60 protein-coding genes, 7 tRNA genes and 2 pseudogenes (1 of these 69 only partly in view) are annotated in these 56668 nt (G+C 60.7%); 39 read left to right on the top strand and 30 right to left on the bottom strand.

The genetic code is table 11. The features are described 5' to 3' along the window. Nucleotides 1-190 carry the 5' portion of a site-2 protease family protein gene (locus tag J7I97_RS16950; protein WP_214935688.1) on the bottom strand. The gene continues 641 nt to the left of window position 1, outside the view, so 190 of the gene's 831 nt are visible here — the first part of the coding sequence; its start codon is at nt 188-190; its stop codon lies off the left edge, out of view. A gap of 247 nt (nt 191-437) precedes the next feature. On the opposite strand from J7I97_RS16950, the gene J7I97_RS16945 reads away from it, so the two are divergent. Continuing rightward, the gene (locus J7I97_RS16945; protein ID WP_214935686.1) at nt 438-1352 is read left to right on the top strand and encodes a hypothetical protein; all 915 of its coding nucleotides are present in this window, start codon (nt 438-440) and stop codon (nt 1350-1352) included. Between the two features lie 26 nt (nt 1353-1378). Then, nucleotides 1379-2134: a hypothetical protein gene (locus J7I97_RS16940; RefSeq protein WP_214935684.1), complete on the top strand. Its 756-nt coding sequence runs from the start codon at nt 1379-1381 to the stop codon at nt 2132-2134. Nucleotides 2135-2218: 84 nt separating this feature from the next. Here the strand turns inward: J7I97_RS16940 and J7I97_RS16935 are convergent, their stop codons facing one another. Then, a complete protein-coding gene (locus J7I97_RS16935) occupies nt 2219-2407 on the bottom strand; it encodes a DUF397 domain-containing protein (RefSeq protein ID WP_214935682.1) in 189 nt (62 codons plus the stop codon). Further along, on the bottom strand, nt 2404-3216 hold the full coding sequence (locus tag J7I97_RS16930) for a Scr1 family TA system antitoxin-like transcriptional regulator (RefSeq protein ID WP_374195484.1): 813 nt from the start codon (nt 3214-3216) through the stop codon (nt 2404-2406). The genes J7I97_RS16935 and J7I97_RS16930 overlap by 4 nt, the downstream gene beginning before the upstream one ends. Before the next feature lie 118 nt (nt 3217-3334). Between J7I97_RS16930 and J7I97_RS16925 the strand changes: the two genes are divergently transcribed. The 18 genes from J7I97_RS16925 (at nt 3335) to J7I97_RS16840 (ending at nt 20635) form a co-directional block, all read left to right on the top strand. Then, complete coding sequence (locus J7I97_RS16925; RefSeq protein ID WP_214935678.1) at nt 3335-3505, top strand: hypothetical protein; 171 nt, start codon at nt 3335-3337, stop codon at nt 3503-3505. A gap of 1907 nt (nt 3506-5412) precedes the next feature. Further along, nucleotides 5413-6516 carry a radical SAM protein gene (locus J7I97_RS16920; protein ID WP_214935676.1) on the top strand — a complete coding sequence of 368 codons (1104 nt, stop codon included), beginning with the start codon at nt 5413-5415 and terminating at the stop codon, nt 6514-6516. A gap of 14 nt (nt 6517-6530) precedes the next feature. Beyond that, on the top strand, nt 6531-6671 hold the full coding sequence (locus J7I97_RS16915) for a hypothetical protein (protein WP_214935674.1): 141 nt from the start codon (nt 6531-6533) through the stop codon (nt 6669-6671). Nucleotides 6672-6736: 65 nt separating this feature from the next. After that, complete coding sequence (locus J7I97_RS16910) at nt 6737-7537, top strand: aminoglycoside phosphotransferase (protein WP_251058870.1); 801 nt, start codon at nt 6737-6739, stop codon at nt 7535-7537. 1994 nt (nt 7538-9531) lie between these two features. Next, a complete protein-coding gene (locus J7I97_RS16905; RefSeq protein ID WP_214935672.1) occupies nt 9532-9813 on the top strand; it encodes a hypothetical protein in 282 nt (93 codons plus the stop codon). A 10-nt stretch (nt 9814-9823) separates the two neighbouring features. After that, nucleotides 9824-10261 (top strand): hypothetical protein, encoded by a 438-nt coding sequence (locus tag J7I97_RS16900; RefSeq protein ID WP_214935670.1) that lies wholly within the window; start codon nt 9824-9826, stop codon nt 10259-10261. A 464-nt stretch (nt 10262-10725) separates the two neighbouring features. Beyond that, nucleotides 10726-11073: a hypothetical protein gene (locus J7I97_RS16895; protein ID WP_214935668.1), complete on the top strand. Its 348-nt coding sequence runs from the start codon at nt 10726-10728 to the stop codon at nt 11071-11073. 120 nt (nt 11074-11193) lie between these two features. After that, nucleotides 11194-11556 carry a hypothetical protein gene (locus tag J7I97_RS16890; RefSeq protein ID WP_214935666.1) on the top strand — a complete coding sequence of 121 codons (363 nt, stop codon included), beginning with the start codon at nt 11194-11196 and terminating at the stop codon, nt 11554-11556. Nucleotides 11557-11914: 358 nt separating this feature from the next. Next, a complete protein-coding gene (locus J7I97_RS16885; RefSeq protein WP_214935664.1) occupies nt 11915-12172 on the top strand; it encodes a hypothetical protein in 258 nt (85 codons plus the stop codon). A gap of 302 nt (nt 12173-12474) precedes the next feature. Further along, nucleotides 12475-12708: a hypothetical protein gene (locus J7I97_RS16880; RefSeq protein ID WP_214935662.1), complete on the top strand. Its 234-nt coding sequence runs from the start codon at nt 12475-12477 to the stop codon at nt 12706-12708. Nucleotides 12709-13360: 652 nt separating this feature from the next. Then, entirely contained in the window at nt 13361-15181 is a 1821-nt protein-coding gene (ltrA, locus tag J7I97_RS16875) for a group II intron reverse transcriptase/maturase (protein ID WP_214935660.1), read from the top strand. A gap of 175 nt (nt 15182-15356) precedes the next feature. After that, nucleotides 15357-15707: a hypothetical protein gene (locus J7I97_RS16870; protein ID WP_214935658.1), complete on the top strand. Its 351-nt coding sequence runs from the start codon at nt 15357-15359 to the stop codon at nt 15705-15707. Between the two features lie 537 nt (nt 15708-16244). Then, the gene (locus tag J7I97_RS16865) at nt 16245-16547 is read left to right on the top strand and encodes a hypothetical protein (protein ID WP_214935656.1); all 303 of its coding nucleotides are present in this window, start codon (nt 16245-16247) and stop codon (nt 16545-16547) included. Between the two features lie 105 nt (nt 16548-16652). Beyond that, nucleotides 16653-18056 carry a DUF3987 domain-containing protein gene (locus J7I97_RS16860; RefSeq protein ID WP_214935654.1) on the top strand — a complete coding sequence of 468 codons (1404 nt, stop codon included), beginning with the start codon at nt 16653-16655 and terminating at the stop codon, nt 18054-18056. Between the two features lie 143 nt (nt 18057-18199). Further along, nucleotides 18200-18706, top strand: coding sequence for a hypothetical protein (locus tag J7I97_RS16855; protein WP_214935652.1), 507 nt, complete (start codon nt 18200-18202; stop codon nt 18704-18706). A gap of 251 nt (nt 18707-18957) precedes the next feature. Further along, on the top strand, nt 18958-19302 hold the full coding sequence (locus tag J7I97_RS16850; RefSeq protein ID WP_214935650.1) for an Lsr2 family protein: 345 nt from the start codon (nt 18958-18960) through the stop codon (nt 19300-19302). Between the two features lie 81 nt (nt 19303-19383). Next, complete coding sequence (locus J7I97_RS16845; RefSeq protein ID WP_214935648.1) at nt 19384-19815, top strand: DUF6283 family protein; 432 nt, start codon at nt 19384-19386, stop codon at nt 19813-19815. A gap of 268 nt (nt 19816-20083) precedes the next feature. After that, the gene (locus tag J7I97_RS16840) at nt 20084-20635 is read left to right on the top strand and encodes a histone-like nucleoid-structuring protein Lsr2 (protein WP_214935646.1); all 552 of its coding nucleotides are present in this window, start codon (nt 20084-20086) and stop codon (nt 20633-20635) included. 372 nt (nt 20636-21007) lie between these two features. Here the strand turns inward: J7I97_RS16840 and J7I97_RS16835 are convergent, their stop codons facing one another. From J7I97_RS16835 to J7I97_RS16795, 9 genes are all read right to left on the bottom strand, one after another. Continuing rightward, nucleotides 21008-21868, bottom strand: coding sequence for a peptidoglycan-binding protein (locus J7I97_RS16835; protein ID WP_308378357.1), 861 nt, complete (start codon nt 21866-21868; stop codon nt 21008-21010). A 384-nt stretch (nt 21869-22252) separates the two neighbouring features. Continuing rightward, entirely contained in the window at nt 22253-24040 is a 1788-nt protein-coding gene (locus tag J7I97_RS16830) for a glycerophosphodiester phosphodiesterase (protein WP_214935642.1), read from the bottom strand. Nucleotides 24041-24057: 17 nt separating this feature from the next. Further along, nucleotides 24058-25113 (bottom strand): hypothetical protein, encoded by a 1056-nt coding sequence (locus tag J7I97_RS16825; RefSeq protein WP_214935640.1) that lies wholly within the window; start codon nt 25111-25113, stop codon nt 24058-24060. A 3-nt stretch (nt 25114-25116) separates the two neighbouring features. Next, nucleotides 25117-26352 carry a siphovirus ReqiPepy6 Gp37-like family protein gene (locus J7I97_RS16820; RefSeq protein WP_214935638.1) on the bottom strand — a complete coding sequence of 412 codons (1236 nt, stop codon included), beginning with the start codon at nt 26350-26352 and terminating at the stop codon, nt 25117-25119. A gap of 7 nt (nt 26353-26359) precedes the next feature. Then, on the bottom strand, nt 26360-27205 hold the full coding sequence (locus tag J7I97_RS16815; protein ID WP_251058869.1) for a phage tail domain-containing protein: 846 nt from the start codon (nt 27203-27205) through the stop codon (nt 26360-26362). Nucleotides 27206-27373: 168 nt separating this feature from the next. Beyond that, nucleotides 27374-31897, bottom strand: coding sequence for a transglycosylase SLT domain-containing protein (locus J7I97_RS38555; protein WP_251058868.1), 4524 nt, complete (start codon nt 31895-31897; stop codon nt 27374-27376). A gap of 9 nt (nt 31898-31906) precedes the next feature. Then, nucleotides 31907-32317, bottom strand: coding sequence for a hypothetical protein (locus tag J7I97_RS38550; protein WP_251058867.1), 411 nt, complete (start codon nt 32315-32317; stop codon nt 31907-31909). Then, nucleotides 32317-32625 carry a hypothetical protein gene (locus J7I97_RS16800; RefSeq protein ID WP_214935634.1) on the bottom strand — a complete coding sequence of 103 codons (309 nt, stop codon included), beginning with the start codon at nt 32623-32625 and terminating at the stop codon, nt 32317-32319. Before J7I97_RS16800 ends, J7I97_RS38550 begins: the two co-directional genes overlap by 1 nt. 28 nt (nt 32626-32653) lie before the next feature. Continuing rightward, nucleotides 32654-33262 (bottom strand): hypothetical protein, encoded by a 609-nt coding sequence (locus J7I97_RS16795; protein ID WP_251058866.1) that lies wholly within the window; start codon nt 33260-33262, stop codon nt 32654-32656. 79 nt (nt 33263-33341) lie between these two features. On the opposite strand from J7I97_RS16795, the gene J7I97_RS16790 reads away from it, so the two are divergent. Next, the gene (locus J7I97_RS16790) at nt 33342-33680 is read left to right on the top strand and encodes a GNAT family N-acetyltransferase (RefSeq protein WP_214935632.1); all 339 of its coding nucleotides are present in this window, start codon (nt 33342-33344) and stop codon (nt 33678-33680) included. Here J7I97_RS16790 and J7I97_RS16785 read toward each other — a convergent pair. The 16 genes from J7I97_RS16785 to J7I97_RS40325 form a co-directional block, all read right to left on the bottom strand. Next, complete coding sequence (locus J7I97_RS16785; protein ID WP_214935630.1) at nt 33650-34036, bottom strand: hypothetical protein; 387 nt, start codon at nt 34034-34036, stop codon at nt 33650-33652. The two genes, J7I97_RS16790 and J7I97_RS16785, sit on opposite strands and share 31 nt — an antisense overlap. 355 nt (nt 34037-34391) lie before the next feature. After that, on the bottom strand, nt 34392-34715 hold the full coding sequence (locus J7I97_RS16780; protein ID WP_214935628.1) for a head-tail adaptor protein: 324 nt from the start codon (nt 34713-34715) through the stop codon (nt 34392-34394). Continuing rightward, nucleotides 34705-35292: a phage gp6-like head-tail connector protein gene (locus J7I97_RS16775; protein ID WP_214935626.1), complete on the bottom strand. Its 588-nt coding sequence runs from the start codon at nt 35290-35292 to the stop codon at nt 34705-34707. The genes J7I97_RS16780 and J7I97_RS16775 overlap by 11 nt, the downstream gene beginning before the upstream one ends. An 11-nt stretch (nt 35293-35303) precedes the next feature. Next, nucleotides 35304-36356: a hypothetical protein gene (locus tag J7I97_RS16770; RefSeq protein ID WP_251058865.1), complete on the bottom strand. Its 1053-nt coding sequence runs from the start codon at nt 36354-36356 to the stop codon at nt 35304-35306. A 15-nt stretch (nt 36357-36371) separates the two neighbouring features. Further along, entirely contained in the window at nt 36372-36944 is a 573-nt protein-coding gene (locus tag J7I97_RS16765) for a hypothetical protein (protein ID WP_214935624.1), read from the bottom strand. 67 nt (nt 36945-37011) lie between these two features. Beyond that, on the bottom strand, nt 37012-38436 hold the full coding sequence (locus J7I97_RS16760) for a phage portal protein (protein WP_251058864.1): 1425 nt from the start codon (nt 38434-38436) through the stop codon (nt 37012-37014). 3 nt (nt 38437-38439) lie between these two features. Next, nucleotides 38440-39453 (bottom strand): phage terminase family protein, encoded by a 1014-nt coding sequence (locus J7I97_RS16755; protein WP_251058863.1) that lies wholly within the window; start codon nt 39451-39453, stop codon nt 38440-38442. Between the two features lie 621 nt (nt 39454-40074). Next, nucleotides 40075-40455, bottom strand: coding sequence for a hypothetical protein (locus J7I97_RS16745; RefSeq protein WP_308378356.1), 381 nt, complete (start codon nt 40453-40455; stop codon nt 40075-40077). Nucleotides 40456-40716: 261 nt separating this feature from the next. Further along, nucleotides 40717-40792 (bottom strand) — tRNA-Pro (locus J7I97_RS16740). A 241-nt stretch (nt 40793-41033) separates the two neighbouring features. Then, nucleotides 41034-41108 (bottom strand) — tRNA-Leu (locus J7I97_RS16735). A gap of 140 nt (nt 41109-41248) precedes the next feature. Next, a tRNA-Lys gene (locus tag J7I97_RS16730) sits at nt 41249-41321 on the bottom strand. Between the two features lie 102 nt (nt 41322-41423). Next, a tRNA-Asn gene (locus J7I97_RS16725) sits at nt 41424-41496 on the bottom strand. A gap of 136 nt (nt 41497-41632) precedes the next feature. Continuing rightward, a tRNA-Gly gene (locus tag J7I97_RS16720) sits at nt 41633-41707 on the bottom strand. A gap of 4 nt (nt 41708-41711) precedes the next feature. Continuing rightward, nucleotides 41712-41784 (bottom strand) — tRNA-Ser (locus J7I97_RS16715). A gap of 53 nt (nt 41785-41837) precedes the next feature. Continuing rightward, nucleotides 41838-41912 (bottom strand) — tRNA-Ile (locus tag J7I97_RS16710). 19 nt (nt 41913-41931) lie between these two features. After that, the gene (locus J7I97_RS40325; RefSeq protein ID WP_374195482.1) at nt 41932-42264 is read right to left on the bottom strand and encodes an HNH endonuclease; all 333 of its coding nucleotides are present in this window, start codon (nt 42262-42264) and stop codon (nt 41932-41934) included. A gap of 464 nt (nt 42265-42728) precedes the next feature. Here J7I97_RS40325 and J7I97_RS16700 point away from each other — a divergent pair, with 464 nt between their 5' ends. The 17 genes and pseudogenes from J7I97_RS16700 (at nt 42729) to J7I97_RS16625 (ending at nt 53929) form a co-directional block, all read left to right on the top strand. Then, the gene (locus tag J7I97_RS16700; RefSeq protein WP_214935618.1) at nt 42729-43244 is read left to right on the top strand and encodes a hypothetical protein; all 516 of its coding nucleotides are present in this window, start codon (nt 42729-42731) and stop codon (nt 43242-43244) included. 539 nt (nt 43245-43783) lie between these two features. Next, nucleotides 43784-44590: a PD-(D/E)XK nuclease family protein gene (locus J7I97_RS16695; protein WP_308378355.1), complete on the top strand. Its 807-nt coding sequence runs from the start codon at nt 43784-43786 to the stop codon at nt 44588-44590. Nucleotides 44591-44715: 125 nt separating this feature from the next. Further along, nucleotides 44716-45549 (top strand): AAA family ATPase, encoded by an 834-nt coding sequence (locus J7I97_RS16690; RefSeq protein WP_214935614.1) that lies wholly within the window; start codon nt 44716-44718, stop codon nt 45547-45549. A gap of 35 nt (nt 45550-45584) precedes the next feature. Continuing rightward, a complete protein-coding gene (locus J7I97_RS16685) occupies nt 45585-45935 on the top strand; it encodes a hypothetical protein (protein WP_214935612.1) in 351 nt (116 codons plus the stop codon). Next, nucleotides 45932-46369: an endonuclease VII domain-containing protein gene (locus J7I97_RS38545; protein WP_214935610.1), complete on the top strand. Its 438-nt coding sequence runs from the start codon at nt 45932-45934 to the stop codon at nt 46367-46369. Before J7I97_RS16685 ends, J7I97_RS38545 begins: the two co-directional genes overlap by 4 nt. Then, a complete protein-coding gene (locus J7I97_RS16675; protein ID WP_214935608.1) occupies nt 46362-46667 on the top strand; it encodes a hypothetical protein in 306 nt (101 codons plus the stop codon). Before J7I97_RS38545 ends, J7I97_RS16675 begins: the two co-directional genes overlap by 8 nt. A 108-nt stretch (nt 46668-46775) precedes the next feature. Further along, nucleotides 46776-46955, top strand: a pseudogene (locus J7I97_RS40320) (CHC2 zinc finger domain-containing protein); the annotation flags it as partial. A gap of 37 nt (nt 46956-46992) precedes the next feature. Further along, on the top strand, nt 46993-47694 hold the full coding sequence (locus J7I97_RS16670; protein ID WP_308378354.1) for a topoisomerase: 702 nt from the start codon (nt 46993-46995) through the stop codon (nt 47692-47694). Next, on the top strand, nt 47691-48134 hold the full coding sequence (locus J7I97_RS16665; protein WP_308378353.1) for a DUF3310 domain-containing protein: 444 nt from the start codon (nt 47691-47693) through the stop codon (nt 48132-48134). The genes J7I97_RS16670 and J7I97_RS16665 overlap by 4 nt, the downstream gene beginning before the upstream one ends. Then, nucleotides 48131-48526: a hypothetical protein gene (locus J7I97_RS16660; RefSeq protein WP_214935604.1), complete on the top strand. Its 396-nt coding sequence runs from the start codon at nt 48131-48133 to the stop codon at nt 48524-48526. The genes J7I97_RS16665 and J7I97_RS16660 overlap by 4 nt, the downstream gene beginning before the upstream one ends. Continuing rightward, nucleotides 48523-49332: a metallophosphoesterase gene (locus J7I97_RS16655; protein WP_214935602.1), complete on the top strand. Its 810-nt coding sequence runs from the start codon at nt 48523-48525 to the stop codon at nt 49330-49332. The genes J7I97_RS16660 and J7I97_RS16655 overlap by 4 nt, the downstream gene beginning before the upstream one ends. Next, the gene (locus tag J7I97_RS16650) at nt 49329-49880 is read left to right on the top strand and encodes a hypothetical protein (RefSeq protein ID WP_214935600.1); all 552 of its coding nucleotides are present in this window, start codon (nt 49329-49331) and stop codon (nt 49878-49880) included. Before J7I97_RS16655 ends, J7I97_RS16650 begins: the two co-directional genes overlap by 4 nt. Nucleotides 49881-50028: 148 nt before the next feature. Continuing rightward, nucleotides 50029-50472: a hypothetical protein gene (locus tag J7I97_RS16645; protein ID WP_251058862.1), complete on the top strand. Its 444-nt coding sequence runs from the start codon at nt 50029-50031 to the stop codon at nt 50470-50472. A 409-nt stretch (nt 50473-50881) separates the two neighbouring features. Further along, nucleotides 50882-51376, top strand: coding sequence for an SAM-dependent methyltransferase (locus J7I97_RS16640; protein WP_308378352.1), 495 nt, complete (start codon nt 50882-50884; stop codon nt 51374-51376). 14 nt (nt 51377-51390) lie between these two features. Then, nucleotides 51391-53181, top strand: a complete 1791-nt coding sequence (locus tag J7I97_RS16635; protein WP_214935596.1) for a DNA polymerase — start codon at nt 51391-51393, stop codon at nt 53179-53181. An 8-nt stretch (nt 53182-53189) separates the two neighbouring features. Beyond that, nucleotides 53190-53447, top strand: a complete 258-nt coding sequence (locus tag J7I97_RS16630; RefSeq protein WP_214935594.1) for a hypothetical protein — start codon at nt 53190-53192, stop codon at nt 53445-53447. A gap of 299 nt (nt 53448-53746) precedes the next feature. After that, on the top strand, nt 53747-53929 hold the full coding sequence (locus J7I97_RS16625; protein ID WP_214935592.1) for a hypothetical protein: 183 nt from the start codon (nt 53747-53749) through the stop codon (nt 53927-53929). A 132-nt stretch (nt 53930-54061) separates the two neighbouring features. Here the strand turns inward: J7I97_RS16625 and J7I97_RS16620 are convergent, their stop codons facing one another. Both J7I97_RS16620 and J7I97_RS16615 read right to left on the bottom strand, forming a co-directional pair. Then, nucleotides 54062-55573 (bottom strand): recombinase family protein, encoded by a 1512-nt coding sequence (locus J7I97_RS16620; protein WP_308378351.1) that lies wholly within the window; start codon nt 55571-55573, stop codon nt 54062-54064. Nucleotides 55574-55611: 38 nt separating this feature from the next. Further along, nucleotides 55612-55869: pseudogene (locus J7I97_RS16615) on the bottom strand (site-2 protease family protein); the annotation flags it as partial. Between the two features lie 61 nt (nt 55870-55930). On the opposite strand from J7I97_RS16615, the gene J7I97_RS16610 reads away from it, so the two are divergent. After that, nucleotides 55931-56668 (top strand): BTAD domain-containing putative transcriptional regulator (locus J7I97_RS16610; RefSeq protein ID WP_374195481.1); only part of this gene is annotated, 738 nt, incomplete at its 3' end.

The raw sequence follows: 56668 nt of genomic DNA, 5'->3' as shown, positions 1-56668 counted from the left end.
ACTCGTGAAGGCACAGGCTGACCAGCCAGACGGCAGTGACGAAGACAAACGCGATCAAGCCTGTGGGCCAGGAGGTGGGGCCGGACCAGAGTGCCCAGCCGCCACCGAGGGATGTGGCTATGAAGCCGAGGAAGATGAAACTGATCCGGGTGGGCCCCGCCTTGCGGGCGGCAGCAGTGTCCGCGTTCATGGCCGAACTCTACTGACTGAGGGAACTGCCCCCGGCTCAAGGAGCTTAGGCGCTGGGCCGCTAACACCGCCTGGCCTGCCGTGCCGTACTCACCCGCAGTCCCGCATGGTGCTCAAGGGCAAGGGAGTTACGTCAAGTTACTTGCCTCCTGCGATCTGCGCGGCTAGGTTCGCAGGGAGCAAGAAACCCCGGCAGCGTTTGCGGCGCTCCCGGGGTCCCACATCTCACCTAGAGGAGCTAGCTCTAGATGCAGGTCCAGCGTACAAGGCACACCCGTGCCTACGTCCAGATACCTAACGAGATCGCACGTCACGGCTCCCTCAGCTTGGAAGCTGTTGGCCTGCTGACCCGCCTCCTGTCTCTCCCGGACGCCAACGGCGCCACGGTCGAGCGTGTGACGGCTGCTGTGCCCAACGGACGCCGCTCTGTGGGCAACGCCATGAACGAGCTGATCGGCGCTGGCTACGTGAAGCGCGCCCGGCTCCAAGACCCTGAATCGGGCCGCTGGGTCACGGTCACCTCTGTCACGGACTCTCCGACTGACCACATGCCGACGGTCGGTCTTCCGAGTGATCAGGCTGTCGGCGGCTCTCCCAAGGGAGTAATACCGAAGGGAAATGACCTCCTCCCCGAGGCAGCCGCAGAGCCTGACGGCAGCGAGAGCGAGCAGCAGCAGCAGGAGGAGGGGGAAGTTTCCTCTCTCGACAACAAGCCCTCCGACACCGCTGACGCGGTGACGGGTCGAGCGGCGGCCTGCCTGAGCCGTCTCAGGGACTTTGAGCCCCGGCTTCGGCTCTCCACGAAGGAAGTCCTCCGGCTTGCCCCGCTGGCGGCTGAGTGGCTTGCTGACGGCCTTCACGAGATGGAGGTGATTCGGGAGCTGACCAAGAGCCTTCCGGCCTCACTTGAATCCGCGGTGGCTCTCTGCACCTACCGACTCAACAACCAGAAGCCGGAGAAGCCGGAACCCCGTGTGCCGGCGGCAGCTCCCGCCACGGACGAGCGTGCTTCCTGCCCTGACTGCCACGTGAAGTTCCCCCTGGGCCACCCCGGCGGACTGTGCCGCCCCTGCCAAGCCGACAGCGCTCCTCGCGTCAACGTTGCTGCCCGAGAGGCGGCGCTCTCCGGTGCTGCCCGCGTACGGGCCACCTTCAGCAAGTAGCAGGCCCCTCTTCCGAAAGGATCACTGTGTCTACCGCACTGCCCTGGTACGTGAAGGCTGTTCTGAGAGTGGCGATCCCAGCGGCCTGCCTGGCTGCCCTCTTCCTCTCTATCCCCGGAGAGATAGCGATGGCTCGGGCTGCCGGATGGTCTGAGACCTACTCCTACGCCATGCCTATCTGCGTCTCGGTCTACGCTCTCGCTGCTGCCGCCATCGCGGCCTACCGCAGAAGAGCAGGTCTCCCCGGGCAGGTGACAGCTCTCATCGGCGCCGCCGTGGCTCTCCTCCTGGCTATCTGCGCTCAGTCGATCTCTCACCTGATGGCGCAGGACTACATGGGGACCAGCGCGGTCCTGGTGGTAGCTGTCAGCTCCGTGCCCCCTCTCGTCATCGCGCACATGATGCACATGGCAGAGACACCCTCCCAGGAGCTGACGGCCTCAGAGGAGATGGAGATCATGAAGAGAGTGATCTCCTCCTACATGGAGGAGACGTCTGGGACCCTCCTGGACAACGCAAGGACCCTCATGAGGGAGTACGACTATCTGACGGCCAGGGCCGGAGAGCTTGCCGGCGAGGCGAGGGAGGAAGCTCTTGCCGCAGACTCTCGGCTTCGTCGCCCGACTGCCAAGAGAGCTGCTGCTTCCGAGGCAGAGATCAGGGCGGCAGCCCAAGCGCTGAAGGCGAAGGGCGAGAAGCTCACCGGCGCCAACCTGGCTGCTGTACTGGGAGTAGCTGAGAGCACGGGGTACCGATACCGACAGATCGCGCTTACCCCGTAGACAGAGCTCCGATCGTGAAGACAGAAGAGGACCCTCCCAAGGGATGTGATGGGAGGGTCCTCGATTTTGAGTCTACGTGACCACTCAGAGGTGTTCGCCCCTGGCAAAGCCGATGAAGGCAGACCACGCGCCGGGGGAGGCCTCAAATGCTCCTTGGCTGTGGTCCTTGGTGTCCCGGACGGAGACAGCTCCGGGAACGTTCGTGGCGACCTCGACGCAGTTGTCGTTCTGGCCGCTGTACGTGCTCTTGCGCCAAGCAGGCTGCGTGATCATGTGTACGTCCCCAGTGCTTCCCGGATCAACTCTTCTGACTGGCTGGGCGATAGGGCCTCAGCGTGGAGCTGATCATAGATCCTCTGAAACCGCTCTGCGTCTTCGGCGTCCAGCATGTACCGGCCCACGTCGAAGCCCTCCGTGTACGCGGAGACCTCACCGGTACGCGAGGTGAGCACGCTAATGGACCCGCCGACAGTCGGGCAGTGCGGCGGAAGGATCTGTACGTGAATGTTCGGCATCTGTACGACCTTGAGTAGATGCTCCATCTGTTCGCGCATGATCGCTCGCGAACCGATCACCTTGGTGACTGCTCCCCTGTCGAGCACGACCCACAGCCAGGGAGCATCCGGCCCTTCCAAGACCTCCTGCCGCTCGTACCGACGCTCAGCGGCTACCTGGATCTCCTCTTCCTGCCCTTCAGGGTCACCCAGCCTCATGAGTGCGGCGGCGTAGGCCTGTGTCTGGAGCAGCCCAGGAATGAGTAGGGAGAACTCCTTTATCGTCTTGGCCTTGGCCTGCTTCGCAAGGAACGGTCGAGCGTAGTCCTTGAAGCTTGCGAGGCTCATCAGGGGATACAGCTCGGTCAGAGAGTCGCCAGCGTCCAAGACTGCCGTGAGCCGTTCCACCATGTCCTTGTTCGGTGGATCGTTGGCCGTCTGGATCTTGATCAGGCGACTTTCTGAGATGAAGAGCTTCGCAGCTAACTCCTTCACAGTGAGCCCGCGTAGGTCCTGCAAGTCTCTGACCTTGGCACCTAGCAAGCCTGCTGGCGTTGTTCTGTCCAGCTCCTTACGTGGTCGGCCCACGTCACCACCCCTGTTTCTGCGGGATCTCAGCACGCACCCTGATCTACCTGGTCAGGGTAGCCAGTTGAGGGCCAGGGTTGTACCCAGAAGCCCCGAGCTGGAAGGGCAGGGAGCCCCTGTGAGTTTCCAACGTGGCATTGACCACCAGGCCGCCGCAGCGGTGGAGCTGGCCGACGCGATAGACGCACGGGCCTTCCATCGACTGACGCCCGAACCTGTGGTCCTGCCTCGGTACGACGACTCAACCGAGGTCGTGGAACGGGTGCTTGAAGGGCTCAGAGCCCTGTGAGGTACTTCCGGCCTCCCTACCAGCCATTCACGGGTCAGGCGGTTGTGGACGAGCGCAACGGGCGCGTCTGTCGCGTCCTTGTGGACGTGGAGGGACTCGCTTGGGTTCGCCCCCTGCTTGGGGGGCCTCGCCGTCGAGCAGTGGTGAGCCAGCTACGCAAGGCCCGACACGACGAAGTCAGCCGGGAGTGGACCAGGAGGGCGACGTGAGCAGTGGCGACGAGCTTGGAATCCAGAGTGGCCCTGCCCTAAGCCGGGCGCAGTTCAGGGCCGTCGTCTCTGCCGGCTTCGAGGGCCATCATGCGCAGAGGCGGCTTGCGGCCAACCAGTACGGGAGCAACAGCGAGCGCGAGGGTGATGCGCTCCTAGCCGCTCTTCCCGTGCTCCTCCAAGCGGCAGTAGGCCTGACTGAGGTGTCTCGAAACGTTAGCGGGCCAGCCAGCAACCCTGATGATCGACCTGAGCTGACGCTCATTCCTGCTGATGCGTACTGGCCGAAAGATGGGACTGTCCAGCCGTCGATGAACAGCGTGGACGGATGGTGTCTTGCCGGAACGGATTTGCCTCAGTTCCTTTGGGGCCTGGCCGCCGAATTCGTCCGAGGTCCTATCGATACCTTGCCGTGGGAAGACGGATTGGTCTGCGTTCTTCGCCAAGATCACTTTGGGGATCATATTGGGCAACTAGCCGATTCGTTCGACGACGAATACGGGCCCTCAGCCTTGTGGCTGCGCTGGGACGACTCAGGCATGCGCTGTCTTCGCACACTGCCCTACTGCGCCACCTGCGCCCAGCCCCGGGGCCACAACGGCGCCTGCGGTGCACCGGGTGAGGCAGCCGGATGAAACAGTCCGCACAGGCGATGAAAGAGAGCCGTGACTACGTGGCCGCCCACGAGGACAAGCTGAGAAAACGACTGACCAACGGGGAGACCTACGTTGAACTCTCCGCACAGCTAGGGATCAGCATCAACGTCCTGCGGCGCATGCTGGAGATCGTCCTACCCGAGAGAAGGAACATCGGTGTCCACCCCCCTTGTATCTGTGAGGCTCGAAAGGCCCGTGAAGTGCGTGGCGTGGGTGCAGCTCTACTCCCATCAGGTAGCCGCAGTGCGGCGCGGTGAGGAACGCGCCTCCTGGTACACGGGCTGGGTGAATACGTCCGCAACCTGCGGACGTGCTAATGGGCATGGCGGCTGGCACGAGGCCGGCATGAGACCCAACCCCGCTGAGCAGGGGGGTGGAGAAATTGGAATCCGTTGGCGTACCGGTGATCACGGTTTCCAAGTAGTTCGCCTCCTGCCCCTCCGGAGGGAGTCCGCATGACGGATCAACGCCTCGTATGTGAGGCGAGAGGGCTCTTGACTCAAGGGCTCCTCAATCGCTTGGTCGTCACGCTTGATCACGATTACCAGCGCGTGGCCAGGGAAATCAGGACCCCCAGGAGAGTCAAGTGCATGTTCGAACATGAGGCTGGACCTCACTGGGACATGTTGGTGGACACCCGTGAGGCACCTTTGGCCATGTGGTTTAGCTGGCAAGGCAATACTGGGCCAACCGGCATCGCCGTACACCTCGACTGCATTGTCAGCGACATAGCGCCGGGTGGCAGTAGCACTCCATGTATGGGGTTCCTTGGGCACCCTGGTGGACATACGTGGGAAACACTGGACCCCGCTTTGCAGCCCTGACGCGACGTCCCCTAGGCTCCCGCTCCTACTGAATAGCAGACCGCGTAACTCTCCCCAAGTCACGGTCTCTTCAATAGGAGCGGGCCACCCTTTCGTAGCTCAGTCAGGAAGAGCGCCGCAGTTACCCCACGTGCGGTAGACCCCGGTTCGAGTCCGGGCGAGAGGACTCCTGTCCCTTCAGCGGGGCGAGGATCTGCAAACCATTGAAGGAAGTGATCATGCACGCGCTGATCGCAAGTCCGTATCAGGACGAGCATATGCTTCTGCGTCCAGGTAGCACCAAGGCGGTGAAGATCCCGCAGGGACACTTCAAGGTCCTTGAGCATGCTGCGGCGTTCGGGGAGCCTTCGCCGGACTGGCTGACCAATGCGGTAAAGCGCGCATGGGGGTTGGACCTGAACGGCCGTCCTGTGGCCGGCAACGTGCTGATTCGCAAGCCGGGCGGGACTGGCCACAGTCGGGCTACCTACGAAATCAACCTCGGGTGCGACTACGACTGTCCTGAGTGCTACCTCGGAGAAAAGCGTTTCGAGGGGCTCGATTGGGACGACAAAGTTAAGCTCCTGTACGCCGTCCGTGACTCCGGAGTCATCTGGTTCCAGTTCACGGGAGGTGAACCGCTGATCGACCCCCATTTCAAGCAGGCATACCGGCTTGCGACCGAGTTGGGGATGATGGTGGAGATCCTTTCGAATGGGTCTCGACTCCATCAGCCGGAGTTGATCGACCTCTTCTGTGAGTTGCCTCCGGAAAAGCTCACCCTCAGCCTGTACGGGGCCACTCAGGAGACGTACGAGAAGGCCACGAAAACGCGGCACTCCTACAAGAAGTTCTGTAGGGGCCTGGACGCGGCCGTAGAGGCTGGGCTGAACGTCAAACTCAGTTTGGTCATCATCAAGGAGAACGCCCACGAGCAAGACGCCATGCGAGCGTGGGCGGACCGCCTTGGAGTGCCATGGAGTGAGTACGCCCTCATGTCACCCACCATCACAGGCGGGGCTGAACCACTCGCCAACCAGTCTCCGGCGCACCTTCGCGAGAGGCAGCCCTTCACTGGCTGTCCCGCAGGGCACACCTTCTACCACCTCAACCCCTTCGGGCGAGCTTCGATCTGCAAGGTGGGTCGTGACCCGAGCATCAGCCTCGTGGACGACGGGGTGGGTGCCCTAGCCCAACTCGGCGGCATTGCCGATTCCCTAATGCTTCGCACCGGCGGATGCTCTGGCTGCCAGCTCTCCGGCTCGTGCCGGGTGTGTAGGCCCATGGCCAAGCTCATGCAGGAGGCGAAGGCTCCACTGAAGAACTACTGCCAACACGGATAGAAGGAGTGAGTTCAATGACCGTTACCCTCGCACTCTCGCCCACGCGGCTGATCGACCCGCCGAAGGACGTGGAGGAGCTGGTGATCATCGAAAACGTCCAGGACTACACGGCCTCGATGGCCCCGGCCTGCAACGACGACAACCCGTACACCTAGATCACCCGCTCGGGGCCCCGGCGTAGTTCTCGCCGGGGCCCCGCTCCGTTTGAGAGTGTCTGGCTATGACGACCGATCGCCTGAAAGTGATCCCTGCTGACGTTCTGGCCCTCATCGCTGGGCAGACTGGGACCATCAAGAAGTACGAGAATGCCGGGGGCGGACTCAACAGCGAGATCGCCGCCCACATTCACAGCAACGCTGGCACGGCCTTCGTAAAGGGCCTCCGCCTTGATCACCGCCGGTTGTGGACTCAGCGGCGAGAGGCCGAGATTGCCCCCTACGTTGAAGGCATTGCCCCCGCCTTGTTGTGGCGGCTTGAGGGCGCCGGCTGGGACCTCAACGCCTTCGAGGACGTTGCTGGACGCCACGCTGACTACTCTCCCGGGTCGTCAGACCTGCCGCGGATTGTAGAGCTGTTGAAGCGCCTGTCACAGGTCAAGGCTCCGGCCCTTGGGCTGCGGAGCATGGCGGATCGGATGCAGCACCACACAACGAGGGCAGACCTGTTTGAGGGGGAGACCCTTCTTCACACGGACTGGTTCCCGACGAATGTCCTCGTGGACCAGGTGGGCAACGTTCGGATCGTGGATTGGGCGTGGGCAGCTACGGGTGCCGCGTGGATCGACACGGCTTTGTGGATTGTCTGGATCATCAAGGCTGGGCATACTCCGGAGGAAGCTGAAGAATGGGGCAACGATGTGCCTGCATTCCGTGAGGTACCCGGAAATGCCTTGGCGGCCTTCGCGGACGCCACTGTCAGCGTTTGGACAGAGATTACGGCCAATGAGCCTGAGGCATGGATGACTGAAATGCTCGATGCCGCCCGTAGCTGGGCGGCCTACCGATCCCTGCCTACAAGCTGAGCAAGAACCAGTATGGCCCCACCCCGGTTTAGGCCAGGTGGGGCTTACCTGTACCTCAGAACAGTCTTCAGCGCCGGGGTATAGAAACCCCGGCATATATAACGTACGTGTCCTATTCGGGCATTCAGGACGCCAGTGTGAGCGAGGCCACCAATAATGTTGTTACCGCACCCAAGTGAGGCAACATTAGACGCCCTCGGGTCCTCCTGGGCGGCCTGTAGGAGGCCGCGGCGCCCTGTGCCGGCTGTCGTGAGAGCCCCCGAGGGGCACGGCTTGTGACTTTGTGAAAGATGTCAAACCCGTACACGATGGCAGGAAGGTGCCCCTGCGGTCCTCATGTCAGCATTCTCGTTATATTACCCCCGTATATATGCATCACATGGGGTGCGGTAACAATAATTACTTGTGCGCTTGTGAATGATAATGATGCATCACCTAATTGGTGCATCAATAGGAGCAAGTAATTGGCCGTCAGCTACTGCCCAGTAAGGTGACTCGGCGTCAAGTGATATTCGTTGTCATTTGACCACCTATCAGGCTTACCTGACTACCCGTCAATACGGCCAGTCAGACGCTGAAAACGCCCCCTCTGTAAGCACCATTGGTCCCAACGCTACTGACTCTGACGCATGGTCAGGCATTCCCTATGTACCGGTATGTCATAGGCATAGGTAAAGGGAATGCAAAGAAGTTGCCTCCTGCGATAGTGCCTTTATGTCCGCAATGCCGCTATTGCCGGCGGCGAGCGCACCCCTTCTGACCTGCGGTTTAGTGGTGCCCAATGTGCGCGCGTGCGCTTCCTGAATCACCCTTCGAGAGTTACTTGCCTCCTGCGATGAATCAGGGCAGTGTCCTCCCTGTCACCAACCGCCCCGACCGAACGGGGCGGACAGGAAAGGAGGTAAGCGAGATGAGCGCACGGTCCCCACCTAATGAGTGCGGGTGAGTCTCTTACTCACCGGGCCCGGAAACGGCCCTGATGGCGCCTAGGGCGGCTTTAGCTGCAACCGACGCACCGTTTCCTATCCCTCTGCGTACAGGGCCTTTCTAGGGCTGACTGCGTAGCTCCTTGAGAACTCAACAGAGTGATGCCTCAGATCAATGATCACGCAAGCACCTTTCCTCTGAGTGTGCGTGTCTCGCTAAGTGCTGCCGTTAGCACTGAGTCCGCATAGGAGGTCCTGAATTGGCGGGGACCTACGGCCAATGACAGTGCATCGACGGTCCATGCACAGTGCACAACTGCGATTGCCTACGGCTCACACACTCAACTGATGTGGCAAGCGTGCCAGGGGTTAGCTGACTGATACTCAACAGACCTACTGCGTGCGTCTCTAAGCGTCTCCGAGTGAGTGAGTCGGGGGGAGTGTCGGTAAGGCACTTACAAGGGCCCTGAGGGGCCGACCAGACACCTTTAAGGGGTAGTCATGGCAGTAGCGGCTGAGTTTATGAACAACGGGCGACGTGAACGCGGGTTGATTCCGCTCAACACGTTCTCATTCCAGAGAGAGAACCTGAACCACGGGGTTTTCAGTGTCACCATCACGGACTCTGACGGCCCCTTCACCTATGAAGTGCGGTCGTGGGGAAACATGATCCGCTCTGTAGAGGGGTTCACTCGGAGTATCGCGCATGTCGGCATGTGTCGCCGCGCAAAGGTGGACATCTTCCGCACGGGATACGCCCTGGTGAACGGGCACAACATTCGAGTTAGCCCGGTTGGGTAGCTCGGCCGGCAACGGCACAGCTCTGCCCAAAATGAGAGGAGCGAGAGTGACATACGAGGTGCTCTATGGAGTCGTCTGTACTCGCATAGACCAGTTTCACGCGGACGGCAGACACCGCCGAGTGATCTACGTCCATCGGTCTGAGTACCGGACGTGGGACGCATAGCCCTTTCGTAGGGGAGTCGGGTGCACGGCGGTTAGGGATGGCTTTCCGTGCACCCTCTCACCCATTGCGAGAGACGTAGTGGAGTAGGAAGGGAAGTAAGCGTGCTTGACGGATTCTGGAAGTTCATCGAAGCCCAGTTGAAGGAGCTCGAATCGGCTCGTACCGCCGATGACGTGATCCGAACCATGAGGGCTGATGACTGCGTCGGAGACGCGTTCTTCGCCGGATCGGGCGGGGACGAAAGCGTGTGGGGCGCACTGCACACCGCTGGATGGACCACCATTTGGGTGGAGGCGGATTACTACTTCGCCATGCGTGCCCCGGACGGCTCTGCCATCACCTATGTGGAGGGCGACATATACCGGGGGGACCAGCGTGCCTAAGACAGCTCAGATGGTTGCAACAGTGGGGGATAGTCAGACTCTGCACGCCATTCGTGGCGAGTTTCGCTATGACCGCTCAGACAACCGCACGATGTGCAACCGCCCTACGTCGGGTGTTCAGCACTGGCAGTCCGGGGCGGAAATTCAGATCACCTGCAAGGTGTGCCAGCAGGCGGGGCCGCGCTGGATTGTCTACATGTACCGGGGTGAGGAGTTCAGCAGTGAGTTTGGGCTGATCACTGCTGAGAACGGGCGGAAAGCGAAAGAAGCGCTGAAGGAATACGTGGGGGCGGGTACTTCCGCTGAAGCGTCCGCGTCCCTCTACCCCTATACCCCTGAAGACTGGGCAGATGCCCAGGATTTCAAGGATGCGGGGTGCCCCTTCGATTATCCGTCCAAGCTCATTGAGCGGGGGGCCCGTGGTGGCTTTCGGGTGGTGCAGTGCTGACGGAATACAAGCGTTGTGACCGGTGCGGGTGTAACCACCCCGGGCAACTCGTGGAGTTCTTCGAAAGCGGCAGGCGTGAGGCTCTGTGTTTCACGTGCTGGCGGCCCCTGAGTAGTTCCGGCACTCGGGAGGTCAAGGTCATCGACTGGATCAACAAGTACGGCAAGTTGCAGCACGGAAAGAGGAATCAGTGAAGACCTTGGCGGGATTCGTGACCCTGGGTTGTGTTCTGGGTCTGGCAGTCGGTATGGCCATACGGCCGCAGGTCGATGCAGTCGAAACATTCAACGACGGTTTCCAGACCGCCCTGTGTGCCCCGACGCCGGATAACCCGGACGTCTGGGAGGACGGGGCAGGAAACATCTGCGTCAAGCCGTAGTCGTCAGTACGGGCACACGGATTAGGGATGATTCCGTGTGCCCCTCTGTCTACTGCGTCCGACAGTAGGGACGAAAGGCGTGTCAGTGGAACTTAGCCTGTTTGCTGAGCAGTACATCTCAAGTGCGCTGGCAGACGTGCACAACAGTGAGGAGTGGACGCGGGACACCCCGCCCACCCTGGATGATCTGAGCGACCTCACAAAGGCGCGAATGCTGAATGACTGCGCGTCATTCCGATACGCCGCTGCCTCGCTTTTCGAGGGGCGCGAGTCCGACGCGGGACATGACTTCTGGATGACCCGGAACGGGCATGGGGCCGGTTTCTGGGATGGGGACTGGTCCGATCCTGCGGCAACCATTCTCGACGTTGCTTCTCGTGCCTGCGGAGAGTTCGCGCTCTACGTGGGGGACGACGGGAGGATACACAACTAGCCAAGGGAGGGGTCTGCCTCCGCCGGCACCGCGGAATCAGGTTCGTTGGGCACGGGGTCTAGGGATGGGTCTCCGTGCCTCTTTCATGTCCGCCTACGGGCGGAGACAAGGAGACAGGAAATGCAGACGTACGTAAGTCGCGACGCGTGGGGAAACAGCGAAACTCGGCCGATCGGGGAGCCGATCACGCACAAGGAACAGACACCGTCTTCGCTGGTCGGTCGGCTGGTTCTGGTTCGGCCTTTTTACCACGCACCTAGTAGCAGAAGTGGTCTCAAGTCGGTGCGCTCGCCGTTCGTCTTCGAAGCCCAAGTCATTGAGACGTTTGGGGAGGACATGGTGAAACTTCGGTTCACCTGGGAAAGCGGCAACACCCCTTGGGCGGAAACGGCTGTCTTCTACCCGAACGAGTTGCATCAGGTGCACGTATGTGAGTGTGCCGCATGCAAGGGCGATGGTGCAGAAGCCCACTGGGGCGCGTAAGTCGAGTAGCTAGCGACTCAATATCGGGGGCAGGGAAGTGCAGCCACGTGACTGTGGTCAGTGACGCCCTGCCCCCGGTATCGGGCTTCTAGAGACCTACTCAAGAGGCACGATGAAGGGATTCCCTTTGAACACTGGCGATTTCAGGTATGGCCACCTGGACCACCTTCAGACCTGTTGGAGTGCGACCACTCCAGGAGAGATTCACGCTACGTGGTCCGGACACAAGACCGCGTGTAGCTTGCTCGTGATTGAGGCTAAGCCGTGCGCTGACTCTTCCGTGGAAGAGATCACGTGCGCCGAGTGCGGGGCAACAGCGGTATTCGATCTCAGCACGGCGCGCAGGCATGCTCGCATCGTGACTGAAAAGTACGAAGCATCAGGTGCCCTTTCCTTCGAGGCCGCATTCGAGCTTCGCGAAACCGCTGTCAAGGTTATCGCTCCGCAAGCGTTCCTTGCGCGACGGAAGGGGGACTCCTGGAACGCTATTTCCACTGAGTTCCTCATGAGTACCGGTGCGGCAACAGGGGATGACCCGCAATCGCGCTTTGTGGGCAAGGTTGGGCTGGCAGTCATCGACGGACTCAAGGTGTCGGAGTACAAGCCGCAACGTTAACCGCTAGGCGGTGAGCTTGGGGCGCGGAGACATAGGGATGTCGTCTCCGTGTCCTTTGCCCGGCACCTATCGAAAGGCTCTACCTGTGGAACGTAGGGAACTGGAAATGCTCCGCGATTCTGGAGAGATCCGGAACTTCGGAGCTGTATGGGGTACCGCATTCGGTTCCCGCTACGAGGGATGCAGGGGGCGCGTGGAAACCGTGGGGTTTCCCGCAGCGCCCGATGTCGTAATCATCCGTGACGTCAGCGGAAACAGGCACCGTTGGGACCGTTTCGCCATGAGTATTGTGGAGGCGTGAAATGACTGAAGAGACCCCGGAAACTCCGGACCTTGACCCCGTGCTGAAGACGGGGGCGAGCAAGCGCAACATTGACGCTGCCAGAAAAGCGCTGTCGCGAATCTATGAGCTGGGATGGGAACCACTTGCGCCCTACCCGGGTAGTGACACGCACTGGCAGGTGCGTTGCCTCTTCGGTTGCGGAGAGGACGGCAAGAACTGGGAGGGGGTCATGTTCTTCAGCCAGTGCGGCTAGAAGTCGCACAATCAAGGGCCTGCCCGGAAGGAGATAAGGGCGGGCCGGTCCTGTGACCAACGGACCGTCCACCGCTCAGCATGCGTCGGGAGTAATCCTTTCGTGTGAAGCCTGAGTTCGTGACCGAAGGCCGAAGCGTCCACTGCGACGGTACGGGTCCGGTGGAAGTTCGGACGGGTGAACGTAAGTGAATCGTCATTGAGGTCTCGTAAAGAACGAACCGCCCTAGTGGGTTGTAGCCGGGCGGAAAAGGAGCAGAGGGTGAGATTCCCTTACACGATCCGCCAAGCTGGCTGTGAAGGCGCGGATAGGTCACCGTGGCTCCCGGGATAGAGACGGCACCCACCCCGAACGCAACTTGATTGTGTGGAACTAGACAACCCCGTAGAGGTCCCCCAGAAATGGGGGTAGGCCGGAGGCAACAAAGGCACAGAACCTCTGCGGGCGCAGGATGGTCCGAGAAGCGAATGCCACTGGGGCGAAAGCTCAGGGGAAAGGCTGGACAAAGGGTCTCCACCCTCCAGCTATAACCTGGTGGATACCGGCCTCATGGCCGGACCCGAAAGGGGGCCCACGCGGACCAGGTTCGTCCTTGAAGAACCAGCAAACCAACGCCGACATAACGACGGTGCACGTTAGACAGGGAGGACAGATGGACGAGAACGCGGGACGGAAGTCCTTCTGGAACGAAACCGGCGACGACGCCGAAACCTGGCACAGCATTGACTGGAACCGGGTGGATGCGGACGTAAGAAGGCTTAGGCAGAGGATCTTCAAGGCTGCTCAGGAATACGACATGCCGAAGGTCAGGAACCTCCAGAAGCTCATGTTGCGCTCGACGGCGAACACTCTGCTGAGTGTCCGGCGGGTAACGCAGGTGAGCCGGGGGCGAAAGACGGCCGGCGTGGATGGCGACACAGCGCTCACTCCGCAGGAAAGGGGCCTCCTCGCGAGGCATCTGATCGCGGAGAAGAACGTGAAGTCGTCACCGGTAAAGCGTGTTTACATCCCGAAGGCCAACGGCAAGACCAGGCCGCTGGGCATCCCGGTCATCCGTGACCGGGTACAGCAGGCCAGGGTCAAGAACGCCTTGGAGCCCGAGTGGGAGGCCCGCTTCGAGGCGAGGAGCTACGGCTTCCGCCCCGGACGGGGCTGCCACGACGCGATGGCAGCGATCTACCAGATCGCTGGCAAGAAGCAGGCCCACAGGGTGTGGGTGCTGGACGCCGACCTTTCGGCGGCGTTCGACGGCATCAGCCACCAGCACCTGATGACGTCCCTCGGAAAGTTCCCCGGAAGGGAAATGATCCTGGGATGGCTGAAGGCGGGGGTAATGGACAAGGGGAAGTTCGCGCCCACCACGGAGGGAACTCCGCAGGGTGGCGTCATCAGTCCTCTTCTCCTGAACATTGCCCTCCACGGGATGGAAAAGGCAGCGGGTGTGGTCTACCGCAAGAAGGGTGCCCACAGGGCAGTCAAGGAAGACTCTCCCGCACTGGTGAGATACGCGGACGACTTCGTGGTCATGTGTCACACGGAGGAGCAGGCGTATGAGTCAAAGCGACGGCTGGCGGAATGGTTCAAACCGAGGGGGGTGGCCTTCAACGAGGAAAAGACGCGAGTCGTCCACCTCACCGAAGGCTTTGACTTCCTGGGGGGCAACGTCCGCCGGTACAGCAACGGCGTAACTCTCATCAGGCCGAGCAAGGACGCCATGAAGAAAGCTGCGGCACGTATCAGGGAAATCATCCGGGAGAACCGGGGACACGAAACCAAGCGTCTGATTGGCCACGTGAACTCGTTCATCCGGGGATGGACCGCGTACTACCGGCCGTGGAGTTCAAAGGATGCCTTCAAACACCTCGACTGGCTTCTGTTCAACCAGCTATGGCAGTGGGCGAACAGGAACCACAGGAGGAAGGGAAGGGTCTGGATCGCCAACCACTACTGGAAACAGCGGATCAAGGGAAGTAAGAACCGCTGGATCTTCGGGGACGACGCGGGGTACATCACTCCGGCAACCCACACGAAGATCGTCCGTCACGTCCCGGTCATGGATTCACATTCGAAGGATGACCCGGCGCTGACGCAGTACTGGAAGGACAGGGCCAGCAAGCGGAGCAAGTTGGAGACGGAGAGCAAGTTTCTCCAGTCTCTGGCAGCGAAGCAGAAGGGTCTCTGCCCGGAATGCGGTCTGGATCTTGTAGAAGGCGCAGAGTTCGAACCGGACAACGTCCACGACTGGATCGCCTGGTTCGACGCGCGCCGAAAGGCCCTGAACGTGCACCACAAGATCCATCGGGTGCACGGCGGGACCAACGACTACAAGAACCTGGTGCTCCTGCACACGCAGTGCCACCACCAGCGCCATGCCCTTGAGGGCAAGGCGCAGAGCAGCCCACAGGACGTGCTTGAGCCGGGTGCGGTGAAAGCCGCACGCCCGGTTCTGAGGGGGCCGGGGGTTCAGCAATGACCCCTGGCTACCCGACCATGCGCCGTGCCAGGCGACACAAGGGCTGCCTGTCCAAGGATCTTCAGACGGCCGCCGTTGAGGCGCTGAAGAACGCTCGCTAGCCGTCTGAGCTTGGGATACGGGGAAAGGGATGATCCCCGTATCCCTTGCTCGGTCTACTCACGAGAGGAAGCGAATGGAACACACGCACATGGCAGTCGGTGAGACTGATGGTTTTGCCTACCGCGTTGATATCCACTGGACGCCCAGGGTTTCTCGGGTAGAGGTCACCGTGCGAACTGCGGCGGACCTGAGGGAGCACGGCACGTACGGGGGAATCCGGGCGGAGCCGATGCCCGCCGGCACCGTGGGGGACACGTTCCTGGATGTCCTTGCGGCCCAGATTCTTGGTCCGTTCAAGGTCATTACGGCGGATTGGGTCGTTGACCCTGTTTCGCTCGCGGGTGAGTACGTGAAAAACATCGGATTTCAGTGGGTGCCGGAGAAGCTCGCGAAGAAGTCCGATGAACCCAAGGGGGGCAAGTGAGTACCTCAATAGTCAGGCTTTTGGTGGACAGCTCAGGGCTTCGATCCGGAGACATCGTGTGCGAGTGGGGTATGCGAGTGCTGATTGAAGGTGCCCCCCACGTCTCTGTCCGCAGAGACCGCACTGTTTACCACTGGCAGGGAACAGTCATAAACCTCGAAGAGGTTTGGGAGGAAAATTTTGTGCCTCGAAGCTTCCTGACTACCCATAAGTGGCAGGGCGGTTGGGTCGTTGACCGAAACGACGTCTGGGCGATTCAGGGCAACGAGTTGGCCTGGTGGTCGGTAGAGCGGGCCACCGCGTGAGCGCGATGAGAGCCCTAATCCTGGACGCGAGAACTGCCAGGGAGGGCGGCCGGAAGGCTGCCGCTCAGGCAACTGCTTGTGAGCGCATGGCGGCCTACGGGTCTCTGTGTGAGTCCCTGGGTGTTGCGGCGAACTCTTACGCCGTACCGCTTTCTGCGGCTCGCGCTCTCGTACGCGAAGCTGCACGTGCCTTTCAGCTCGAACTCAGGAAGCAGAACGGAAGGGGCAACAAGTGACCGTATACATGGCTGCCGATATCGCAAAGAGGCTGGCCAAGTCAGACGAATTCCTGCGAAGGAGGGAAACCATCCTACGTACCGCCCTTGAGGTTTACGTCCGGCGGATGAACGAAGCGGCTGACGTAGCGCAGAAGGACTATGAGGCTGGACAAGCTGACCCTGCGGTGAAGGAGCATCAGGACACTTCCATGATGACGAACTTCGGCCTCAAGCACTGTGCTGCGATGTTCAGGGATTCCGCAACTAGTGCGGAAGTCGCCATGACGGAACTGATGGACCTGATTTTGGGCGAGTAGAGAGCTGAGCCTCTTTGGTGAGGGCCGGAAAGGGATGGTCCGTCCCCATCCATGGACGCTCACCCTCTGGTGTGGCGTACCAATCCAACTGAAGAGAGGAAGGAAATGGACGAAGAGGCCCGCTACAAGTCGATGGCTTATGGTCCCATAGGCGCGGCCGTCAAAGCTGCCATGCCCTATACGGAGGCGGACCCGATAGGCGTTCACGCTGCCGTACTGGCCCTGTACTCGGCGGCACTGAACGGCAACATCTTGCAGCCCAACGGGCGCCCCTCGGTCGTGTGGACCGCGCTTGCCGGCCCGTCGCGTGTCGGACGCAAGGGATACGCACTCTCAACTGCGCAAGTGATCGTGGGAGACGCTATCGGAGACTTCCTCTCCCTCCGCAGAGAGGGAGGTATCTCCTCGGGCCCCTCGCTTGTGCAAGTCATGGCGGAGAACGAACACGACTCCATGACTTCGGAAGGGGGGTTGGACGGGCGTACGCTCATTCTCGATGAAGAGTGGTCCACCACTCTCCAGCTCACGAACCGGTGCCCGAAGTACGCCGGAGTTCTCAGGACATCGTGGGATGGTGGACGTGTTTCGAACGTCACGAAGAAGGACGGCAAGCGTGTCGAGGTGACGGTAGAAACGCCCGCCCTCGGGTTTCACGGGCATATTCAGCCTGCTGCCTGGGCCAAGTACGTGAGCCTGACGGAAGCCCAGGGAGGTTCGTTTAACCGTATTCTCACCGTCTCGGTTAAGCGGTCCAAGCTTCTGCGGACGGCCAAACACAAGCGAAACCCTTTGAGCGAGATACAGGTAAGCGCGTCTCTGAGGTTGGCTTACGAGTGGGCGCGGAAGCAAGTCCGCGAGATGACCCTGAATGACGCTGCCGCAGAGCGGTACGACGACATGAGAGCATCGTATGAAGACGAGATGGAGGAACTGCCAGACGATGTCTCGTGCTTCTTTGAGCGAGCCGAAGAGCAGGTCATGCGCGTTGCCTGCATCCTCACGGCTGCGGAACGAAAGACCGTAATCAACGTCAAGGCCCTTGATGCGGCACAGGCTTTCGTTGAGTTCTCTATCGCGTCGATCAAGCAACTGATCTCGCAGACCAACGTGCAGAAGGCGAGGACGGTTCTGCCGTTGGACGTGAAGATTCGTGAGAAGCTCCGGATGTACGGCGGGGAGATGACCAGTACGCAGCTCTATCGCGCGCTGTCCTCTCGGTATACGGCGGATCAGATCTTCAGCATTGCCGAGGACATGCCGGATGTGGAGGTGACCCAGGTTGCACAGAGGCGCCCCGGACAGAACCCGACGATCTTCCGGCTCGTAGATTCCCCGCCAGAGGTCGAACCGCAGCCCGAGCCGATCCCGGTGAAGCCGCCCGCGCGGAAGCGGGTCCCTGCTAAGAAGGCAGCGGCACCCGCGAAGAAGACCACCGCGGTTCGCCCTCCGCCGGCACGAGCCAGGGCGGTGAAGAAGGAACCGGGTCAACAGGCCCCCCCTATCGAGTGACTGGGATCCCGCCTCAACTCAGTTCACTGGTGAGGAAACCGCGTACCTGTAGCCCAGGCTGGATTAGCTGAGAACCCTCACCACGAAGACAGCGGCACCCGATCCTGAGCGTGTAGGCGCTCGACAGACGAGGGAGAAAGCACGTGCACAAGATCGTCTTGACCGCCAAGGTCATGGAACTGCTCGATGGAACGGGCGTGATGCAGGGGGATGAGTGCCCCGAGATCAAGGCTGAGATGGATGCCCTGAAGCACACGAAGAAGGGCGCCTCTGGCGAGGTGTCCCTGAGCACGGTGGGATGGCTCCTGGACACGCTTGACGGCCTCGCTGAAGGCAAGGATGCAGGGGACAACATGGCGATTGCTGCGGCACTTGCGAAGTTGAACCCCATCTATGAGGAGAACGGGGGAACATGGACGACTGCGGGAGCGCTGCGTGAGGCCGAGGAAGGGCGAGCCTCCTTGAGTGAGCTGGAGCCTGACGAGGAGGGCCAGGAGCCCGAGGAGCACGGGGAGAAGGGCGGAGGCGCGGGTGTCAGCGGCCCCCAGTACGGTAACCCCGTCTATCACGCACACACCCGTGAACTCGTCGGGTACCTGAGTCCGGGCAAGTTCACGCCCATTACTGAAGTCGCGGGGCCCCATGACTAAAGCCGAGAAGCAGGGGGTGCTTGCGCCTCCCTCGCCTTCTTCCCTGCCCCTGAGGCGGCTGGGTGCAGGTCGGGTAGTCCAAGGACGCTATACGCCTCTCTGTCGGAAGTGGTCCGATGGCAAGTGGCATGGCTGAAAGCGCTTGAGGCGTTCAACTAAATGTGACAGCCTCAGCGAACAAGGCTGGTGCCGAAGGGATGTCGGACACCAGCCCGTCAATGAAAACCCTACTCATCAGAGGTACAGCAAACATGGCTCAGAAGGTTCAGGTTATCCTCGTAGACGACATCGACGGCGGGGAAGCCGACGAAACGATGACGTTCGGGCTGGACGGCAAGACGTTTGAGATCGACCTCTCCTCCGACAAGGCGGAGAAGCTGCGTGGACTCCTGGCGCCGTACACCAAGGGTGGCCGTCGCATTGGCGCCGCCCGCGTGAGCTCCGCCGGCAGCCGCGGGAAGGCTTCCGCCAAGTCGCAGGACGGTACGGACACGGCGGTGATCCGCGCTTGGGCCAAGGAAAACGGCTTCGACGTTAACGACCGTGGTCGAGTACCTGGCCCTGTCCGTGAGGCGTACTCGGCAGCGCACGCCTGATCAAGCCCAAGAAGCGACGCGAGGGGGCCCCGGGACATTGGGGCCCCCTTCCTCGATCCTGAGCATCAGGAGTCCGAAGACATGACCGACGGTTTGACGAGGGAAACGGTAATCAAGGTGGGCGAAGAAGTTGCACACCGCAAGGCGCCCTGCAATGAGTGCCCCTGGCGGGTGGATGCCCCGGTTGGGCGCTTCTCCATGAGGCGGTTTGAAGAGATGCGCCAGACCAGTGAGCAGCCCAGTGTGGGTGATCACGGTGCCATGATCAAGGCCGCCGCAGGGCAGCAGGAGATGTTTGGCTGCCACAAGGGAGACCCCGGTACTGGGGATGACCTGGCTTGCGCTGGGTGGCTCGCAGTAGCAGCCCACGAGAACATCAGCGTTCGCCTGGACGTGGCCCTCGGCCGGTTGCCGGCCAGCGCTCTGAGTCCTGGACTGAACTGGCCGGAGCTGTACGACTCCTATGACGCCATGGTGGAAGCGCAGAGCAACGGCAGTGCGGGGGAAACGTGAGTGAACCGCAGTACCCCCTACTTGTCGCCTTGCCCGGAGGACGTGTCCAGCACGCAGCCCGCCTGATCGGCGACGGGCCCGCTGTGAACACTCTGTGCCGCAAGCGCGGAGTACCGGCGGGCGAGGGGGCGGGGCTGGGCTACTGCCGGGCCTGCTTGAACAAACCCAACCCGATCGACCAGCGTTCCTACAACAAGACCTGACACGACAGCACTTCAGCGGAGGCCCCGTCACACCGGCGGGGCCTTTGTCATGCCCTGGGAGAGACATGGCCACCATCACGCGCCACATCATGATTGACGACCTGGACGGAACGGAGTCCTTCGAGCCGGGCGAGATTGGCCCGGTCCGCTTCTCGCTGGACGGGGTGGAGTACGAGATCGATCTGACCGGGGAGCACGACCAGGAGCTGAGGGAGCTGCTCGGCCCGTACCTTGCTGCTGGCCGGCGAGCCCTCGCCTCGACCGCTAAGCGTCCTGGACATAAGGGAGGGGGAGACCCCGAAGCCGAAGCGCGACGCCACTACGAACCCATAGCCGTTCCCGAGTACGCGCAGGCAAGTTGGCCGCAGCGCACCGCAAATGGGTGTGAGCGAACGCTCAAGGTTGAGCAGTGGACCTTGACCGAGAGAATTGGGGCCCTGAGGGAAGGCAACGTCAAGCTCTTGGGCCAGTACCTGGGAGAGCTGCCAACGGCTAGCGGCAGGCTGCCCAAGCTTGGAATGACGGAGGCTCGCTTCCGGAACCTGGAGATCCTCGACTTTGACGGCAATGTGACCGCCTTTGGGCGGTACGTCTATAACATACGGTCTGGTCAGTAAAAGCAGAAATTGCTCCCTCCCATACATGGGAGGGGGCAATTTTTTTGCGTTGTCGTCAGCTCTAGGTAGAAGTGGCCGCCCGGAGGGCGTGCCGGCTACTCAGCCGACTTGCCCTGAAGTTCCGAGGCAAAGGGGCTGTCCTCGTAGAGAGCCTTCACGGTCTTGGTGTCCTCGTGCCGCTGAACGGCCTCACCGAGGCCCAGGCCCAGGACGGCCGCAGCGACGGCCAGCCAAGGGCCGTCAGGGAGAGCCGGAACGTAGACCTTGAGCAGGGCCGCAACAGCGACCAGGACGGCGTAGATGCGGACGGCATGAGTCGATACGAAATTACTGATGATGCATCACATCCCATGTGAGGTAACAAAGAGGGGGTTAGGAGAAAAGGCGCTTCCAGGTCTGCGGGCCCGGGTAGCCATCGGCTCCCGCGCCAGACCAGCCCTGGGCTTCCTGGAAGGCACGAACTGCCGCTCGGTCTACGGCAGTCCACTGCGGGCCAGGCCCGACCTTGTAGTACCGCCCGTAGCCCTTCTTCACGAGCTGACGGCCGAGCTGCGTGACGAACTGGTTCTTGGCTCCCGGGCGGAAGTAATACGTCCCCGGGAACGCGGGGACGTCAGGCCGCGTTGCCGGCGGCTCGGGCTTTGGCTCGGGCTTTGGCGACTGCCCAAGCTGAGCAGCCACGTTTCGACGGAATTCGTTCATGTCGAAAGCGGGGTCAACCTTCCGGCGGGTTCCCTCGCCGTGGCCGATCACAGAGTTGGCGGTCCAACCGTGGAAGCGGCAGATTGCAGCCGCCCACAGAACCGCAGCCTGGTACTGAACGTCGGGGAACGGGTCCTTACCGTTGCCCAGGTTTTCAATCTCGATCCCGTAGAACTGAACGTTGCCGTCTACAGGCTCGCTCGCGTCTGGGCGTGGGTGAGTTGGGGACTCGTTGACCGCAGCGGTCACCGCGTTCTGCGCAAAAGTACCTGCGTGGTTCGCACGGCCGTTTCCAACCATGTAGGCCGTGCCGTTCTTGTGCAGGTAGGTCTGACACAGCGGTCCCGGAAGCTCGCTGGTCCCGTCGTAGCAGAGATCGAGAGAGTTGGTACCTGCGGTGTGGTGGATTACCACACCGTGAACCGGGCCCCACGCGCCCTTGTGGTTGCGGTTATGGTTCCGCCAGTCCTTGTATTCCTTGACGTTCAGCCCTTCGGCTACGAGAGCCTTTACGAACTGGTCGGCAGTCATGGGAGTAGACATAGTTAGTCCTCCTGGGGGTTGGTCGCTAGCCGGAGTACGGCAAGGCGGTTAGGGTCGAGAGAGGTGAGTAGGGAGATGAGCCGCTTGTTCTCGGCTTCAATTCGGGCGAGGCGCTCGTTGATCTCCTTGAGGGAACTTTCAAGGCGGTCCGCTCGGGACTTCTGAGCTTCTGCTTCCTCGCGCCAGACCTTTGCGGAGCTAGTCCGAGCGGCTGCGAGAACGACCACCACGGCCGCGACGAGGGACGCCAGCGTTCCGCCGGCAGTGAGGATCTGAGTTGGGGTCATGGGGCCTCTAAGGGGCTCAGGGCAACACAAAGGCGGCCACCCAGAGTTGGGGGCCGCCTAGGCTGCCTATGTCGGTCTGCGAGCCCTACAGGGCGTTCACGGTGAGCTTCCTCCAGCGAGGGCGGTTAGCCAGGCTGCTAACAGATCCGCCAGTCAAGTGGAGATACCCACCCCGGTAAGTTGCGTTAGTGCTCGTGACCGTAATGTTCGGCGTTACGTCAGTACGAGTAATCTTGACGCTCGCAGGAGTTACATCAACTTGGAATGACATCACCTGCCCTGCAACAGGCGCGGCAGTGGCAGCGGTTGCAAGCTGGGTTCCGTTCGTAACCCCCGCAGTGTGACTGAATATCTGCATGTCGCCGTTTCCGCGGAAGGCCATGTGATATCCACCGGCAGGATTGGAGGCGCCGAACTGATAGGTGCTGTCATCCGCCTTGCCGAAGGCAATGCCCGCGTGCTCGTTGGTGGGAACGGTGCCATCAAACTTCATTTCAAAAGTGATGCGGTAGCCGTTGGTCGGAAATTCCGGCAGGGAGCAGGACCCGATAAGCACGGCGTCGCCGGCAACGTCCATGAAAGCCCAGCCGGTTCCGTCGTACTTCAGGTCACGCGTGCCAACGTACTGAGTTCGGCCCATGTCGCCAGGCGCCTTGACCTGAGTCACCCAATTGTCCTTCTTCAGGATCTGCTTGGCATACGACACCCACTTGTACTGAGCGCACATCATTCCCCAGACTCCGAGGCCGGCAAGGGTGTCTCGCTGAGAGCGCCTGTGGACCTCCCAGCAAATCACCTTCTTCTTGTCGGGGCGGTTTACGATCTCCTGAATCCGTGTGGGAGCCATCGTGTGAGGGACTCCCCACATACCAATGTTGGGTCCGTATGTCGTGAGATCCGCGTCAGTCGTAGCGTCATCTACATAGCCCCACGTGGTGAACCCTCGCGCCTTCATAGTCGCGAAGGTTGGAGACTTGTAGTAGGCCTTCCACACGACCGACTGATTAGCCGTTGGGTAGTACGTTTGAAGGATGCTCTGCACGATCGGTGCAGCTTCGTTGCTCTTGGGTTCGAGGAAGATGACGACCTTCCCTAGGAACCTGTCGAGCACGTCGCGAAGATTGGGGAGGGGCTGAGGGGCCCACCCATTTCCCAGAATCTGTTTCGGCTGAACCGTGACACTGTTGATCAGCGACGGATACACCCAGTCAGATACGGGTCCAGTTGCGTTAGTTGTCCTGTCGAGGTTCTGATCGTGAATGCAGACTGGTATGCCCTCAGCTGTGACATTCACGGAAACCTCAATAGCGCGAACGCCTGATGTCAGAGCAGCGTCGTACGCGGCCATTGTGTGCTCGGGGTACTCCATGCCCGATCCACGGTGAGCGATGTAGGCCGGAGCCGGCATCGCAAGGAAGGCCGCAACGGTTGCCGTTGGAGGTCCTGAGGCCGGAATGAATTGCGGTGGCACCAAACCGTCAATGCCAAGAGGTACGAGGCCGCCAGGCGCACCCACGCGGCCGTTGATCTCGTTCAAGACAGCGGCCTGAGTCCCGTGAGGGTCCGGGGCCGAGAGGTGGCCGGCAAACCGCTCTCCCACGTCAGAGGAGAGAATTGCGGTCTTGACGCCTCCACCGAAATCAACATAGAGCCGTTCAGGGGAGCCCTCAGGTCCAAAGAAGGGCGGAAGCATTCCGTACTCATCAGATGTGATCACCGTAATGGGCGTGCCATCAGGCTGAAGCAGATCAGTGACCCGTGCAGCACCCTCTGTGGGTCCATCCCAGAGCGTTCCTACGATCCCCGGGACGCGGACACCGGAAGTGTCTTCAGCAACATCAGCGGCGGTGCCGCCGAAGAGAATTCGTGCCATGTGCTCTCCCTGCGTGGTTAGGCTGTTTCATAGACCCCAGAAATCGTGATGTCTCCGCGGCGGGGAAGGAAGTCAACTCCGTCCATGCCGTCGCCGGCACTCCATTTGGACTGCTGGTAAAGCCAAATAGTGGATGAGTCCGAACCCTGGTTGAGCTTCGCAAGGAGCTGTACGAAGTTCGGCATGTCCGGGCTGCCGTTGTTGTTGTTGTATAGGTGGCCCGTGAAAACCTGGCCGATGCGGCCGTTTGCCGGGGTGGGGAGTGTGAAGCCGATGGTCCACTGGCCCTGATGAAGCTTTAGGTCAGAGCCGCCCGGATTCTGCACGAAGGCGGTAAACCAAACCGTCTTCGGAGCGATGTACCTCCAGCGACCCTGCCGGATAGCTGGCTGGTTAATATTGGCAACCGCAGGCGTGTATGTGCGAGTGGGCCCCAGATCGCGGGTTACGACGTAACCGTCCCGCGAATTGAAGGCTTCATACTGGGAGCCACTCCCGTTGACGTCCAGGTCGTAAACCATTGCGCCGCGAGGCATTAGCGCCGCTGTTGCCTGTGTGTTCCATGGCGTCGCAACGGCCGGAGGCACGTTGAAAGACATTCGGCTGGAGACGACTACGGACGCATCCGCGGCCGCAACATCGACTTCGAATAGGGGCAATTCCCAGAGACCGCCAACGACACGGCGGGGCTGGGGCGGTATCGGGGAAGCGCCGGCAGTGCCCTTGACGACTGCCAGATTGACGGCTGACTGAGCCATGTCGGCCCGAATGACCACTAGGTCCTTCCGGCCCTTGGTGCCCGGGTTCGCCTCAATGACAACCGACTTGGTTGCGGTGAGCTGGTAGTAGAAGCCTCCGACCCAGGCCTTTCCGGGCTTCACCTCGACCGACCGACCATTGACGACTCGTCCGCTGAACGGAAGGTCGTTGGAGTCGTACGCAGCGGCGGTCAGGGTGTAGTCCACTCGGTCTCCGCCCCACAGGTGGGCCATGCTCTGCCACTGAGTCTGAGACACAATGGCTCGACCACCGTCCGCGTTATCCGCATTGAACGGATAGCTAATCTCTGCCATGCGTCACATCCTCGCTTCGAGCTTGCGCAGCTTCCGCTGCATGTCGTAGACCGTCTTATACAAGTTGAGAGGCTCGCCCGAACCCTGCTGACCGATCTTCGGGTTAACGTCCTTGGCTTTGCCGCCATCGTCCACCGAAATGGCAACCTCACGGACAACATCCGAATACTCGGTGCCATCCACGGCCACCGTGACGATGTCGCCCACGAAATAGTCTCGGCCAAAGAGGCAGTCAGCCGTGTCGATTGGATAGATCTGGAAGTTGCCCGACTTCTGGTTCTCGTTCAGAGTGCCTATGGCCGCCTCTTGCACCGCCTTCTTAGCGGCCTCTACGTCGGCAGCAGTCATTGAATCCTCAGACTTCACGGGCTGACCGGTGTTGCGATCTACCTTCAGTTGAATGTCTCGTCGGTCTACAAAGACCTCCGTCTGACGCCCCCATTCAGCCTCTGAGGCGGTATCGGTCTGCTGGTAGTAGTACCGCTCAAGCTTCTCCCCAGCCGCCCCCACAATGGCGCGTGTCGCCTTCGGTGCGTTCAGGGTCCAGATGTATTCACGAAGGTTTCCTAGCTCGGGGCTGAACCGGACTCGCTTAGAGAGGTCCCGCGGCTTGAATATCTCCACGTCAACCCTCTGGGCGTTCGCGTTGTAGATGAACCGGTACGCGATATTGCGCCCCTTGAACCACTCTTCGAGCTTGCTGCCGATCACATCGAATCGGAGCGAGTCCGCCATGCCTGTACCAAGCTCAGATGCGGTGAAGCTGAGACCGGCTATGCGACGGTCGGCAAGAGCACCGGGACCAAGGGCCCGGTTCAGCTCCTCGTAAATCATCCCGCCGGCAGTGCCCGAGCTGGGCCACTGCCTCACAGGAAGGGGAGCTAGGTACTGCTGGCCAACTGGGCGGCCAGGGTCGGGGAATGCGAGCCTGCGGTAAGCAAGGGTGTTGTGGCACTTACCGCCGATGTAGAGGGAGCCAGGCCCTGTGTGCTGGACCTTCGTCCAATACTTCTGGAAGACATCCACCTGACCACTCAGAAGAGGCTTTGATACGCCCTCCTGCCAGATGGCGACTCCTCCACCCTTCTTGATGAGGTCAGACTGAGGAGTGCCGTCCTTTATGAGAATCTGCCAAGACCCCTCCTGCGCTAGGCGCACGGTGAAATCCAGGCTGATCCACTGGTCGATCTCCCCAACTCTCTTCAAGTTTCTGTCGAAGACCTCAACTCGGTAGCCCATAGTCCTCCTAGACGAATGATGCGTATCGTGGGTAGAAGGACAGGACTACTGCGGCTCTATCGGTGCCGGCGACTACGGATACGGCTGCCGTCGTGTCGCCTGGCTCCACCGACCAGAATTCGGGGTTTGTGTCCAAGGTGGCCCAGTAGTTGGTGCCGTGGTCGTCCTTTACCGTCTTACGCCCGGGGCGGGTGTCGATGGTGAGTACTCGCCCCGTGGGAACCAGGTCTGACCCGTCCTCAGGAGGGGATGCCTTGATGAGTTCCCCAGTGGGGCCGGCAAGGGCAAATGACTTGATGGGGCCGTGGAGGCGCCAGATGGGCCATGCCTCGATATCGCCGGGATTGCTGATTGTGATCTTGTCCTCGGGAACCCCCATGACACCACTACTGAGATGCATGGGGAAGAAGCTTGCGGTGGTGCTGAGGAGTGGATCGCCGGCGCCGAAATCCCATCGAGTTGACTGGGAGCGATCCGGGTAAAACCATGGGTCCATTGCCGAGAAGCTCAGCCCGTACTTGGCCCATGTGAAGCCTGCTGTATCGACGCTTTCGGATCCCTCCATACCGCCCTTGTAGTAGGCGGTTATCTGGCGGGCGCGGTCGCCCCCCTCAGTGAAGCGGATCAAGCAATAGCCCCGCTTGGGGTTGAGAGCCTGAAACAGTCGCCGCTTAAGCTGATTTATGCTTTGGCGGTCATGTCCGCGAAGGTAGACCGGGATCATGATCTCTCGGGCCGCTGCCCGAGCCGAGCGGTAGATAGAGCCATCTAGATTTGGAGACTCATCGGAGAAAAGCCCGAACGGCGGCATATCCAGCCCTGTAGCGCCTGGTTGCATGATGATGCTTGTCAAAGCGTCGCTAATACCTTCGGTGAGGGGGATTCGTTCCCCCTCACCGTTGGCTCCGATGAGTGTGACGTGAGTAGGGCCCCACTCAATGGGTCGAGGCAGAGGCCGCGGCGGTATTACGGGCTGCGGCAGCGGCTTCGGTAGAATCGGAATTGGCATGGAGCCCCCTCCTTACAGGTTGGTGTAAAGCGCCTCCGCTGTTTGAAGGGCCCGCATGACGGCTTGAGCGGTAGGCTCGTTACGAGCCTCGTGAACGTGGATCTCGTAGCGCTTCCCGTTCAGCAGTGCCTCAGTTTCTCGGTCGTTATAGACCCGCTCTCCTCCACCGAAGCGGACGAGCTCAGGGCCCTTCTCCCCGACCATGGCAAAGCCAGGGGAAGCGGAAAGAGTTCCGGTTGCGTAACCCGTGTTTCCGGCAAGCATTCGCTGCCAACCCGAGCCGTAGCGATGGGTGGCGTAATTCAGGCCCGCATAGATGTTTGCCAGCGGGTTGATCGACGTCCCATACAACTTGGGCTGAGATCCGCGGAAGGGTCCCGCGTATGCGTCGAACGTTGGCCCGATGACCTGCATAAGCCCAACACTTGGCGTGCCAGACAACCAGTTGCTATCCCACTTGTTGACGATCGTCGGGTCTCCGCCCGACTCCATCCCGATGCGGTACAGCACCGTCTGAAGGGCTGTACTGGGTAGTCCCAGCATGGATATTGCCTGAAGGGCTGTGGGGGCCCACTGACCGGCTCCGCCGGCACCTGGCTGCGGGGCAAGGCCAGCAGCGAAGTCAGGCATGGATGCCTGAACCGTGGACCCGTTCTTGAAGTCGAAGAGACCTTCCAAGTTGGGCATGCCCTCTTCGGCGTTGGCTATGAACTCGTCGTAGACCCGACTGGCATAGCCCAGCGGTGAATCCTTGATCTCCTTCACGGTCTCGATCATGTCGATGATGTTGTTGTACGAGCCAGAGACGATGTCTCCGATGTCATCAAAGGCGCCAGTGAACGCGTCGATTGGGTTGGTCACGACCTCCCAAATCGAGCCGAGCGATTCACCCACGCCCGAATACAGGTTGTCCCAAACCTTGCCGAGGGTATCCATGCTGAACATGTGACCCATGTACTTCTTGCCGCGAGAGACAATGTTCCCGCTGCCCTTCCAGACGTCATTCCAGAAGTACTCGGCCTGTACAGGCGCCATGGCGCCGCCAAGGATGCCGGCTGCCTGGCCGACGAGTGTCGGCACTTTTCGGAGAACCTCAAAAGCGTCCTCGGTCATCCAGTCGTACATTCCGCGGAAGTTGTCGGCCGCGACGTTTCCGCCAAGCGCGGACGATCCGTCACCAGTCCGTAGGATTCCCTGCTGCGTCGATCCGCCGAGCCGATCCGAAGTGCCGTCCAGCTTCATGGTCTTCAACATCGCGGTTCCCACTGGGGCAATGTTCTGAAGGCTGATGAGTTCCTTGATGGCGTCTAGGTCGAGCTTTCCGCCACGGCCGCTAGTGCCTCGTGCGTGCCTGGAAAGCTTTCCTCGGATGGCGAGAGCGTTCCATGTGTTGATGGTGCTCTCGCCAAGGGCGTTGGTGACCTCGGGGCGAAGTACCGCCTCACCCGGAGAAAGGATGGCGGGGATGTTGTCTACCCATGGGGAATAGCCTGGCATGACCCCGGCCATGCTGACATCGCTCTGTCGAGCAATACCACCACGAGCGTTCTTCTTCTTTCCGCCACCTGAGCCGCCCCCACCCGGGGACTTCTTGCCGATGCGGTCAAGAGCCCCATCAAGGCCATCGCCCTCATCCTTGGCGTCCTTCAGGGCACGAGCGAGGTCATCGACCTTCCCCTTAACATCGCTCAGAGAGCGCTGATTTAGGAGACCGATTCGGCCCGCCAGCGAGCCGGCACCGGTACCCTGACCAACCTTTTCATAGACATCGTGAGCAGCATTCAGAAGATTCCTGAATTCCTGGATGACGTCGGTCAGTCTCCGCTTGTTGAGGTTGGCCGTACGTCCTGAGGCAGAGGCACTCATGGCCCCATCACCGATCTGATCCGCTGCCTGACGAGCAGCCTGAGTCAGCTCGTCCATCGACTGACGGACATTGGTGACCCGCTTACCGTCCAAGTTGCCAACACGCGTATTGACGCTGGTGACCTTGCCTCCGGCGTCCTCAGCAGCGGCCTTGAGGCCGTCTACCTCGGCCTTGACGGCATTGAGGTTGACTCCGTCCAGCCCTCGAACTTTGCCAGCCGCCTGGTCCAGTTCGGCCACGAGCTTGCGCGCGGCCTCCTCCACTTGGTCCAGCTCCTGACGGACCTGAGACAGGGGCGTTCGGTTGAGCTGCTGTGCCTGCTGCTGGACTGAATTGACGGAACTCTGAGCCTGGGAGGCAGAGCCCTGTACGGAGGTGTTCCCACCACCAAGAGCGTTGGAGATGTCGCGCAGGGTCTGAGAGTTCAGCTCGCGTAGTTCAGAACGGAGACGGGTGGTCTCGTCACGAGCCTCGCGGGCCTGGCGCTCAAGCTCCGCCATCTCCTGGCGCTCGTTCCCATTGGAGCCTGAACGACCAAGAGCGCTGTCTACCACTCGGCGCCCAACAGAGCGCGTGTCTCCGCCGGCACGGTCAGTACGGGTCTGCCGGTAGGCATCCCGTCCGGCCTGGCGAATCTGAGAGCGGCTCTCCCCGCGGTCCCGCGCTTCACGACGGGCCTCACGACGAGCACGAGTCTGATGCCGTACGTCGTTGGCGCCCTGGGCGCCATTGCCGGCAGCACGGGCGATAGCTGCCACGGGGCCGAAGGCCCTACCGACAAGCCCGGTGACCTTGCCGAGCACCTTGGAGAGCAGCCCTACGGCGATGATCAGCGGTCCCCACTTGACGAGGAACTCAGTTATTTTGACCGCGACTTCCTTGATTTCCGGGTGTTCGTCCAGGAAATTCGCCACGGTCTTAATCTGCGAGGTGAAAGAGTCAATGGCATCAAAGAACAGGTCCAGGAACTTGGGGATCTTGGGGCCGTACTCCTTGGCCATGTCCTGAAGCTCATTGAGGTATCCGCCCTCAAAAGAGGTACTCTCCTGGCCCCAATGATCCTTCTTCGTAACCTTCTTGCCCATGATTCGCTCACCGAGACCGGTGTACTCCACCATGCCGGTTTCGGGATCAGTCTTCGCAAAGAGGTTGCCCAAGCCGAGCTGAGCACCCTCCTTCATCTGCTGAATGCGACCCGTGATGGTCGCACTCGTGACCTTTTTCGCGTAACCCTGAGTGTCCGTGCCGGCCCAGTTGTCAATCAGGGCCTGAATCATCTCGGGACCCTGAAGGCCGCCAGTTTCCTTAGCGTTGGCCATCAGCTCAAGAATCTGGGCGGCTGCCGTGTGCTTGGTGGGCTTCCCGTCCTTGCCCTTCACCATCTTGTCCTGATAGCCCATGAGCTGAGCCAGCTCCTGAACAGGAATACCGGCCGCGGCCGTAAATTGCTTCAGATTTCGAGTCGGAACCCGTTCAAGGTCGAGAATCATGTCAATGGCGTACATGGCGCGAGACACCATTGCGGGGTCCAGGTTTCCCGCTCGTGCGGCATTGTCACCGATCATCTGGACGATGTCGGCCGCACGCTCAGACGCCTTCTTGCCTGCCTGCTGCTTCTTCTTGGGGTCCTTGGACTGGGAGCCCTCTTCGTGGGAGTACAGACTTCGGATGTACCGAGTCATGTACATCTGCATGTCTTCGATGCTGAAGGGAGTATCGACACCGTACTGACGAATCTTCGCAAGTGCTGCGGCAGAGTCCTTGGCAGAGACGTTGGAGCCCATCAGACCAAGCTGCCCGAGAATGAGCGAGTCGGCAGACTTCACACCAACAGTGGTAAGCAGTCCGCCGGCCATCGCCAGCGGAGCCAGGAACTTTGAAGCCAGAATGTTTCCGGTCTCCGTGATGGAGTTTCCGACGTTCTCAAAATTGGTGCCGAGCTTCTTCAGGCTAGTCTCTGTGCGGCCAAAGAAGTTCTGCGTGCTGGTGGTGGTCGCGGACATCTGCCGCTGAAGATCCCGCATTCGGTCGCGGGTCTGCGTGATCAGTCGCTGCTGTGCCGTGATTCCGGCCTGAAGAGATTCCCGCTGTGCGAGAGCCTCAGAGCGAATGAGAGCAATCCGCTCGCGCGTCGCCTCCCGCTGAGCGGCCACTTGCTGTCGTAGTTCCTGACGAGCCGTAGCGGCTGCCTGCCGCTCCAAGCGCTCGACTTCACGAACACGGTCCCGCTCAGCCTGGATACGGTCGAGCGCGGCCCGCTCCTCCTGGCGCACGGTCTCGCGGAGGGCCTGCCTCGTCGTATTGCTGGCCCCCTCGGTCAAGCGCTCGTACTGCCCGTAGAACTCGCGGAGCTCCCGCAGGCGCTTCGCGGCCTCCTGGCCGTACTGCTGAGTGACGTGCCGTTCGAGCTGTTCCAGAGTCTGGGCAGTGTCCTTGGCCTCAGCCTCAATCGCGGCCTTGGCCTGCTTGGCCTGCTTGGCCGCCTGACGGGGGAGGCCGGCAAGTCCGCGGGCTACCCCCGCCTCGATGTCCCGACCAGCTTGGAGGCCGAGCTTCTCCATTTCCGCCTTGACCTTCGAGCGGAGCTGGTTCATGTCCTCGACGGTGACCTTGGGCACGATTTCGATGTACCCCGTGCCCACCTTGATTGGCGCGCGTCCTTCGGCCATGGAGACCCCCTAGAGGCTGTTCATTTGCCCCAGGAAGCTGCTCAAGTCCTCTGCGGAGCTGAACTGTGTCTCTATGGGCTCTGGATCTGGCTCCGGCTGTCCGGGCCGTGGAATGGGATCAGGCTGTTCAAGGTCATCTGAGTCTTCCGCGTTCGCCTTGAAGAACAGGAAATTGGATAGCTCAAGGGCGTCGGAGATACGGGCGAGGAGGTAATCAGACTCACCCCACCTGGTTCGCTCGTCCATCGCCTCAAGCAGAGTGGAGCGGCCAGGCTTTTTCATCAGAGAGTCGATCAGTACGCCTACACGGCGAAGGGAGAGCCGTCCGCGCCAAAGGTCCAGAAGGTCAACATGGAAGAACTCAAGCAAATCAGCTTCTAGTTCATCCTGATACTCCTGAATGACGCGGACGACCGCCATCAGTTTCCCGAGTCAGTGTCCCTGCCCTGAGCCTCAGACAGCTTCTGAGCGAAGACACCGAAGTCACGGATGCTTGGCTTAGTCGCCTCGTAGGCCGCCCACTGCTCCTCACCCACGATCAGGGCGCACGCCTCAAACTCGTCATCCGTCTTCAGGACGGCAAGCGGGAAGTCAAGTGGGTGAGGGACCTCGAAGGTAATGCCAGCGTGCTGAAAATGCGTTGGCGCGGTCTCCAGTGCTTCGGCCTCAGCCGCCGCGCTCTTCGTCGCAGTCTTCTTAGTCGTGGTCTTCTTGGCGGTAGCAGTCACAGAGGTCTCCTAGAGGTGTGAGGGATTCTTAGCCGGGAAGGGTGGCTACCCCTTCTGAGAGAATGTCGTCGTTCGTAAGGACGTAGCCCAGATTGCCGTTGAAATCGAGGGCTTCAATGGTCAGCTCGTACTTCCCGTTTTCTGTACGAGTAAGCTGAATGGCGCCACGGTCAGAAATCATTGCCCGTGGGATAACACACCGGTAGCGGATGGCCCCCTGGTTCCAGTCCACGACCAGTGACATCTCCTTGAGCGTTGGCGTGCTGGACAGATTGAGCCGGTATTCACCCGTAGCAACCGCTCCGGCCATCACCGGTACCCACTCGGCTCCCCAAAACAGCTCGGTGGTGATTTCGTTCGTTTCCTGGAGCGTGGCCTTTACGGAAAAGCTCGCCTTTGTGACGTTGTAGAGAATTGGTACGGCACTCTGCCAGGCTTCAACAGGCTGAGTCTCGATCGAAGGCGTCAGGGTGACACCACCAGCATCTACATAGCCGAGCCCCTTGTAGCCGACAGGCGCGGTAAGACCGTCACCGACTGCAATGGGAAGTGTGGTGCCCGCTCCGCCGGTTGGTGCCGGCGCAATGTAGAGGGAGCCGTTGGGGGCGAATCGAATCTTCTTGGCATCATTGGCCACGAGGCCTCCTGAGGGCATAGAAAAAGCCCCCAGACAGGGGGCTTGTGCCGGAAAACGGCGATGGATAAGGTCAGTGGCCATGAAGTCGACCTATGTACTCCACGGCGGGTTAGCGTCCGTCAGCTTGATCTCAGGCCCTTCTAGCAATGAACCGACCGTCATCACCGAAGTGGCGGTCCAGGCCGAGGCCAGGGGGATGGGACTGGGCAGCGAGATCCTCAGCCAGGTATGCCGGGATGCGGACGCCGAAGGGATCGTGTTGCTCCTGAGTGTCGATCCCGGCCCGGGAGGCCTCAGCTACGAGGAGCTAGGCGCGTGGTACAGCCGGCACGGCTTCCAGGGATTCCAGCAAAACGGTCCCGAGGACGACGTGATGGTGCGGCTGCCTCAGGACTCGGTGAAGAAGACGGCTACCTGACCGCAGTAGACGTGTTCACGAGACGACTCGTCAGGGTCGTACTTTGGAGAGTCGATCTCATCCACGTCCAGAACCAGGGCGCCGCCAACTACCGTGTTGGGGAGCCTCTCCAGCAGCTTTTCGCGTACGAGAAGTGCGAGATCGACAGCTTCCTTACGGTCGAGTGCGTAAACGCCGTACTCGACATCCACGCGGTCCAAACGATCCCGGACGACTCTAAAGCCGCCCATGTGTTCAAGGTAGATCGCGGTTTCACCTGTGACGTGCTGAGTCAGATCACCTATGACCAATCCTTCAGGTACATCAGCAAGGGAGTTGAGATAGGAAACTAGAACTTCGATGGCGTCGATCCTCATTGCACCCTCATTTTCAGCAGGGCACCCTTGAGGTACCTACGGCCGCGAATCTTCCGGCCCTTCGGACTGGTGAAGCCCGTTTCCTGGAGCATGGCGTGACGCACACGCGGATGCTCCTCGATGACGACGTTTCCGTACCAGCCATCGGAGGAGAGCTGTACGTAAGCCTCAAGGTGCTTCTTGATCGCATTCCATGGGACCGCATTGTGTCCACGGCGGGGGGCGTCGGTGATGGCTCGGTGAAGCAGCTCGCCCGTGCGCTCAGCCACAAGGTCTCTGACGCCTGGGAGGGACAGAGCCTCAGCCTGCCACCCGGCCCGAAAGGTCAGCCTGGTCCGAGCCTTCTGCGAATCAGTCACTTGAGGGCCCTCCAGATCGAGAGCTTCAGGTGCCGGCGGGAGGTTGCCCCCCACTGCTCCGGCTCTCCGTCAACCTCGTACATGTGGCCTTGATGCTTGACCCTGTCTCCAGAGGCGACGGCAGCTATATAGGGGAGGAACGCTGTAAGCCGTTCCTGGGACTGGTCACGAGCTGGGCTGTAGGACTCGTACGCCTTGTCCGGCTGTACGTCCCCCATGCCGCTCCAGATCTTCACGGCCTGGGACCAGTCGGGACGAGAGGTGTATGCGTTCTTGGTCTGCGCGGATGTCCGCCAGACCTCCACGGGATCAGAGAACAACGGGCCCCCTCAGGTCGAGAGCAGGGCCTTCCCGCCGAAGCGTGATGGAGCCAGCACCTTGACGCCGGTAGGGGCGGAGCGTGGTCCTGGTCGCGGTCGAGAGAGTCTGTGCCGAACTGGCACCGGAGAACGTCACCTCGACCTCACCGACTCGCTCACTCTCCACGCCAGGGGAGAGAGCTAGCCAGCGGATGACTTCGGAGCAGGCAACTGCCCGGAGAGCAGCAGGAACCGACTCGTAGCCCCAAGAGGCAGTGAGGGTCACCGCGGACTCTCCCCAGTCGGAATCTCGTACAAGAGCCCGTCCGTTGAAGCGGTAGTCAGTTACCGCCTGGCCGTCCTGCAGGACGCCGGCAACGGTGAGGAAGGTCTGATATCGAAGGGGGACGGGAAGGGCTGAGCCACCCTCCGGGTAGAGGGTGATGCTCTGCCCTGCCCGCCGGTCCATGTCTCGGCCGCAGTAGTCCTCAACGAGGCCGGTCACGTCCAAGAGGAAGGCGCTGACGCGAGCGGTCTCGTCTGCGGCGACGGGCCGCCCGATACGGGCGGCCACGTCGTCAACGGTTGCCAGAGGCACGAGGAGCCTCCTTATGGCGTGTTGTTCGCCGCGTTGTGGGCGTTGATCAGGGCCTCAACACCAGTCGCAACAACGAGCTGTTCGGGCCGAATGACCTTCGCGTCGTAGATCACGCGGGACTTGATGGCGTTGGTGAACTTGGCCTCTGGCTGGTACGCCTGCATCTCGGCAAACGGCACGATGAGGGATGCCGCAGCAGTGGAGCCCATGAACATGTCCACCGTGCTGAAGTCGGTGTGACGGTTCTTGACGAGCTTGTCATTGGGGCGGGTGTGGGAACCGAGAGTGTTAGCCACTCGAACAGGCACACCGAGAATGGAGCCGATTACGCCTGTAGGCATCACTGCGCCTCCACCGAAGTGGGAGGCGTCGATGAACTTCGGGTCACGCAGAAGCGCGCTACGAAGCTTCGGGGAGATGAAGAGGAAGCGGTCCTGCGGGGCGCCCTTGATGTCGAGCTTCTCAAGCATCGACACAACGAAGTCGTAGACGGAGATGTCCAGGGGAGCCGCAAAGTCACCATCAACGATCTTGTCAATGGTTCCGTGCAGAGCGGGGAGACCGGTGACAGTCGCGTTGCGGTCCTCGGTGCCGTTCAGGTCCTTGCCGGCGACGGCTGCAAGGATGGTCTTGGCGATAAGGGAATCCATCGTGTTCGCCAGTACCCGAGCACGCTGAGCAATTAGGTTGCTCATCAGGTCAATGCCCGTCTTGGTCTGAAGCTGGTGAAGGTTGTCAAGCTCCAGGTGGAAGGACGAACCCTTAGCCACGGTCATCTTGATGTACTCAAGCTGAGCGCGGTCCGCGGTACCGATCGCACCGTAGGACTTCACGATTCCCTTGTCGACGACTGTGTCAACGAAGTGGGGGATTCGGACTACATCGCCTTCGCGCCGGAACTCGCCCTCATACTGGCGGTTCACGATCTCCGGAGATCCGAGTACGAGATTGTCATCCAGGTTCTCAAGGAGCTGAGATGTCCAGATCTCGGGAATGAAATGGCCGCCTGCGGCCTGTAGTACACCGGCACCAGGGTTGTTACCGGCCTGAGTAATAAAAGTCATAGGCTACCTCAAAGTTCAGAGGTCCCCCCGCATAAGAGCGTCGAGCTTGCCCGCCTTGCGGGCGGTAGCGATGTCCTGGGGGGACATACGGGAAAGGGCGTCACGGCTGATCTGTCCGGCTGCGTAACTGCCGGTGTCGCCCTGACGGCCAAGGCCAATCCCCTGGGCAAAGTCGGGGGTATTGGACGGCTGGGGGAGAGATGAAACGAACGCCGTAATGGCCTCGGTGTTCACTGCTCCATCAGCGCCTAGGAAGGCGTTGGTATTGAGGAACTCCGGGCTAGGAAGAGTCACGCCAGCGGTGGCGGCCTGGACACGAAGCTCTGCGTCTACAAGCCGGGTACCGACCTCAGAGAGAGCCGCATTGCGCGCCTCCGCCCTCGCGGCCTCAATCGCCTTCTCTGCATCCGTCATGGACGCTTCTTTGAGAGAGGCAAGTTCGGTTCGACTGTCGTTGTAATTACGCTCGTTCTGGCGGGAGAGGGTCTTCCAGCGCTCAACGTCAGCCGTCAGGCTTTCGATGGTCGGGAAATTCTCCTGAGTGCCAGGGATCTGCTGGTTGGTCTGTTCCTGCGTGGTATCGTCCATGCGGTCTCCCATTTCGGGGTACAAAAAAGGCCCCCATTGCGGGAGCCGTCCGGTGTTGTGTAGTGGATCAGGCAGCCTTGCGGGCTGCATTCCCCGAGTTGCCTTGTGGGGCCTTACGAGCTTCGTCCTCGTCGGACTTGGAATCCTTAGGCTGTTCCGGCACAGGGGCCGGGTACTTCTTCGCCAGTTCCATTGCGTCCTTGGCGTCTTGCTCCCGCATGGAGCGGAAGCGCTCGATCTGCTGCGGCGTGTAGCCGGCATCTAGGAGGAGCTGATCTCTCGGCACGCCGATAAGCTTTGCCTTGAGTAGGGCGTCCATGTGCTGGGCTTCGGTGCGGTTCTCTGGATCGCGCCAGATAACCTCGGCGCCGTGGGCCTCGGAACGCTTGTCGCCTAGAACCAGGAATGCGAGGCGCATTACGCGTTCCCAAGCTTCACCGAAGTGCAGCATGCGTTCTCGCGCCTTTGCGATTAGTCCGGCCTCCGCGCTCGTGATGCTCTCACCTGATGGCGCCGTTCCTCCGTTGAGAAGGAAGTAATGGAACGGGATACGTGAGATAGAGGCCATGTGCTGAACCAGCATGTTGACCAGATTCACGTAGTTCTTGAGGTCCGCAGCTTCGAACTGGCCGAACTTCACATCGGGGTTCTCCGCCTGAAGGAGCTTGTCCACGGCTACCTTGTAGGGCTCCATAGGACGGCCTTGCTCGTCCTCCTGGATCTCAAGGCCAGTGACGTACCTCTGAGGCCATGCCGCGTACTCGCTCGCCACCAAGGCGTCAGCCACGGTCTTGTTGATCGCGTCAGCCAGGGGCACGACCACCGTCAGGTCTGAGATCGCCGGACCGGTCAGCCGAGAGCGGTTGGGAATCGGCACGACCGGGGGAACACCGAGAGGGTTGGGGGCTTCCTTGTAGTCGCCCCAGGCCCCTGTCAGGCCAGTACCTGTGTAGACCTTGCCGTTCCACCAGAGGGTGACGAACTCGCGGCCCCAGTCGTCCGTGTAGAACTTGGCCGCGGCCTCGATGTCCCAGCGGCTACCGGGCTTGTACTGGACAACCACGTTCTCAGCGCTCTCAACACTGATCACCGGTTGGCCGGCAGCGTCGGCCCAGACGATGGCGTACGAAACGCCGTGGATCATTGCGTCCAGGTGGGCCGCGTTGGATTCGGCATCGAGCCTGTTCCGCTGCCAGATCTCCCGAGCGTCCCTGTCTCCGCCAGGCTCATCCGTCATTTGGAAGCCGTCGATGTAAAGACGTTCGTTCACAGAGTCCACGATCAGACCGCAAAAATTGTCCGACCAGGAGTCGAAGAGGCGGCCAAACTCAGACTGGTACTTGGCCTGAGCGAACACCATCTTCTGATGCTTGCCGTCGTAGTAATTCGAGTAGAAGCGTAGTTTGGTCCTACGCTGGAGTAGCTTGCTGTGTAGCCAGTCAACCCACCCCGAGGGTGTTATGGGTGGAGACCCAACTTCGATATCAGCCAATAGCTACCACCCCACTACTCGTGACCTCCGAATCTGCATACGGCCATCTGCGATGGCGTCTGCTCTCGCTTCCAGGGCGAGCACGGCGCATACGGCAAGGTCGATCTTCCTTTTGGACCGCGGGGAGTCCTTCTGAATAAGGACTCCTTGAGAAACTTCACGCGTCACCGCGTTGAGGACGTGCCGGCTCAGCCGGGCATCTCCGTTGTGCTTCAGATCGCCAACCATGGAGGCGGTACGGAACCTCTCCACGGCCTGAACCATCCTTGTGGGCTTGTTGGTCCAGAACTCAAAGACCGTGTCGTCTCCGTGCTCAATGGACCAACGGCCGATAGCCTCTTGGAAGTACGGCGGATCGGCGTACATCCAAGCAACTCGATAGTCTGCAAAGGCCCGGTTAACCGCGGCCTCTACTGCCAGAACATCCACTTCCCAGTCATCTGGGGCGTTCTCTGGGCGCTCCCACACGTCGAGAACAAAGAGCTTGGCATCTCGCATTCGAATGCCGCACAAGCCTGTGGAGTCTCCTCGGACACTTCCATCGAATCCGATGGCTATCTGATCACCGAGTTTGATCGGATCGTCCTCGTCCAGACGTGCGTCCCACTCGCTCTTGCTCATCCAGCCGTCCGAAGATTCGGCAATCTGGTTGAAGAAGAAGCGGCAATAGGTGCTGTCAGGTGTCGTGCGGTCGTAGAGGATTGTTCGCGTCAGGCCGTCGATGTCGGCCCACGAGGCATCTCCGTAAGCCTCCACCAGGGACGCACGTACAGCTACCTCATCACGAATATCATCAACCGCAATCGAGCCTTCAAGGCAGTCGTAGAGCCAATAGCCCTGCGTCACCATGTCGGACTCGTGAATGACCTGAGCTACAGAATCTTCGTTGGGGTTGTATGCGTTGGTCGTGCAGACCCATCGAGACCCGGCCTTGGTCGTCTTCTCAATATTGCGCTTAATCGTCTGATAGAAATCAGGGCCGCCGTTGCTGGAAACCCAGTGGTGGACCTCATCCATGAGTGCGAATCACACAATGCCCAGGCCCCAGCAGAACTAACCCGCCGGGGCCCGGACAAAGGTCGGGCGATTCCCCTCATTGGTCCTGCCGGCAGTCGCCTTCGGCTTGATAGAGCCAGGCTTACCGCTCTTGAACTGAACGATCGACTTACCGATGTCGAGCCCGTACTCAGCCTCAGCAGGAGACTCGGAGAGCATGCCCCGAATCATGTCTAGCGTCTGATCCGTCTGATCAAGCGCCGTGGCGCCGATCTGAACAACGGGCAGGGGGACAGCCTTGCCTACGGGAAGACCGAAGGAGTCGAAGTGGCTGAATCGGCATGGGCCGAGAAATTCCACGATTGCGAGCGCCGCGAGAAGTGGTGTCTTGCTAAGCCCCAGCCTTTCGCCCTTCGCAGGGTCGCGGCTGAGTAGGTCCACCCCCCGTCGGGTTTGATGCTGTAGAACCACAGCACAAACCGAAGTTGCTCGGGAGTGAACTGCCAGCTTTCACCGGCTCGATCGCCATCCGGCTGGACAATGTACTTCTGGCACCAGCGAATAATCTGGTAGCCGAGAGTCTCGTTGGGCCTTGGGACCCCTGCGGGTAGATTGCCTGTCTGCAAGGGGCCTCCCCGCCTTCTAAGTGCCGTTGAGTAGCCTGTAAAGCTCCTCGTCCATATCGACTTCAGGAGCGGGCGCAGAAGGCGCCGCGGACTCGCCTTCAGTGGTCTTGTCGAAAGTCATTCGGAGCCTCGCCCTGTCTTCGACAGTGGCGCCCCACTTCGCAACTCGCTGCCGGATCTCCCCAGCAAGCTTGAGGTCTCCGAGAAAGAGGCCATCAACCAACTTGGTCGTCAACTCCAACTCGGCCCAGTCGGTCTCGGTCCAAGCGGATGTCTGCGGTGCAGTGCTCCAGGTCTTCCAAAACCTCTTGGCTCCGCCTGTGGAGATCCCCAGGGCCTTCGGGAGCTCGCGGCCTGCCTGAGTGCCGGCGGCAAGGGCCTGGGCGTACTGGTGCACGTTGCGGCGTACAGCGTTGTCCTTGGGGGCAGGCCCTCGTGTCATCAGAGCCTCACCCCCGGCAGATTCGTATCCAGGAGGTCACCGAGGTCATCCAGTTCGTCTAGGGCCATCTGACGCCAACTTGCCTTGCGCCTGGCCCTGGTGGGCTCGTCCGCAGCTCGGAAGCGGGGGCCGTCAACCGGCTCCTGGTCCTCGTACATTGATGCATCACTCCTGTGTGCGGTAACAACAAAGGCCCCTCCGTGGAGGGGCCTGCGGTGGTCTGGTCGGCCGGACTCGAACCGGCGGCCTCCTGGTCCCAAACCAGGCGCTCTACCAACTGAACTACGACCAGGCGGTGAGAGTCCGCCCCCGGGTTCGAACCGGGATCTCTGCGGATTGTTTGCGGATCTCCCTTACGGGGCCGGTACCGCGCACCTCTACCAGTTGGGTCAGGTGGACTCTCACGCGATCTACGAGCTGGCGGGCTTACAACCCTGTTCGGCACAAGCCCCACAAGGGCGGGGGTTACTGATGGGCGGCCAGCTCGTAGAAGAGGGCACTGCAATGCCATAGAGGTCCCACATGCGGTGCTGTACCCGCTCCGAGACTCGAACTCGGAAACTCCCGGGTCTGAGCCGGGCGGCTTTACCAAATTTGCCTAAGCGGGCAGGCGGGGCAGCGGACTCGAACCGCTCTTCCCCCCTGTTCCCTCGGGTGACTAGCCCAAGGTAGTAAGGGTGGGGGTGCATCCCATACACCGTCCCCTTGTCCTATCGTTGCAGCGGTCAGGCCGCTATTGTCAGACCAGTGAATCCGGTAGGACTTGAACCTACGACCGCGGGCTTAAGAGGCCCTCGCTCTACCAACTGAGCTACGGATTCGCGAAAAAGTGGCCAGGTGCAAGGCGGGGACTCGAACCCCAGGAGGCCAACCCCCGCGCTAGCGCTACGGCGCCGGCACCCACCGGCTTACCCATTCCCTAGCTGGCATGGCTGGAGTCGAACCAGCAACCCAGGGATTAACAGTCCCTTGCTCTGCCTGTTGAGCTACATGCCAATGTGTCTGGACTCTTCGACGGCCAAGGCCGCGCACTCCCATGGGGTCGGGGTTATCTCTCGGGTGGGGCCTTACGCCCATACGTCCGATCCTTTGCCGACTCCCATCCCATATCCAGACTGGGGAGTCCCTAGCGAGCCCTCTATCGGATTTGAACCGATGTCCCCGCATTGGAAGTGCGGTGCTCTAGACCAAGCTGAGCTAAGAGGGCAGATAGCGCGTTACGGGATTCGAACCCGCGTTACCTCCCTTCGCGGGAGGAGTCCTGAGCCACTAGACGAAACGCGCAGCCCTTCCGTCCCCTGATCGGGGGAGTTTCGGGGCTAGGGGAGCTACCCCAGTTGACCATCCTGGATTCGAACCAGGGACTCCGCCCTTATCAGGGGCGTGCTCTAACCGGGCTGAGCTAATAGTCATCGGTGCCGGCCCGCGGGGCTAGGGTGTTCGCCTGTCCCGCTGGGTCTTGGTGAAGTGGCAGGTCTTGCAGAGGGTTTGAGCGTTGTCGAGGGTCCACGTGCCCCCCTTGGCAATGGGCTTGATGTGGTCCACCTCCAGGTGCTCCCGGGCACCACAGGCCACACAGGCGAACCGATCACGGACCAGGGCGCGCGGCCTTACCCGCCGTTCCCATGCGCTGTCGCGTTGCAAGTTCCTTGGACTCTTGCGTCCCCAGGGACGCTCGGACGGTGCGTGTTCAACGCAGCGGCCTGCGCTGCTTGTTCGCCTGGGGCATCCCCTCACGAGGCATACAGATGCAGCCCTTGGCATAGGCACCTACCCTCAGTAGTACGCTACGACCGATCACTGTCAGCCACAGCGCAGTTGGTGACGTGGCCCCGGAGGCTGCTTGTCTGGCTCCGGGGCCACGACCCCTCTGGACCTGCGACCTGGGCCGACATGGCCCAAAGAGACTCAACAGAGGGGAAACTTTCAAAGTTGAACAGTTCAGACTCTTAGGTCTGACTGTGATCAAGAGTAGTTAGTTGGTCACACATTTGACTGACTGAAAACAGACCTTCTTATGTAGTCCTTCCGTTTCCAGCTCTCAATAGTTATGTACGTGTCCTCTTGACCCCTTGAGGACACCACGGTGCCTGAGACGTGGATCACAGCGGCGTGTCAGAATGGTGATGTCGCATACTTGCGACACGCGCTAGAGTGCTGCTACTGAGACCCTCGCCGTGCCGGCGAAGGCAGTTGCTTCGTCAAATACCCGACCGAATGGGGCGTAAATGAGGCCCAGGAAGCTTCCTAGCGATCACGAGCTACTTAAGCTCCGTGAGGCCAATCTGACGCACGGCGCGATTGCGAAGCGGTTCGGGGTCAGTCGGCAGGCTGTGACGCGGCTTTACAACGGGCAAGACATCCGCACCCGCCAAGGGTTGCAGGAAGTCACCGATGTCCTGCCGTGGTCTCTGGACACTCATCCTGCCAAGAAGAAGCTGGCCTCACAGGCGGCGTACCTGGGCTTGCGGGCCTACCTCCGGGTGCAGCTTGGTCAGGAGATCTCCCCGCGCTCCGAGCAGGCGCGGCGTGCGTTTTTGAACCGGATCACGTCTGGCCGGGAGGTGCTCGCGGTCGAGGAGGACGGGGCCCACTACGTGCCCCGAGCGGCTGACGGTGGTCACGGTTTGATCATTCAATGGCCCGCCGAAGTGCCGCTCACCGAACGGGACTTGGAGCTGTTTTCCTTCGATGCTGCTGAGGCCGCGCATGCTGCCGGCGAGCGGTCGGACAAGATCGCATAGAGCTCTTTCCGTTGGGCCCTGACAGGAGACCTGTCGGGGCCCTTTTTGGTTGTACGTCCAGGTCAGGGCGGGTGTTGTGATCTAGGCCACCCCGGTATTCACATCTCATTCACGTCGTCTCCGGCGTACGCTCATGTCTGTCGAGCGGCGGTCGTACAGGCGTTCGATAGCGCATCGAGTGGGGCTGGGGGGCGTGTGCACATGACGAAGGAAGCTAAGGCTTCCCGTTGGGGAACGAGGGATGAGCTGCTGCGTGCGGTAGAGGGGGCCAGGCCGTTGCGGCTGGCTGAGGTGCACGTCTCGGATGGTCTTCGCATCAGTCGCGTAGAGGCCAAACAGGTAGGTACTTACTTCTTTGTGACGGAGTCGGACACTCTGTACCCGGAGGATCACGAGGCCCTGCAAAGGCTGACTGCGGAGCTGGGGGCCCCGTGGCGGGGTCGGGTTGTGGGCACGGATGACTTTCCGCACCCACACAGGCAGTTCCCACTTTCAACCCGCTTCCGGATTCATGTAGTGCATCCGGAAGCCCAAATCGAATGGGATTAACGTTGACAGACAGGCGCACACAGGTTTCTCAGATGACTCGGTCGGTGAGCCAGGTCGAGCAATACGAGAAATGTCCACGGCAGTACGAGCTACAGCGGGTCGAGCGGATCACTCCTCGGCCCGCTGCTTGGTCTCACCAGGGATCAGCGTTCCACCTGGCGGCCGAAGGATACGAGGGAAGCGGGCGAAGTCTCACCGCGGATCAGGTGGCCGAGATCTTCCACGAGGACTACACGGCCCGGGTGAACGAGGCTCTCCAAGCGGAGCCAAATCTTGACCATTGGCTGACCGCCGGCACCGATGGGCAGTCGGACATTGAGGCTCGCTACGTGCTCGGGATGGAGCAGACGCGGGCCTATGTCCGATGGGCGGAGGAAAACCAGCCCGTCATCTGGAAGGACCCGACGGGTCGGCCGGGCATCGAATTGCACTTGACGGCTGACTTGGGGGGTGTCAGAGTCCAGGGCTACGTGGACCAGTTCGTCAGTAAGCCGGACAAGTCCGTTCGCGTACGGGACCTGAAGACGGGTTCCATGAAGTCAAAGTTCCAGCTCCAGACCTACGGGGTTCTGGCGCGTAAGGCCTTGGGGGTGGAAGTAAATGACGCTGACTGGTACATGGCCAAGTCGGGCGGGCTTTCGCGTCCTGTCGACCTCACCGCTGTTACTGAGGACGAGGTTGCCGAGCGTTTCGTGAGCATGGACCAGGGGGTGAAGGCGGGCAGCTTCCAGGCTTCCCCGGGGTTCCACTGCCGGTTCTGTGACGTGGCGTACGCCTGCTCTGCTCGTAGGGGCTAGATACTCTCTTGCCCAAGATATGCGCCTGGCATATGCTCAACTGGAAGACGGCCCCTCGGGGCCTTTTTTGGAAGAAGTTAGTTGCTTCCTGCGATGAGCTTGGAGCGGCCTTAGGAAGGTGAGCATTGTTCTCTCTTGCGCAATCGGTAAGCATTCGAGGGGCCGCAGGTGAGCCCATTCCGAATGCCCTGAAGTCTCTCAAGCGCCTAGAGGTAGAGTTCCGCCGGTCGGAGTTGTCGCTTGTGGTTGCCGGCCCAGGAACGGGTAAGAGTCTTCTTGCTCTCTTTCTGGCGATGACCGCCAATGTTCCAGTGCTGTATTTTTCGGCCGACTCCAGTGCTGCCACACAGGTTGCGAGGGCCACGGCCATGATTACTGGGCATGAGTCCAAGGTGATCAAGCAGGCGCTCCTCGGAGGGGACTTTGCGGAATATGCGGGTGCCCTCGGAGAGCGATGGTGGGCCCGGTTCAACTTCTTGGCCAGGCCTAGTCAGCAAGATCTTGAAAACTCCCTGCTGTGCTACCTGGAGGTGTACGGATGTACCCCTCACCTGCTTGTGGTAGACAACGTTACGAACGTTGATACTGGAACGGTGGGGGATGCCGAGAGCTATACATTCGGCTTGGAAGGGCTGTGTGAGTATCTCTCGGAAATGGCGAGGGAAACGAGCGCGCATGTGCTAGGGCTTCACCATGTAACCGGAGAGCATTCGGACGGACTGAACCCGATCCCGCTTAGCGGGGTAAAGGGCAAGGTCCACCGAGTACCGTCCCTCATCCTCACAATCCACAAGGAGGTTGACGGTATGAACAGCCGAATACTTCACGTGAGTCCAGTGAAAAACCGTGAGGGCTTCGAGGACTCGTCCGGGCAGACATTTGCTAGCTTCAGGCTCAACCGCAGCAACCTCCGCTTTGAGGAGCTGGATGAAGAGCTGCCGGCCTCTTTTTTTGCCTAGTTACTTGCCTCCTGCGACCGAAGGGCGTATTTTCAATGGCCAGCACGACCATGGTTCGAGAGATCCGGGGCGGATTCAAGGCAGAGCGAGAGTTCGGCTTCGCCCTCCAGATTCGTTTCCCTGATCTGGACCTGTCTGAGGTGGATACCGAAGGTGCCGCCCTCGTAGTTGAAATCGAGGGCCCGCGACGCCTGAACGTTTTCCAGCTCTCAAAGGTTCTGATCGGCGCAGCCCGGGGCGGAGTCAAGACGGCTGTTATCGACTTCAAGGCCGCACGACTGGCAACGGCCATCCCGCTCTTTAACCTTTTTGCCCTCGTTGACGAGAGTGTGACGCAGAAAGAGCTGAATCGGCTCGAAGCTCTGATCAGGACGGGGGCTAAGTGACCCCACCCCGCAGGGGATTTCGAGAGTGTGCCAAGTGCGGGCAGAACCGGTCGGAGAAGTTCTACACCTCGGTTCGAGGGAAGGTCTGCTCTTCCTGCCGTAAGGCCGGGCGCCGGCAGGCAGCCCGGAACACGAGGATTCAGGCGACATACGGACTGTCTCCCGAGGAATATGACCGCCTCCTCCTGGCGCAGGACGGCAGGTGTGCAATCTGCCGAGAGACCCGCAAAACCAATCTGGCCGTGGACCACTGCCACAAGACGGAAGCGATTCGTGGCCTTCTCTGTGCCCGATGCAATGGCCAGCTCCTCGCCCGAGGAGCCAGAGACAGGCCTGAAGTGCTGCGGCGAGCAGCCGAGTACCTAGAGAACTATCCGGCCTGGAAAGTCTTGGGCCCGCGATACACCAACGATAAGAGGAATGAAAATGGCTGAGGCCAAGCGGACGACCATCGATCGGGAAGTCAAGAAGACCGAGAAGGTAGCTGCAATCTCGGTGACCATGACCCTTGAGGAGGCGGAAAGCCTCATGGCAGTCCTGGTCAGGGTTGCCGGCAGCATGACGAACAGTCCGCGCATGCACACCAACGCGGTTCTCCAAAGCCTGGAAAAGGCACAGGTGCGTGACTGGGAGACGGCGGGACACCCGTTTGCCCTTCTGGACGAACGAGCCAGCGGCCTCGTGTTCAAGGACTACCAGCAGTCGGCGTTCTACGGCCTGGCATTCCGATGACCGAAATCTACGCGGTCAAGTCGCCTCGCGACTCACGCGGCGACTATCACGCTTGGAAGGCGGCTGCACGGCAGTACGACTTTCCCGTGACTGTGAGGCGCATTGGTGATGAGAAGCACCCTTCCGAAGCCGTCGATAGCTAGAGTCCTGGCCCACTTCTACGGAATCGACATCGCGGTATCAAGGGGACGGCAGAAGGTCTGTTGTCCCCTTCATGCTGACTCCAACCCGTCAGCCTCTGTCGATGTCGATCGAAACCGTTGGAACTGCTTTGTCTGCAACCTCTCCGAGGACTCGTATGCAGTGATCATGAGGGAGAAGAGCTGTGGCTTCCTTGAAGCCCAAGAACTTGCACGTATCGAATTCCGTGGAGATGGCGAGGGAATACCACCAGACCTACCAGGGCAGCCCGGCAGAGCAGTACGTAGCGGCCCGCGGGCTAGGAGCAGTCGCAGCGAAGTTCGGCCTGGGCTACGTCCGTTCGGCTCTACCTGGGCATGAACGGTACGGAGGCAGCCTCTGCATTCCCTACATGCGACCTGCCGGCGGAGAGCACGGAGTAGCGACCTGCCGTTTTCGCTGTATCGCAGATAGATGTGTGCGGGACTCTGATGGATCGTACTTCTTCGAGAAGGGTGAGAAGGAGAAGCACGATCACAAGGGAGGCAAGTACATGAGCCTCCCGGGCGATCCTCCCCGCCTGTTCAACACGGCCGCCCTGATTCAGCCGAGCCCAATCCTGGTAGTGGTCGAAGGGGAATTCGACACCATGTCTTGGGATCTGGCCGGTATCCCGGCAAGCGGGGTTCCTGGAACCGGCACATGGCGGGACTACTGGACCCCCGCCCTGTACGGGTACGAGACCGTGTTTCTCATAGCGGAGGACGGTCCTGGGCTTGCCTTTATGGACGAGCTAGCTGCCGAACTACCAAACGGCAAGGTGATTCAAATGCCCGACGCCCGAGATTCCAACTCCGTGCTAATCGGGTCTGGGACTACAGCACTCAAGGGGCGGATCGGCCTGTGAAGTACAAAGTGAAGGACAAGGTCCGAGTGGCATCTCCGGACTCTCCGGCGTTGCGGCTTGGCGGCTTTCTTGGGTTTCGCGGCGTTGTCTACTCGGTGAATTCGCATGCAACGGCCCCGTACCCCTACGGGGTAAAGATCTACGTCAATGGACAAGCGCGGTTTCTCAACTTGGCAGAGGACGAGATCGAGCCGGTTTCGGCCCCGGTTTCCGTCGCAGGTGATTCTGCGGTGGATCATCCGAGTCACTACACCTGGCTGCCCCAAGGGCTCGAAGTTATTGACCTAGCAGAGTGTCTGAACTTCAGCCGGGGTTCTGCCGTCAAGTACCTCTGTCGTGCGGGACGTAAGGATGGCAGCACCGAACTGGAAGACCTCAAGAAGGCTCGTTGGTACATCGACCGCGAGATTCAACGGATTAGCAAGGAGCAGGGCAAGTGACGTTCGTGGGAGTGGTCGAATCTGCGGTAACGGACTCAGTGGTTCTGGAGACGCTTCGCGAGGTCGTTGCAGAGCGACCCGACTACGTCTATTCGTCTCCGGAGTACATGCCAGCCGATGAAGAAGACGGCCGGTGTTTCTACGTGCACAAGGATGAGTCGGGGTCTCCTGTCTCTGCTGGGTGTGTCATCGGAGTAGTGCTTTACCGCCTGGGGGCTCCGCTGGAGTGGATGGAGCAGCTTGAAGCGCGGCCGGCATCGTCGCTGGCGGGAAGGCTCTTTCCCCAACTCTCTGATCGGACTATGCAAAAGCTGAACCTGGTGCAGAGCGCCCAGGACAACGGAGACACGTGGGGAACGGCCTACGCGAAGGGTACGGGGGAGACCATTTGAAAAGGGTAGTTGTCATATCGGACCTTCAGGTCCCTTACCACGACCCCAAGGCGCTGAACAATTTGATCAGCTTCATCGGGGACTATCAGCCGGATGAGCTGTACCAGATAGGTGACCTCAACGACTATGAGACGCCTAGCCGTTGGAACGAAGGCACTCGCTTCGAGTATCGCCAGCAAGTGAAGAGTGATTCCGAGGTCACCAAGCGGCGCGTCCTCGAACCCATAAGGGCAGTCTACGGAGGGCCCTTCGGAATCCTGGAGGGTAATCACGACCTCCGGCCACGTACTTACCTGAGTGCCAAGGCTCCAGCGTTGGCTGAATACGCAGACGACTTCCATTTTTCGAGACTGCTGGACTTCGATGGATTTGGGGTTAATCTTACCCCCGCTTTCCATAAGGTCGGGCCGGATACGGCCCTTATCCATGGACACGAGATCAAGGGTCTTTCCAACATCTCGGGCACCACGGCATATGCCCATGCCAGCAAGGCGACCACGAACTTGGTCATGGGGCACACACATCGGCTCGGAGTGCGCCGGCACGGCCCGTCCCATCTGGGCGGTATGCGGTGGGGATTTGAAGTTGGGCACATCATGGACCCGCGGAAGGCTCAGTATCTCGGACCTGGAGCTGTCGCAAATTGGCAATCTGGCTTTGGAATCCTCTACGTCGGAGACCATGATGTCTCCCCCTACCCCGTTGACATCCGCCGCGATGGCTCGTTCGTCGTTGAGGGTGAGCGCTACGGAAAGGTGATTCGCGGCGCCGGAGGGCGCTTTGTTAAGAAGGGGGACGGCGTATGACTGTAGTTGACTGGGCTCGTGTGGCGGATATTGCGGACAAGGCGGCCCGATCGATCGCCTCTGCATGGACCGTAGTGGAAAAGGACGACGTTAAGCAGGAGATCCTTCTTCACGCTTACGAGCGTCGTACGTACCTGGAGCAGCACTACGATGAGCAATTCCTTTGGATGTTCTGCAAGAAGGCCGGCACTCAGTACGCGTCCAGGGAGCGAGATGCTCGCGATGTTGAAGACGGGAAGTATTACTACACCCCGGACGAGGCTAAGCGGGCCCTGGCGACGCTCATCTACTCAGATGAGGAACTCGGTCAGATGCTTGGCCGCAAGGACGACTTGCTTTCCTGCCGAATCACCGATTCTCTAATTTCTGCACGGCTAGATGCTTCCTTGGCTCTGAATCGGCTAACTAAGCCGCAGCGGGACACTGTGATGCGCAGATACGTCTACGGGCTTCCTCCGAAGGACGACACCGAGCGCAAGGCGAGCAATCGAGGGCTTGATGCTCTTGCTCGCAGGATGAACCGAGACCTGCGAAAGGTAGTTGCCTGATCTAAGGGCTTCCTTTTACCCAGATACTTGCCTCCTGCGATTGTAGGTGTGCGACCACTGACCCCGAGAGGTCTGTATGAGCTTTCCCAATCCCTTTGACGGTGCATCCCCCTGGGGAGAACCAGAAACTACTAAGGAGACCAAGCCTATGACTGACGCTGTTGCTGCGGTTACCCCAAACAAGTTCAAGATCGGTCTTACATTCAAGGCCGCGGCGGGATATGACGCCGAGTGGATCACGCCAACGGTCTTCGGTCAGAGCGCCGAAGAGGTTGCTACCAACGCTGTAGACCTTATGAAGGCTCTCGCGGACAAGGGGGTCATTGAGCTTGCCTCCCACGCTGCCAAGAAGGTGCGCGAGACCCACCAGCCCGTAGCCGGCAAGGGTGGGAATGCGGCTCCCAAGACGTTCCAGGGCGGCAAGGTTCAGCAGGCCGCTCCGTCGAGCCCTGCTGGGGACTCGTGCCCGCACGGCCGAACTCTGCGTGAGGGCCAGGGCGCGAAGGGCGCATGGGCGGCGCTCTTCTGCAACGCCCCGAAGGGCTCCAACTGTGACCCGCTGTGGCGGCAGAAGGACGGCTCCTTCTCGTAGGAGCTGACGGAGTTGAGTAACTCGCCTCAAGGGGGCCGGGAATTCCTCGGCCCCCTCTCGTTTTGCTCGGGATATTTACCGAAGGGGCGGGGGTGCCATTTTGGGATCGCACGCCAAGCGCTCACCTCGCGTTGAGCGGGGGACACTCCAGTCCGTTAGGGCGCGGCGCCCACCGGTCAGGTTCTTCTATTTCTGTATGGGGGTCACCGTGTCGAACTGCGTATTCATCGGAGCGGCTGCCCTGAAGCGCCACATGTAAGGAGGTGTCGGGGGGATTCTCAAACTACTTGACCTGTACTGCTGCCAGGGGGGAGCGGGAAAGGGTTACCAAGATGCAGGGTTCGAAGTCGTAGGTGTTGACATTGCCCGACAGCCCCGCTATCCATTCGAGTTCATTCAAGCCGAAGCTATGCAGTTCCTTCTGACGTACGGTCATCGCTTCGACTTCATACACGCCTCGCCGCCCTGCCAGCTCTACAGCAAGACACAGCGGATTAGGCAGAACGACCATCCTGACCTCTTGGGGCCCACCCGAGATGCCCTGAACGCCATAGGCGTTCCGTGGGTCATCGAGAACGTCATGGGGGCGGAGCCGGAAATGAAGAATCCGATCATGCTTTGCGGTGATTACTTCGGACTTCACACCTATAGGCACCGTCTCTTTGAGGCTGGGGGCTGGACGCTTCCGCAGCCGACGCACCCGACTCACGTGAAGCGTCAAACGAAGATGGGTCGCCGGCGACTCCCCGGAGAAATGGGGATCTACGTTGGGAACTTCATCGGGGTGGACGGGGCCAAGGAAGACCTTGGAGTCACCTGGATGTCCCGAGAGGGCATTCGTGAATGCATCCCTCCTGCCTACACAAAGTTCGTAGGCCAGGAGTTCATCAAGCAACTTGGATAGATGGGGGAAGGCTCTTGCAGCATCTCAGTTACCGACTCAAGGGCCAGCCGATATCGATTCGGGTTGCGGAGACAGAAGATGACCTTGAGCAGTTCCGTGAGTTCGTGTCTCGTCACCGCATTCTTGGTTTCGACACGGAAACGACGGGACTCCAGTGGTGGGCGGACGACTTCAGGTGCCGACTGGCACAGTTCGGCACCGGAGCGGAAACCTGGGTCATTCCGGTGGAGAAGGGGCCAGCCTTCGCGGAAGCGGTCCGCTGGGCTCTTCTCCGCCTTGAATGGCTGGTAGCTCACAACGGCACATTTGACCTTCATGTTGCTGAGGCGACGCTTGGCATACCCATGGAGGATCTTGCTCCGAAGGTATGGGATACGCGTCTGCTGGCGCACCTCGTTGATCCGCGGGCGGTCAAGGAGCGGGGCCCCGGTCTCAAATTGGAAGAGCTGACCAAGTTCTACATCTGCGAGACCACGGCAGAAGAGGTCAAGGGCTCAATCCGGGAGCTTGCGAAGAAGTACAAGACCACGAAGGAAAAGATCTGGAAGCTCGTTGAGTTGTTCGATCCGGACTTTTTGCTCTACGCAGGCATGGACCCGGCCCTTGCCTACAGGCTCTTCCAGATCCTGTATCGCCTGGTGCCGGCGCGTTCCAAGTCTCAGGGGCTCATTGGGTGGGAGCACCAACTAGCGCACGTCACGGCCAAGATGGAGCGGACCGGCTACCTGCTGGATGTCGAATATGCCGAGCGGCGCTGTGAGGAGCTTTCCGCCGAGCAGCAGCGCCAGGAGCAGCTTGCGCGGACCTTCGGTGTTGAGAACGTCAACTCAAATCAGCAGCTCATTGACGTCTTTACTGATCTCGGGGTACGGCTGACAAAGAGGACGGCTAAGGGGAATCTGTCGATAGACGATGATGTGCTATCGGCTATTGAGCACCCTCTAGCCGCTGCGGTGGTGCAGGCCAAGAAGGCCGGCAAGTGGCGCAAGACTTGGTTTGAGCGAGCTCTGATTGGCCGTGATTCGGACAATCGGGTGCACGGAAGTATTAATAGTCTCCAGGCGCGGACTTCCAGGATGTCAATTTCTGGCAGCATCCCGGCTCAAACGTTCCCCTCGGGGGACGGCTATGTGAGGCACATGTTTCTTGCTGATGAGGGGCACGTCTCGTGTTCCATCGACTTCGGCAATATGGAGCTTCGCTACCTGGCGGCATTCTCTCGTGATCCCACAATGCTGAACGCCTTTGTTAACGGGCTAGATCTTCACCAGATCACTGCTGATGCTGCGGATGTTGCACGCAAAATTGGCAAGATGGCCAACTTCTTGACGGTGTATGGCGGGGGCTGGGCGGCCCTAATGGAGCAGGCCCATGTAGACGAAGCCACCGCCCGAAAGGTGCTGGAGGCGTTTTCCCGGACGTATCCCGGTGTTGGGGCTTTCGGGAAGCGACTGGCCGATGAAGCTAGGCGAACTGGATTCGTTTACACAGCAACTGGCCGGCGGCTACCTGTCGATCCCGGCAAGTGGTTCCGGGCGCTGAACTACTTCGTGCAGGGCGGCAGCCGTGACGTAACGGCTCGGGCCCTGCTGAAGCTCGATCAGGCAGGCTACTCCCCGTTTATGCGGCTGCCCATTCACGACGAGATTGTTTTTAGCTTCCCGGAGAAGGATGCGCCTGAGATGGCGCGGGAGGCCGTGCGCATCATGCAGTTTTCGGTGCAGGGGCTTCTGATACCTGCTGATGCCGAAATTGGTCAGCGCTCTTGGGGGAGCGTGTTGGAACTTGAAGAAAGCAAGCACTAGGAGCGTGTATGAGTGACGAGCAGACTGGTTCCTTTGAGGAACTCATCGAGGGTATTGAGGCAGAGATGAATGTGCAGCGACTGCACAAGCAGGGGGCTTACGCAGTAACGGCCTCCCGCATTGCGGGAACGGTACTCACGGAGGCCGTTGCTTCAGGTCTTCCCTACGAGCTGGCTAGGGATATGGCTGCCGATACCTGGAACTCCATCATGGGCTTCCACCAGCTCGCGGTTGACAACGATGAGGATGCGGAGGTGGTGGGGTGACCTCCATGGAAGAACGTTGTACGGAGCCCCGCAAGGGCCTGGCCGGCATGCCGTATGCGTCCATCGCGCCTGATCGCAATCCGGCTCTGAAGTATCACGTTGGTCTCGGCCGAGCTAAGTCAGCCGTTGCATGGGAGCGGCCTAATCGGTACAACCCCGAGACTCGACAGTTCGAGTATCGCGGAGTGCGAGGCGGGGAGGTCTACCAGCAGGATGGCAATGCGTGGAAGCTCCTCTACCGAGTGGAAGCCGGGACGTTTCCGGACGACCTCCCTTGGAAGGCTGATCGGTGATGGACTGTGAGTAAGGGCAAGCAGAGCGAAGCGCAGCGGGGATTCCTCCGAGACCTAAACGACACGGTGAGGCGTTACGGCCTCTTTGTTGAGTCTGCCGGCTGCTGCGGCGAACTCCTCCTGCTAGGAGGGAAGGCGCCGCTTGATATCCGCTATGACTACGACGAGGAGGTCTATCGGGCCTTCTGATTGCCCTTCGTGTGGGGGATGGGTACTTGATATAGCTGACACAGGTGCCGTGTCACCGGAGCCTTCCCCGACTCAAGACCGCTAGTTTTAGGTAAAGCAGAAAGGCCCCTCCCAACCGGGAGGGGCCTTTCGTTACGCCATGATTTTGGCGAATCGGTGCTTCAAGTCGTCTGGGACCTTGAGAATATGTCCGCCCTTATCGCGGGGGTGACACTCCATCGTGATCCCGGCCTTCACCAAGTCGTCCGTGATCTGTGGAGTACCCTTTTCGAACCAGCGCTCTCCAAAGGTCATGCCTAGCTCTCTGTACTCCCAGCGTGATTCGCCAGCAGCCCCAAGGGAAGAAAGACGCTCGTACTCCTCGTTGAGTCCTTCGAGTGTCTTTGCGGCCTTGTCCCTAAGAATGCCCTTGCTGTAAATGCCTCCGGGAGTTATCTGGGCCATGTGGTAGTTGATTGACTCTTCCAGCTCTTCGAGCTTGGCAGCCGTGCCATCGCCTTCCACGTATATGCGCTGAACTACAGGCTCATTGCCGAGTTCTTCAAGTAGGGACCGCATGACGGGGCCGATGATCTCCGTCTCTGGATCGAAGACGTAGCCGGGGCATGCCGGCGACTTGGGGCGCGACAAGCAGCGAATCTTGTGCGTCTCCCGATAGGTCTCGTCCTTGCGCTTCTTCTTGGTGGTGTGCCATTGCAGATTCTTGCCACAGCTCCCGCACTTGATCACATCGAGAAAGGGTGTTTTCGGTTCAGGGCCTCGGACTCCCGATGCCGGCGCAGCGGTCTCAATGAGTGCCTTTTGTAGCTGCTTCCATTCTTCCTCCGTGACAAGCGGCTCAGCCATCTTGATGCGGTGGCCCTTCTCGTCGTAGACGAGAACCGTCCGGCTGTACTTCTTGCCGGGTATGGGTTCGTTCCGAGTCTTAAAGCCCAGGAGAGTCGGACTGGTGAGGATGCCCTTCAGGGTTTTCGGGTACCAAGGGGCAACCGTTTCCCTCTTGCTCGTCTTGTAAGTGGCTGACGGGGAGGGGACGTTGCGCTCGTCCAGGTCTCGACAGATGGCGTTGAGGGGCTCTCCGTTGAGCACCCTCATGACGATCTCGCGCAGGTTCGGCAACGTGACGGGGTTGGGAACCAGGTAGCGGCCACCGTTACGTTCCTCCGTCGTATAGCCGTACGGAGGGCTTCCGCCTCCCCAGCGATCGGAGGTGAGGAGGTGCTGACGCATGGAAGTGACCCGCTCGGAGACAGCGCGGGCCTCCATGCGGGCGAAGGCGGCGATCATGGTTGCCATGACCTCCCCGAACGGGTCGGTGAGGTCGAAGGGTTCCGTGGCGGAAACCAGACCCTTGCTGCCGTGGTTCTCTGCCCACTCGATCATGGTGTGCAGGTCGCCCACCTTCCGCACGAAGCGGTCAAGGCGCCAGAACACGATGTTGTCGAACTCAGGAGCCCTGTCCAACCACGCAGCCAGCTCGGGCCGCTGCCACGGCGCGTACCGGGTAGCTGAGATGTCAAGATCCTTAGCCACACCCACGACGTCCCAGCCGCGACGCTCGCAAAAGGCCATGCACTCTTCGAGCTGCCGTTCAGGGCTGGTGGTGCTGTCTGTGTCTATGGACAGACGGACGGCGATGAGCACTCTCGGTCTCCTGGTCATGAGAGGAGGTTAACAGGCCGGTACCTAAGTGGATTCAGCGTCAGATAGCCCTTGGCACCTATCGTGAGGTCGCCGCTGTGCAGGGCGGTGCGGGCGTGCGCGTACTCGTGGAGGCAGAGCGAGACGATCCAGGCCGCCGTGACGAAGAGGAACACCGCGAGCCCGGTGCTGGTCGAGTAGCCCGTCCACACGGCCCAGCCGGTGACTGCCATGACGGCGACGATGCCGAGGAATACGGAACTTATGCGCCGCTCGCTGCGGCTGCCCTGGTGATCCATGCGGCGAAACCTATCCCGGGTCCCGGTCGGGCCGGGGTCCGGGGCCGGGGAGAATGAGCCGGTGCGCTACGCGATTCTCGGCACCACCCAGGCCTTCCGCGACGACGGGACTCCCGTCGCCGTCGGCGGAGCGCGGCTGCGGGCGCTCCTGACCGCGCTCGCACTGCGACCCGGGCGGGCGGTGCCGGCGCCCGCGCTGGTCGCGGAGGTGTGGGACGGTGACCCGCCGGCCGAGGCGGTGGCCGCGCTCCAGGCGCTGGTGGCCCGGCTGCGGCGGGCCCTCGGCCGGGAGGCCGTGCGGTCCGAGGCGGGCGGGTACCTGCTGGCCGCCGCGCGGGAGGACATCGACGTATACCGCTTCGAGCGCCTCACGCGCGAGGCGTCGTCCGCCCCCGGCCCGGCCGAGGCGGCCGCCCTGTACGACGAGGCCCTGGCCCTGTGGCGGGGACCCGCGCTGTCCTGCCTGCCGGACCAGGCGGCCCAGTCCGCGCGGTGGGAGGCGGTACGGCTGGACGCGCGCCGGGGCCGGCTCGCGGCGGCCCTTGCCCTGGGCCAGGCCGAGCGCGCCCTGCCGGAGTTGACCGCGCTGTGCGCGCAACAGCCCCTGGACGAGCCCCTCCAGGCCCTCCGCATCCGCGCCCTCCGCGATGCGGGCCGGCCGGCCGAGGCCCTGGCCGCCTACGACAAGGTCCGCCGCGACCTGTCCACCCGCCTGGGCACCACCCCGGGCCCCACCCTCCGCACCCTCCACACCGAACTCCTGACCCCGCCCCGGGCCCCCGGCCCCGGCGTGCGGCCC

This window comes from Streptomyces sp. ISL-87 (genome assembly GCF_018614095.1).
Classification (GTDB): Bacteria; Actinomycetota; Actinomycetes; order Streptomycetales; family Streptomycetaceae; genus Streptomyces.
The sequence above is the reverse complement of the archived record's forward strand: the minus strand, read 5'-3'. Positions and strand labels throughout refer to the sequence as shown.

Coding starts and splice junctions, on each gene's coding strand:
- J7I97_RS16945 (WP_214935686.1), top strand. CDS start 438: ATGCAGGTCCAGCGTACAAGGCACACCCGTGCCTACGTCCAGATACCT.
- J7I97_RS16935 (WP_214935682.1), bottom strand. CDS start 2,407: ATGATCACGCAGCCTGCTTGGCGCAAGAGCACGTACAGCGGCCAGAAC.
- J7I97_RS16920 (WP_214935676.1), top strand. CDS start 5,413: ATGCACGCGCTGATCGCAAGTCCGTATCAGGACGAGCATATGCTTCTG.
- J7I97_RS16915 (WP_214935674.1), top strand. CDS start 6,531: ATGACCGTTACCCTCGCACTCTCGCCCACGCGGCTGATCGACCCGCCG.
- J7I97_RS16910 (WP_251058870.1), top strand. CDS start 6,737: ATGACGACCGATCGCCTGAAAGTGATCCCTGCTGACGTTCTGGCCCTC.
- J7I97_RS16900 (WP_214935670.1), top strand. CDS start 9,824: ATGGTTGCAACAGTGGGGGATAGTCAGACTCTGCACGCCATTCGTGGC.
- J7I97_RS16890 (WP_214935666.1), top strand. CDS start 11,194: ATGCAGACGTACGTAAGTCGCGACGCGTGGGGAAACAGCGAAACTCGG.
- J7I97_RS16880 (WP_214935662.1), top strand. CDS start 12,475: ATGACTGAAGAGACCCCGGAAACTCCGGACCTTGACCCCGTGCTGAAG.
- ltrA (WP_214935660.1), top strand. CDS start 13,361: ATGGACGAGAACGCGGGACGGAAGTCCTTCTGGAACGAAACCGGCGAC.
- J7I97_RS16870 (WP_214935658.1), top strand. CDS start 15,357: ATGGAACACACGCACATGGCAGTCGGTGAGACTGATGGTTTTGCCTAC.
- J7I97_RS16860 (WP_214935654.1), top strand. CDS start 16,653: ATGGACGAAGAGGCCCGCTACAAGTCGATGGCTTATGGTCCCATAGGC.
- J7I97_RS16850 (WP_214935650.1), top strand. CDS start 18,958: ATGGCTCAGAAGGTTCAGGTTATCCTCGTAGACGACATCGACGGCGGG.
- J7I97_RS16845 (WP_214935648.1), top strand. CDS start 19,384: ATGACCGACGGTTTGACGAGGGAAACGGTAATCAAGGTGGGCGAAGAA.
- J7I97_RS16840 (WP_214935646.1), top strand. CDS start 20,084: ATGGCCACCATCACGCGCCACATCATGATTGACGACCTGGACGGAACG.
- J7I97_RS16835 (WP_308378357.1), bottom strand. CDS start 21,868: ATGACTGCCGACCAGTTCGTAAAGGCTCTCGTAGCCGAAGGGCTGAAC.
- J7I97_RS16830 (WP_214935642.1), bottom strand. CDS start 24,040: ATGGCACGAATTCTCTTCGGCGGCACCGCCGCTGATGTTGCTGAAGAC.
- J7I97_RS16825 (WP_214935640.1), bottom strand. CDS start 25,113: ATGGCAGAGATTAGCTATCCGTTCAATGCGGATAACGCGGACGGTGGT.
- J7I97_RS16820 (WP_214935638.1), bottom strand. CDS start 26,352: ATGGGCTACCGAGTTGAGGTCTTCGACAGAAACTTGAAGAGAGTTGGG.
- J7I97_RS38555 (WP_251058868.1), bottom strand. CDS start 31,897: ATGGCCGAAGGACGCGCGCCAATCAAGGTGGGCACGGGGTACATCGAA.
- J7I97_RS38550 (WP_251058867.1), bottom strand. CDS start 32,317: ATGGCGGTCGTCCGCGTCATTCAGGAGTATCAGGATGAACTAGAAGCT.
- J7I97_RS16790 (WP_214935632.1), top strand. CDS start 33,342: ATGAAGTCGACCTATGTACTCCACGGCGGGTTAGCGTCCGTCAGCTTG.
- J7I97_RS16785 (WP_214935630.1), bottom strand. CDS start 34,036: ATGAGGATCGACGCCATCGAAGTTCTAGTTTCCTATCTCAACTCCCTT.
- J7I97_RS16770 (WP_251058865.1), bottom strand. CDS start 36,356: ATGACTTTTATTACTCAGGCCGGTAACAACCCTGGTGCCGGTGTACTA.
- J7I97_RS16765 (WP_214935624.1), bottom strand. CDS start 36,944: ATGGACGATACCACGCAGGAACAGACCAACCAGCAGATCCCTGGCACT.
- J7I97_RS16755 (WP_251058863.1), bottom strand. CDS start 39,453: ATGGATGAGGTCCACCACTGGGTTTCCAGCAACGGCGGCCCTGATTTC.
- J7I97_RS40325 (WP_374195482.1), bottom strand. CDS start 42,264: ATGCCAAGGGCTGCATCTGTATGCCTCGTGAGGGGATGCCCCAGGCGA.
- J7I97_RS16700 (WP_214935618.1), top strand. CDS start 42,729: ATGAGGCCCAGGAAGCTTCCTAGCGATCACGAGCTACTTAAGCTCCGT.
- J7I97_RS16695 (WP_308378355.1), top strand. CDS start 43,784: ATGGGATTAACGTTGACAGACAGGCGCACACAGGTTTCTCAGATGACT.
- J7I97_RS16685 (WP_214935612.1), top strand. CDS start 45,585: ATGGCCAGCACGACCATGGTTCGAGAGATCCGGGGCGGATTCAAGGCA.
- J7I97_RS16675 (WP_214935608.1), top strand. CDS start 46,362: ATGGCTGAGGCCAAGCGGACGACCATCGATCGGGAAGTCAAGAAGACC.
- J7I97_RS16650 (WP_214935600.1), top strand. CDS start 49,329: ATGACTGTAGTTGACTGGGCTCGTGTGGCGGATATTGCGGACAAGGCG.
- J7I97_RS16645 (WP_251058862.1), top strand. CDS start 50,029: ATGACTGACGCTGTTGCTGCGGTTACCCCAAACAAGTTCAAGATCGGT.
- J7I97_RS16640 (WP_308378352.1), top strand. CDS start 50,882: ATGCAGTTCCTTCTGACGTACGGTCATCGCTTCGACTTCATACACGCC.
- J7I97_RS16630 (WP_214935594.1), top strand. CDS start 53,190: ATGAGTGACGAGCAGACTGGTTCCTTTGAGGAACTCATCGAGGGTATT.